Source organism: Palleronia sp. THAF1 (genome assembly GCF_009363795.1).
GTDB lineage: Bacteria > Pseudomonadota > Alphaproteobacteria > Rhodobacterales > Rhodobacteraceae > Palleronia.
On sequence record NZ_CP045420.1, the window covers coordinates 555,802 to 611,087 of the forward strand.

General features: G+C 62.4%; 60 protein-coding genes, 1 tRNA gene and 1 pseudogene (2 of these 62 only partly in view). 43 read left to right on the forward strand and 19 right to left on the reverse strand.

Going from position 1 to position 55,286, the window contains the following annotated elements:
• From FIU81_RS02705 to FIU81_RS02775, 15 genes are all read right to left on the reverse strand, one after another.
• Window positions 1-788: the 5' portion of a diacylglycerol/lipid kinase family protein gene (locus FIU81_RS02705; RefSeq protein ID WP_124111391.1), read on the reverse strand. The gene continues 115 nt to the left of window position 1, outside the view; the window shows 788 of its 903 coding nt (coding positions 1-788); its start codon is at window positions 786-788; the stop codon falls past the left edge of the window.
• A 55-nt stretch (window positions 789-843) separates the two neighbouring features.
• A complete protein-coding gene (locus tag FIU81_RS02710) occupies window positions 844-2,448 on the reverse strand; it encodes an ABC transporter ATP-binding protein (RefSeq protein WP_124111390.1) in 1,605 nt (534 codons plus the stop codon).
• Window positions 2,445-3,656 carry an ABC transporter permease gene (locus FIU81_RS02715; RefSeq protein WP_124111389.1) on the reverse strand — a complete coding sequence of 404 codons (1,212 nt, stop codon included), beginning with the start codon at window positions 3,654-3,656 and terminating at the stop codon, window positions 2,445-2,447. Before FIU81_RS02715 ends, FIU81_RS02710 begins: the two co-directional genes overlap by 4 nt.
• Window position 3,657: 1 nt before the next feature.
• Window positions 3,658-4,755, reverse strand: coding sequence for a microcin C ABC transporter permease YejB (locus FIU81_RS02720; RefSeq protein WP_124111388.1), 1,098 nt, complete (start codon window positions 4,753-4,755; stop codon window positions 3,658-3,660).
• A gap of 6 nt (window positions 4,756-4,761) precedes the next feature.
• The gene (locus FIU81_RS02725; RefSeq protein ID WP_124111387.1) at window positions 4,762-6,678 is read right to left on the reverse strand and encodes an extracellular solute-binding protein; all 1,917 of its coding nucleotides are present in this window, start codon (window positions 6,676-6,678) and stop codon (window positions 4,762-4,764) included.
• Window positions 6,679-6,863: 185 nt separating this feature from the next.
• Window positions 6,864-7,388, reverse strand: a complete 525-nt coding sequence (locus FIU81_RS02730; protein WP_124111386.1) for a c-type cytochrome — start codon at window positions 7,386-7,388, stop codon at window positions 6,864-6,866.
• A 125-nt stretch (window positions 7,389-7,513) separates the two neighbouring features.
• A complete protein-coding gene (locus FIU81_RS02735) occupies window positions 7,514-8,428 on the reverse strand; it encodes a tyrosine recombinase XerC (protein WP_124111385.1) in 915 nt (304 codons plus the stop codon).
• A complete protein-coding gene (locus FIU81_RS02740; protein ID WP_124111384.1) occupies window positions 8,425-9,135 on the reverse strand; it encodes a DUF484 family protein in 711 nt (236 codons plus the stop codon). Before FIU81_RS02740 ends, FIU81_RS02735 begins: the two co-directional genes overlap by 4 nt.
• Window positions 9,136-9,267: 132 nt before the next feature.
• A complete protein-coding gene (locus FIU81_RS02745) occupies window positions 9,268-9,753 on the reverse strand; it encodes a hypothetical protein (RefSeq protein WP_124111383.1) in 486 nt (161 codons plus the stop codon).
• Window positions 9,754-9,929: 176 nt separating this feature from the next.
• Window positions 9,930-10,006: transfer RNA gene (locus FIU81_RS02750), tRNA-Met, on the reverse strand.
• A 126-nt stretch (window positions 10,007-10,132) separates the two neighbouring features.
• Window positions 10,133-10,612, reverse strand: coding sequence for a DUF6505 family protein (locus FIU81_RS02755; protein ID WP_124111382.1), 480 nt, complete (start codon window positions 10,610-10,612; stop codon window positions 10,133-10,135).
• Window positions 10,612-11,673, reverse strand: a complete 1,062-nt coding sequence (locus FIU81_RS02760) for an Mrp/NBP35 family ATP-binding protein (protein WP_124111381.1) — start codon at window positions 11,671-11,673, stop codon at window positions 10,612-10,614. Before FIU81_RS02760 ends, FIU81_RS02755 begins: the two co-directional genes overlap by 1 nt.
• Complete coding sequence (locus FIU81_RS02765) at window positions 11,670-11,873, reverse strand: DUF6494 family protein (RefSeq protein ID WP_124111380.1); 204 nt, start codon at window positions 11,871-11,873, stop codon at window positions 11,670-11,672. The genes FIU81_RS02760 and FIU81_RS02765 overlap by 4 nt, the downstream gene beginning before the upstream one ends.
• Before the next feature lie 17 nt (window positions 11,874-11,890).
• Window positions 11,891-12,973, reverse strand: coding sequence for a transglutaminase-like domain-containing protein (locus tag FIU81_RS02770; protein ID WP_124111379.1), 1,083 nt, complete (start codon window positions 12,971-12,973; stop codon window positions 11,891-11,893).
• 67 nt (window positions 12,974-13,040) lie between these two features.
• Complete coding sequence (locus FIU81_RS02775; RefSeq protein ID WP_124111378.1) at window positions 13,041-15,020, reverse strand: 4Fe-4S binding protein; 1,980 nt, start codon at window positions 15,018-15,020, stop codon at window positions 13,041-13,043.
• Between the two features lie 122 nt (window positions 15,021-15,142).
• Here FIU81_RS02775 and FIU81_RS02780 point away from each other — a divergent pair, with 122 nt between their 5' ends.
• Entirely contained in the window at window positions 15,143-15,673 is a 531-nt protein-coding gene (locus tag FIU81_RS02780; RefSeq protein WP_124111377.1) for a DUF3306 domain-containing protein, read from the forward strand.
• A complete protein-coding gene (locus tag FIU81_RS02785) occupies window positions 15,670-16,257 on the forward strand; it encodes a molecular chaperone (protein ID WP_124111376.1) in 588 nt (195 codons plus the stop codon). Before FIU81_RS02780 ends, FIU81_RS02785 begins: the two co-directional genes overlap by 4 nt.
• Here FIU81_RS02785 and FIU81_RS02790 read toward each other — a convergent pair.
• Both FIU81_RS02790 and cls read right to left on the reverse strand, forming a co-directional pair.
• Window positions 16,254-16,940, reverse strand: a complete 687-nt coding sequence (locus FIU81_RS02790) for an endonuclease/exonuclease/phosphatase family protein (RefSeq protein ID WP_124111375.1) — start codon at window positions 16,938-16,940, stop codon at window positions 16,254-16,256. The two genes, FIU81_RS02785 and FIU81_RS02790, sit on opposite strands and share 4 nt — an antisense overlap.
• Window positions 16,937-18,367, reverse strand: a complete 1,431-nt coding sequence (gene cls, locus FIU81_RS02795) for a cardiolipin synthase (RefSeq protein ID WP_124111374.1) — start codon at window positions 18,365-18,367, stop codon at window positions 16,937-16,939. The genes FIU81_RS02790 and cls overlap by 4 nt, the downstream gene beginning before the upstream one ends.
• Window positions 18,368-18,445: 78 nt before the next feature.
• Here cls and secE point away from each other — a divergent pair, with 78 nt between their 5' ends.
• The 6 genes from secE to FIU81_RS02825 all read left to right on the forward strand — a co-directional run bounded on the left by secE (window position 18,446) and on the right by FIU81_RS02825 (window position 22,447).
• Window positions 18,446-18,646, forward strand: a complete 201-nt coding sequence (secE, locus tag FIU81_RS02800) for a preprotein translocase subunit SecE (RefSeq protein WP_124111373.1) — start codon at window positions 18,446-18,448, stop codon at window positions 18,644-18,646.
• A 141-nt stretch (window positions 18,647-18,787) separates the two neighbouring features.
• Window positions 18,788-19,321, forward strand: a complete 534-nt coding sequence (nusG, locus tag FIU81_RS02805; RefSeq protein ID WP_124111372.1) for a transcription termination/antitermination protein NusG — start codon at window positions 18,788-18,790, stop codon at window positions 19,319-19,321.
• Window positions 19,322-19,425: 104 nt separating this feature from the next.
• Window positions 19,426-19,851, forward strand: coding sequence for a 50S ribosomal protein L11 (rplK, locus tag FIU81_RS02810; RefSeq protein ID WP_124111371.1), 426 nt, complete (start codon window positions 19,426-19,428; stop codon window positions 19,849-19,851).
• Window positions 19,851-20,552, forward strand: coding sequence for a 50S ribosomal protein L1 (gene rplA, locus FIU81_RS02815; RefSeq protein ID WP_124111370.1), 702 nt, complete (start codon window positions 19,851-19,853; stop codon window positions 20,550-20,552). Before rplK ends, rplA begins: the two co-directional genes overlap by 1 nt.
• A 295-nt stretch (window positions 20,553-20,847) precedes the next feature.
• Entirely contained in the window at window positions 20,848-21,372 is a 525-nt protein-coding gene (locus tag FIU81_RS02820; RefSeq protein WP_124111369.1) for a methanogen output domain 1-containing protein, read from the forward strand.
• A 193-nt stretch (window positions 21,373-21,565) separates the two neighbouring features.
• Window positions 21,566-22,447, forward strand: coding sequence for a sensor histidine kinase (locus FIU81_RS02825; RefSeq protein ID WP_172971382.1), 882 nt, complete (start codon window positions 21,566-21,568; stop codon window positions 22,445-22,447).
• Between the two features lie 3 nt (window positions 22,448-22,450).
• Here the strand turns inward: FIU81_RS02825 and FIU81_RS02830 are convergent, their stop codons facing one another.
• Window positions 22,451-23,173 (reverse strand): YkgJ family cysteine cluster protein, encoded by a 723-nt coding sequence (locus FIU81_RS02830; RefSeq protein ID WP_172971383.1) that lies wholly within the window; start codon window positions 23,171-23,173, stop codon window positions 22,451-22,453.
• A 172-nt stretch (window positions 23,174-23,345) separates the two neighbouring features.
• On the opposite strand from FIU81_RS02830, the gene FIU81_RS02835 reads away from it, so the two are divergent.
• The 31 genes from FIU81_RS02835 (at window position 23,346) to rpmD (ending at window position 50,287) form a co-directional block, all read left to right on the forward strand.
• The gene (locus FIU81_RS02835) at window positions 23,346-23,543 is read left to right on the forward strand and encodes a hypothetical protein (protein WP_124111366.1); all 198 of its coding nucleotides are present in this window, start codon (window positions 23,346-23,348) and stop codon (window positions 23,541-23,543) included.
• A gap of 268 nt (window positions 23,544-23,811) precedes the next feature.
• Entirely contained in the window at window positions 23,812-24,330 is a 519-nt protein-coding gene (rplJ, locus tag FIU81_RS02840; protein ID WP_124111365.1) for a 50S ribosomal protein L10, read from the forward strand.
• Window positions 24,331-24,400: 70 nt separating this feature from the next.
• Entirely contained in the window at window positions 24,401-24,778 is a 378-nt protein-coding gene (gene rplL, locus FIU81_RS02845; RefSeq protein WP_124111364.1) for a 50S ribosomal protein L7/L12, read from the forward strand.
• A gap of 591 nt (window positions 24,779-25,369) precedes the next feature.
• Window positions 25,370-29,527 carry a DNA-directed RNA polymerase subunit beta gene (rpoB, locus tag FIU81_RS02850; RefSeq protein ID WP_124111363.1) on the forward strand — a complete coding sequence of 1,386 codons (4,158 nt, stop codon included), beginning with the start codon at window positions 25,370-25,372 and terminating at the stop codon, window positions 29,525-29,527.
• A gap of 70 nt (window positions 29,528-29,597) precedes the next feature.
• On the forward strand, window positions 29,598-33,848 hold the full coding sequence (gene rpoC / locus FIU81_RS02855) for a DNA-directed RNA polymerase subunit beta' (RefSeq protein WP_124111362.1): 4,251 nt from the start codon (window positions 29,598-29,600) through the stop codon (window positions 33,846-33,848).
• 111 nt (window positions 33,849-33,959) lie between these two features.
• Window positions 33,960-34,856, forward strand: a complete 897-nt coding sequence (locus tag FIU81_RS02860) for a DMT family transporter (RefSeq protein WP_124111361.1) — start codon at window positions 33,960-33,962, stop codon at window positions 34,854-34,856.
• Window positions 34,857-35,363: 507 nt separating this feature from the next.
• On the forward strand, window positions 35,364-35,735 hold the full coding sequence (gene rpsL / locus FIU81_RS02865; RefSeq protein ID WP_076980154.1) for a 30S ribosomal protein S12: 372 nt from the start codon (window positions 35,364-35,366) through the stop codon (window positions 35,733-35,735).
• Between the two features lie 12 nt (window positions 35,736-35,747).
• On the forward strand, window positions 35,748-36,218 hold the full coding sequence (gene rpsG, locus FIU81_RS02870) for a 30S ribosomal protein S7 (protein ID WP_124111360.1): 471 nt from the start codon (window positions 35,748-35,750) through the stop codon (window positions 36,216-36,218).
• 27 nt (window positions 36,219-36,245) lie between these two features.
• Window positions 36,246-38,387 (forward strand): elongation factor G, encoded by a 2,142-nt coding sequence (fusA, locus tag FIU81_RS02875; RefSeq protein ID WP_124111359.1) that lies wholly within the window; start codon window positions 36,246-36,248, stop codon window positions 38,385-38,387.
• Between the two features lie 91 nt (window positions 38,388-38,478).
• On the forward strand, window positions 38,479-39,654 hold the full coding sequence (tuf, locus tag FIU81_RS02880; protein WP_152460901.1) for an elongation factor Tu: 1,176 nt from the start codon (window positions 38,479-38,481) through the stop codon (window positions 39,652-39,654).
• A 170-nt stretch (window positions 39,655-39,824) separates the two neighbouring features.
• The gene (gene rpsJ, locus FIU81_RS02885) at window positions 39,825-40,145 is read left to right on the forward strand and encodes a 30S ribosomal protein S10 (RefSeq protein WP_124111441.1); all 321 of its coding nucleotides are present in this window, start codon (window positions 39,825-39,827) and stop codon (window positions 40,143-40,145) included.
• Window positions 40,146-40,147: 2 nt separating this feature from the next.
• Window positions 40,148-41,029: a 50S ribosomal protein L3 gene (gene rplC, locus FIU81_RS02890; protein ID WP_124111442.1), complete on the forward strand. Its 882-nt coding sequence runs from the start codon at window positions 40,148-40,150 to the stop codon at window positions 41,027-41,029.
• Complete coding sequence (gene rplD, locus FIU81_RS02895) at window positions 41,026-41,646, forward strand: 50S ribosomal protein L4 (protein WP_124111443.1); 621 nt, start codon at window positions 41,026-41,028, stop codon at window positions 41,644-41,646. The genes rplC and rplD overlap by 4 nt, the downstream gene beginning before the upstream one ends.
• The gene (locus FIU81_RS02900) at window positions 41,643-41,939 is read left to right on the forward strand and encodes a 50S ribosomal protein L23 (protein WP_124111444.1); all 297 of its coding nucleotides are present in this window, start codon (window positions 41,643-41,645) and stop codon (window positions 41,937-41,939) included. The genes rplD and FIU81_RS02900 overlap by 4 nt, the downstream gene beginning before the upstream one ends.
• 362 nt (window positions 41,940-42,301) lie before the next feature.
• Complete coding sequence (gene rplB, locus FIU81_RS02905; RefSeq protein ID WP_124111445.1) at window positions 42,302-43,144, forward strand: 50S ribosomal protein L2; 843 nt, start codon at window positions 42,302-42,304, stop codon at window positions 43,142-43,144.
• Between the two features lie 3 nt (window positions 43,145-43,147).
• Entirely contained in the window at window positions 43,148-43,426 is a 279-nt protein-coding gene (gene rpsS / locus FIU81_RS02910; protein WP_124111446.1) for a 30S ribosomal protein S19, read from the forward strand.
• Window positions 43,423-43,809: a 50S ribosomal protein L22 gene (gene rplV, locus FIU81_RS02915; protein WP_124111447.1), complete on the forward strand. Its 387-nt coding sequence runs from the start codon at window positions 43,423-43,425 to the stop codon at window positions 43,807-43,809. Before rpsS ends, rplV begins: the two co-directional genes overlap by 4 nt.
• A complete protein-coding gene (rpsC, locus tag FIU81_RS02920; RefSeq protein ID WP_124111448.1) occupies window positions 43,802-44,509 on the forward strand; it encodes a 30S ribosomal protein S3 in 708 nt (235 codons plus the stop codon). The genes rplV and rpsC overlap by 8 nt, the downstream gene beginning before the upstream one ends.
• A 12-nt stretch (window positions 44,510-44,521) precedes the next feature.
• The gene (gene rplP / locus FIU81_RS02925) at window positions 44,522-44,935 is read left to right on the forward strand and encodes a 50S ribosomal protein L16 (protein ID WP_124111449.1); all 414 of its coding nucleotides are present in this window, start codon (window positions 44,522-44,524) and stop codon (window positions 44,933-44,935) included.
• Between the two features lie 139 nt (window positions 44,936-45,074).
• Window positions 45,075-45,689, forward strand: a complete 615-nt coding sequence (locus tag FIU81_RS02930; protein WP_124111450.1) for a TIGR02466 family protein — start codon at window positions 45,075-45,077, stop codon at window positions 45,687-45,689.
• A gap of 209 nt (window positions 45,690-45,898) precedes the next feature.
• A complete protein-coding gene (rpmC, locus tag FIU81_RS02935; RefSeq protein WP_124111451.1) occupies window positions 45,899-46,114 on the forward strand; it encodes a 50S ribosomal protein L29 in 216 nt (71 codons plus the stop codon).
• Between the two features lie 4 nt (window positions 46,115-46,118).
• Complete coding sequence (rpsQ, locus tag FIU81_RS02940) at window positions 46,119-46,445, forward strand: 30S ribosomal protein S17 (protein ID WP_124111452.1); 327 nt, start codon at window positions 46,119-46,121, stop codon at window positions 46,443-46,445.
• An 83-nt stretch (window positions 46,446-46,528) separates the two neighbouring features.
• A complete protein-coding gene (rplN, locus tag FIU81_RS02945; RefSeq protein ID WP_124111453.1) occupies window positions 46,529-46,897 on the forward strand; it encodes a 50S ribosomal protein L14 in 369 nt (122 codons plus the stop codon).
• Entirely contained in the window at window positions 46,897-47,202 is a 306-nt protein-coding gene (gene rplX, locus FIU81_RS02950; RefSeq protein WP_124111454.1) for a 50S ribosomal protein L24, read from the forward strand. Before rplN ends, rplX begins: the two co-directional genes overlap by 1 nt.
• Entirely contained in the window at window positions 47,202-47,762 is a 561-nt protein-coding gene (gene rplE / locus FIU81_RS02955) for a 50S ribosomal protein L5 (RefSeq protein ID WP_124111455.1), read from the forward strand. The genes rplX and rplE overlap by 1 nt, the downstream gene beginning before the upstream one ends.
• A gap of 14 nt (window positions 47,763-47,776) precedes the next feature.
• The gene (gene rpsN, locus FIU81_RS02960; protein WP_124111456.1) at window positions 47,777-48,082 is read left to right on the forward strand and encodes a 30S ribosomal protein S14; all 306 of its coding nucleotides are present in this window, start codon (window positions 47,777-47,779) and stop codon (window positions 48,080-48,082) included.
• A gap of 12 nt (window positions 48,083-48,094) precedes the next feature.
• Window positions 48,095-48,487 (forward strand): 30S ribosomal protein S8, encoded by a 393-nt coding sequence (rpsH, locus tag FIU81_RS02965; RefSeq protein WP_124111457.1) that lies wholly within the window; start codon window positions 48,095-48,097, stop codon window positions 48,485-48,487.
• 13 nt (window positions 48,488-48,500) lie between these two features.
• Complete coding sequence (gene rplF / locus FIU81_RS02970; RefSeq protein WP_124111458.1) at window positions 48,501-49,034, forward strand: 50S ribosomal protein L6; 534 nt, start codon at window positions 48,501-48,503, stop codon at window positions 49,032-49,034.
• 12 nt (window positions 49,035-49,046) lie between these two features.
• Window positions 49,047-49,406 (forward strand): 50S ribosomal protein L18, encoded by a 360-nt coding sequence (gene rplR / locus FIU81_RS02975; protein ID WP_124111459.1) that lies wholly within the window; start codon window positions 49,047-49,049, stop codon window positions 49,404-49,406.
• 110 nt (window positions 49,407-49,516) lie between these two features.
• Window positions 49,517-50,095 (forward strand): 30S ribosomal protein S5, encoded by a 579-nt coding sequence (rpsE, locus tag FIU81_RS02980; RefSeq protein ID WP_124111460.1) that lies wholly within the window; start codon window positions 49,517-49,519, stop codon window positions 50,093-50,095.
• A 3-nt stretch (window positions 50,096-50,098) separates the two neighbouring features.
• Window positions 50,099-50,287 carry a 50S ribosomal protein L30 gene (gene rpmD, locus FIU81_RS02985; RefSeq protein ID WP_124111461.1) on the forward strand — a complete coding sequence of 63 codons (189 nt, stop codon included), beginning with the start codon at window positions 50,099-50,101 and terminating at the stop codon, window positions 50,285-50,287.
• 59 nt (window positions 50,288-50,346) lie between these two features.
• On the opposite strand, the pseudogene FIU81_RS17125 reads toward rpmD, so the two are convergent.
• A pseudogene (locus FIU81_RS17125) lies at window positions 50,347-52,040 on the reverse strand (SLC13 family permease).
• A gap of 42 nt (window positions 52,041-52,082) precedes the next feature.
• On the opposite strand from FIU81_RS17125, the gene rplO reads away from it, so the two are divergent.
• From rplO to FIU81_RS03010, 4 genes are all read left to right on the forward strand, one after another.
• The gene (rplO, locus tag FIU81_RS02995; protein WP_124111462.1) at window positions 52,083-52,559 is read left to right on the forward strand and encodes a 50S ribosomal protein L15; all 477 of its coding nucleotides are present in this window, start codon (window positions 52,083-52,085) and stop codon (window positions 52,557-52,559) included.
• 111 nt (window positions 52,560-52,670) lie between these two features.
• The gene (locus tag FIU81_RS03000; protein WP_124111463.1) at window positions 52,671-53,276 is read left to right on the forward strand and encodes a DUF421 domain-containing protein; all 606 of its coding nucleotides are present in this window, start codon (window positions 52,671-52,673) and stop codon (window positions 53,274-53,276) included.
• A 111-nt stretch (window positions 53,277-53,387) separates the two neighbouring features.
• Complete coding sequence (gene secY / locus FIU81_RS03005) at window positions 53,388-54,767, forward strand: preprotein translocase subunit SecY (RefSeq protein WP_124111464.1); 1,380 nt, start codon at window positions 53,388-53,390, stop codon at window positions 54,765-54,767.
• Window positions 54,764-55,286 carry the 5' portion of an adenylate kinase gene (locus FIU81_RS03010; protein WP_124111465.1) on the forward strand. 128 nt of this gene lie beyond the right edge of the window, so 523 of the gene's 651 nt are visible here — the first part of the coding sequence; its start codon is at window positions 54,764-54,766; the stop codon falls past the right edge of the window. The genes secY and FIU81_RS03010 overlap by 4 nt, the downstream gene beginning before the upstream one ends.

Sequence of the window (55,286 nt, forward strand, 5' to 3'; positions counted from 1 at the left end):
CGTTTGCGTGTTTCGATCACGGCCTTCGGGGTTGAGATCAGGGCGTAATCCTTGCCGCGCAGGGGTTTTCCACGCACCAAACGTGCCGTCATCTTGAATAGGGCCAACCGGGTTTCGGCTAGCGTGACCAGTACGGCGAAGTTGTCCTTGTCGATCGCCTCTGCCCCGTCGATTCCGAAGGAGTCCAGCTGGTAGGCAGAGCGCGCCACGAAGACGAGCGCGGTGCGGTATTCCTTTGTCTCGCCATTCGCGGTGATCGTGACTTTCATCGCCTTGCGGAACCGCAGGAACGTCTTGACCACCGACCAATGCGCGGCGAGTCGGAAGCGGCCCCAGCGGGAATAGACGGTCTCTCGCTCGCGCAGGATGGCGGGATAGATGCCAAGCGAGGCGTTGTTCAGGAACGCCTTGCCGTTGACGGTGCCGATCCGGATATCGTGGGGCGTGCCCTGGTCGATCTGGCGGGCGGCTTCCTCTGGGTTTTCGGACAGGCCCAGCCCGCGCGCGAAGAAGTTGAACGTGCCCAGCGGCAGCACACCCATGGCGACACCCTTGCCCAGCATCGCCTCTGCAACTGCCATGACGGTGCCATCGCCACCCGCCGCCACAACGATATCGGGCGACTTCGCCAAGGCACGGTCCACCGCGTCAGAGATCGGGTTGTCGGGGTTCCAGTCAACTTTCTCGGCAATCTCGCCGAAAGCCGCCATAGCGCGGTCGACCGCTTCGGCGTCACGGCTGTTCTGGCCGGATTTTCTGTTGGCGATAAGGACGATACTGGGCGACATGGCGCGGCTCCTGCGATGCGCTGACACAACGCCGCAGGGTTCTGGTTTGTTGCGCCTAGTGTTCGCCGCCGCCGCGTTCGCCGAAGGCCGCGCGCATGAGCTGGCGGGTGTAGTCCGTGGCTGGCGCATCGAAGATCTGGTCTGTGTCGCCTGCTTCGACCACATCGCCCTTTTGCATGACCATGACCTTGTGGCTTAGCGCGCGGACCACCTTCAGGTCGTGGCTGATGAACAGGTAGGCCAACCGGTAGCGTTTCTGCAGGTCGCGCAGCAGTTCGACGATCTGGACCTGCACGGTCATGTCAAGCGCACTGGTCGGCTCGTCCAAGACCACCAGCTTGGGCCGCAGGATCATGGCGCGCGCGATGGCGATGCGCTGACGCTGGCCGCCGGAAAACTCGTGCGGGTAGCGGTGCATAGTGGCCGGGTCGAGGCCGACCTCTGCCATGATCTCGGACACCATCTGCGTCTTGGTCTTGCCATCGCGGGTGCCGTGGATGGTCAGGCCTTCCGCAATAATTTCTTCTACAGTCATGCGTGGCGACAGCGAGCCGAAGGGGTCTTGGAATACGATCTGCATATCGGCGCGCAGGGGACGCATCTGGCGGCCCTTCAGGCCCTGCACGTCGCGCCCTTGGAAGACGATCGGCCCTTCGGACGAGATCAGGCGCATGATCGCCAGCGCAAGCGTCGTCTTGCCAGAGCCGGATTCGCCCACGATGCCGACGGTCTCGCCTTCGCGCACCGACAGGGATGCGGCGTTGACGGCCTTCACGTGGCCCACGGTGCGGCGCAGAAAACCGCGTTCGATCGGGAACCAGATGCGCAGGTCATCGGTGCTGGCGATGGGTTTGGCGTCCTGCGGGACGGGGGCAGGGGTGCCGGTGGATTCTGCTTCCAGCAGCATCCGCGTGTAGGGGTGTTCGGGCGCGTCGAAGATCTCCTTCGTCGGACCGTGCTCGACGATCTCGCCGTCCTTCATCACGCAGACGCGGTCGGCGATCTGGCGCACGATAGTCAAATCGTGGGTGATGAAGAGCAACGACAGCCCTTCGCGCGCCTTCAACTCTGCCAACAGATCGAGGATCTGCGCCTGGATCGTCACATCGAGCGCCGTCGTCGGCTCGTCCGCGATAAGCAGTTCCGGCTTGTTGGCCAGCGCCATGGCGATCATCACGCGCTGGCGCTGGCCGCCGGATAGCTGATGCGGGTAGGCCCCAAGACGCGATTCCGGGTCATTGATTCCGACTTCGGTCAGCAACTCGATGATCCGGGTACGAGCCGCGTCGCCGGTGATGCCCTGGTGCAGCGCGAGCGACTCTTCCAACTGCCGCTCCAGCGTATGCAGCGGGTTGAGCGACGTCATCGGCTCTTGGAAGATGAAGCTGATGTCGTTGCCCCGGATTTTGCGCAGGGTCTTTTCCGACGCGCCCACCATTTCCTGATCGCCGTAGCGGATCGAGCCGTCGGTATGGGCGGAACCCGGCAGCAGGTCGACCGAGGACAAAGCAGTGACGGACTTGCCAGAGCCGGATTCGCCCACAAGGGCGACGGTCTCGCCTTTTTTCACTTCGAAGGACACGCCGCGCACGGCGTGCGTTTCGGCGCCGTCCTGACGAAAGCGGACGTTCAGGTCACGGACGGTAAGGACGGCGGTCACTGGAACGTCTTTCTCGGGTCGAACGCGTCGCGGATGCCCTCGAAGATGAAGACCAGCAGCGACAGCATGATCGCGAAGGTGAAGAAGGCGGTGAAGCCGAGCCACGGGGCCTGCAGGTTCTGCTTGGCTTGGAGTGTCAGTTCCCCCAGCGACGGGGCGGACGACGGCAGGCCGAAGCCCAGGAAGTCGAGCGAGGCCAACGTGCTGATCGTGCCGGTGATGATGAAGGGCAGCATCGTGACGGTCGCGACCATGGCGTTGGGCAGCATGTGGCGGAACATGATCGTCCAGTTTGACACGCCAAGCGCACGGGCGGCGCGGACATATTCGAAATTGCGGGCGCGCAGGAATTCGGCGCGGACAACGCCCACGAGCGCGGGCCAGCCAAACAGGACTGTCACGAAGACCAGCAACCAGAATCCGCGCCCTAAAATCGCGAAGAGGATGATGATGACGTAGAGTGACGGGGTAGAGACCCAGATCTCGATGAACCGCTGAAAGATCAGATCGGTCCAGCCGCCGAAGAAACCCTGCACGGCCCCTGCAAGGATGCCGATGATCGAGGTCAGGACCGTCACGATCAGCGTGAACAGGATCGACAGGCGGAAGCCGTAGATCACCCGTGCGGCCACATCCCGCGCCGTGTCGTCGGTGCCAAGGATATGCGCGCTGTCGGGGGCCGAAGGGGCCGCGCCACCGATGTCGTTGATGGTGTCGTAGCTGTAGGGGATCGGCGGCCACAGAAGCCAACCGGCCTGCGCGCCTTCGGCCACGGTGCCTTCGTCGATGATGCCTTCGGGGTCGTCGAAGCAATCCTCCAGCCCGCCGGACTTGATCAGGCACTGCACCTCGATATCGGCGTAGACGGCCTCTGACCGGAAATCCCCGCCGAACGCCGTTTCGGGGTAGAAGCTGAAGATCGGCGCGCGCAGCTCCCCGTCGTAGCTGACGAGGATGGGTTTGTCGTTGGCGATGAACTCGGCAAATAGCGACAGGCCGAAGATGATCGCGAACAGGATCAACGACCAGAACGCCCGCCCGTTGCGCCGGAAATTACGCCAGCGGCGTTCGTTGAGCGGCGACAGGTAGCGACGACGGCGCTTTGGGCTGACCGGCGGCGGGGCGTCGTGGCCGGGCGATGGCGTCGGCGGCGGGCCTTCCAGATCGGGCGCGGTCGCACCGTGAGAGAGTTGGTCGTAGTTCGTCATCTCACCCTTCCCGCGATTCGAAGTCGATGCGGGGGTCGACGAAGACATACATCAGGTCGGACAGGATGCCGACGATCAGGCCGATCAGGCCGAAGAAGAACAGCGTGCCGAAGATCACCGGGTAGTCGCGTGCGACAGCCGCTTCGAACCCCAATCGGCCCAGACCGTCGAGCGAGAAGATCGTTTCGATGATCAGGCTGCCGCCGAAGAATACGCCGATGAACACCGCCGGGAAGCCCGCGATGATGATGAGCATCGCGTTGCGGAAGACGTGGCCATAGAGGACCGTCGACTCCTTCAGACCCTTGGCGCGCGCGGTCACGACGTATTGCTTCTTGATCTCGTCCAGAAAGCTGTTCTTGGTCAGCAGCGTCAGCGTTGCGAAGGCGCTGATGGTGGAAGCGGCGACCGGCAAGGCGATGTGCCATAGATAGTCACCTACCTTGCCGAGAAGGGACAGCTGGTCGAAGTTGTCTGACGTTAGGCCCCTAAGCGGGAAGATCTGGAAGTAGGACCCGCCCGCGAACAGAACCAACAGCAGAATCGCGAACAGGAAGCCGGGGATCGCGTAGGCGACGATGATCAGCGCGCTGGTCCATGTGTCGAAGCTGGACCCGTCGCGCACCGCCTTGCTGATGCCCAGGGGGATCGACACGAGGTAGGCGATCACTGTCGACCAAAGACCCAGCGTGATAGACACTGGCAGCTTTTCGACCACGAGTTCCAACACGCCGATGGACCTGAAGTAACTCTCACCGAAATCGAAGCGGATGTAGTTCCACATCATACCGACGAAGCGCTCCAACGGTGGTTTGTCGAAGCCGAACTCGCGTTCCAACTCTGCGATGAACTCTGGCGGCAGGCCGCGTGCGCCTGCGTATTCGCTGTCCGACGATCCGGCGGCAGAGAAGTCCTCTCCGGGACTCGTCGCACCACCGCCAGAGAAATTCGAGAAGACGTCGCCGCCGCCTTCCATGCGGGCGATGACCTGCTCGATCGGGCCGCCGGGCACGAATTGGGTCAGCACGAAGTTGACCACCATGATGCCGAACAGCGTCGGGATGATCAGCAGCAGACGGCGTAGGATATAAGCGCCCATGGGGGGTTACAGTACGCCCGCGTCGCGCAACTCTGCCGCCGCGTCTTCGTCGTACCACCAGAAGTCCAAGACGCCGGTGCCCAAGGGCGGCAGCGTTTCGGGGTGCTTGTAGACGTTGAAATAGGCCAGCCAGTTGTCGGGATTATAGTAGACCGGGATGTCGAAGTTGATGCTGCGCAGGACGCGGTCCAGCGCGTTGGTGGCGTCAGTCAGGGGCTGCAGTTCGTTCGTGGTCTCGATGACCTCGAGAAGTCGGTCCACAGCAGGATCCTTGAGCCGCATGATGTTGCGAGAGCTTTCGTCCGCCCCTTCCGATCCGAACCACTGGCCCAGCCCGGTCGACGGCTCAAAGCCCATCTGGAAGGCTTGGTTGGTCAGGTCGAACTCACCTGCTCGGCGGCGTTGGACATATTGAGCGGTGTCGATCCGCTCCAAGTTGCCCTGCACGCCGATCAGTTCAAGATTGCTTAGGAAGGGCGCGATGATCTTGTCGTAGCGCTGGTTGAACTGGATGATTGTCAGGTCCAATACCTGCCCGTCCTTGCGGCGGATGCCGTCGTTGCCCGCGATCCAGCCAGCCTCTTCCAGCAAGCCGGCCGCTTCGCGCAGGATACGGCGAGAGGGGCGGTTCGTCGACGCGTCATGCTCGACGGGGCTGGAGACCTCATCGGTCAGGATCGACGCGTCCAGCAAGCCTTCGTCCACCAGCGGCTGAAGCACGGCGATTTCGCCTTCCGAGGGTGTGCCCGTTGCGGCCAGATCGGTGCCGGTCCAGAAACTTTCGGGCTGGCCGTAGTCGCCGTAATACAGCGTGTCATTGGACCAAGCGAAGTTCAGCATCATACCGATGGCGCGCCGCACACGCTCGTCCTGCCACTTCGGCTCGTTCAGGTTGAAGTTCCACGAAAACCGCTGCGCCACTGTGCCATCGGGGATTTCCTCCATCGTGGCGAAGCCGTTGCGCGTGGCGGGGAAGTCGTAGCCCGTGTTCCAGTCGGCGGGATCGGTTTCCGCACGGTAGAGGTATTCGCCAGCGGTGAACGCCTGCAACGCTGCAGAGGTGTCGGCGAAGTATTCGATGCGGATGCGGTCGAAGTTGTTACGGCCTTGGTTCAGCGGCAGATCGTTGCCCCAGTATTCAGGGTTCTTCGCGTAGACGACCTGTCGGTTGTAGTCGACGCTATCAAGGACATAGGGCCCGGTGACCATGAACGGCTCTGTCTGGCTTTCGTCCAGCCGGATCTCGTTTGCTTCAAACCACGCCTTCGAAAACACGGGCGATCCGCCAGCCTGCTGCACGCGCACCTTGGGGGGCATGAAGTCCGAGAAATTGAAGCGAACCGTATGATCGTCGATCACCTCGATGCTGTCGTAAAACTGCGCGGCGGATACACGGTATTCGGGGATGCCCTGCTCGACGAACAGCTCGTGCGTGAACTTCACGTCTTCGGCGGTCATCGGGGTGCCGTCCTGAAATGTCACATCATCGCGCAGGTAGAACGTGGCATAGGTGCGGTCTTCGTCGTATTCGACTTCGGTGCAAAGGAAGCAGTAGGCGCCGTAGGGATCGTCGAGCACTTCGGTCATCAACCGTTCGGTGCCGATGGAGGCCAGCGAGGCGGGGACGCCGGCACGCGCGTAAGGATTGAAGCTGTCGAAATTACCAAGCGACCAAGTGGACAACTCTCCGCCCTTTGGCGCGTCCACGTTCACGTAGTCCAGCACGTCGCCCGGTTCGTATTTCAGCTCGCCGAAGTTGGTGTAGCCGAAGGCGCGAATGACGCCGTTCTCGTCCGCTTCTTGTGCCGTGGCAGCCAGCGCGGTCAGGGCCAGCGCCGTCCCGGAGGCCAAGGCCAGCAAAAGGCGGGCGCGGGGATCGGCTTTGGTCTGGGACTTGGCGGCGGCGCGGGGTGCGGGCGTCATGGGCGTCTCCTGCAACGAACGGGCGATGGGCGCTTTGGCGGCTTGGTGAACCGTAGATCGGGGGCCGGGGAGTTCCAAGTTGATTTCGCGTGAGGGGGTGTTTCTGCCTGCGGCGCATTCACGACCGCCGAAACGAAAAACGCCGACCCGTTGGGGTCGGCGCAACGGTTGGTGAGCCAAAAGGCTTAGCCTTCCAATGAGTCCAGATAGGCGATCAAGTTGGCGCGGTCTTCGATATTGGGAAGACCGTTGAAGCTCATGGTGGTGCCCGGTGCCCAACCCTGCGGGTCGATCAGGAATGCGTTCAGAACTTCAGGGTCCCATGCTTCGGCTTGCTCGCCCAGTGCGCCGGAGTAGTTGAACCCACCGACAGAGGCGACTTCACGACCCACAACGCCGTTCAGGTGCGGACCGACGGCATCGGTTCCGTTGATCTGGTGACAGGCGCGGCATTTGCCGAACACACGTTCGCCCGCGCCGGCATCGGCAGACGCGAATACTTCCTCGAACGGCACTTCCGGCTCGGCTTCCGCTTCGGCACCATCATCCTCGACCGGGATCGAGTAAGCTTGCGTGATCTCACCGTCGTGGCCATCGCCGTGACCGCCGACGTGGTAGATCTCTTCCGCCGCCCAGCTTCCCAGAAGGAAGATCAGAAGCGCGCCGCAGAAACTGCCGACGATCTTGGTCAGGGTCATGGTGTCGAACATGAAGCGGCTCGCCTTGGATTAGGGCCTGTAATTGGCCTGAGTTTGTTTTGTCGGCCACTCTCTATCCGCAACCCATGCGCTTGTTCAAGCGTGTTGGGATGCGACATTGGGCCGAGGTGCGCGGGTTAGCCGCGCGGGTGCGCCTTTTCGTGGATGGCCAGCAAGCGGGCGGTATCGACGCCAGTGTAGGCTTGTGTCGTGGACAGCGAGGCGTGGCCCAGCAACTCTTGAATAGCGCGCAGATCACCGCCCGCGTCCAGAAGGTGAGTCGCGAAAGAGTGACGGAAGGCGTGGGGCGTGGCGCTGGCGGGCAGGCCCAGTTGCAGGCGCGCGCTCTCGACCCGGCGCGCGACGAGGCGCGGGTTCAGCGGGCCACCGAGCACGCCCCGAAAGAGCTTGGTGCCGGGCGGCAGGGGATGCGGGGCAAGTTCGCGGTAACGCTCGACCGCTGCACGGGCGGCGGGCAGGACAGGCACGATCCGTTCCTTGCCGCCCTTACCGATGATGCGCAGCGTATCGGGTAGGGGAGCGCTGGCGGCATCTAGGCCCAACGCTTCGGAGATTCGCAAACCGCAACCCCATAGAAGCGTCAGAACCGCAGTGTCGCGGGCGGCGACCCACGGCTCTGTCGCGTCGGTCTCTGCGATGCCGATCATTTCCGACGCGGCATCGACTGACAGGGGGCGCGGCAGCTTGCGGGTATACTTCGGGGATCGGGCGGCAAGAATGGCGGTGGGGTCCACGCCTTCGCGTTCGGCCAGCCATCCCGCGAAGCCTTTGACCGATGACAGCTTGCGCGCCAGCGACCGGGGCGACAGGCCGCCGCTACGCTCGGACGCCATCCAAGACCGCATGTCCGACAGGGTGATGCGGGCCAGCAACGCCGCGCCGGTCTCTTCCCCTAGATGTGCGGTCTGAAACGCCAGAAAGCTGGTCACATCGGTGCGGTAGGCGTCCAGCGTCGCGGTCGCGGCGCCGTCGACGCCGCGCAGATGGTCCAGCCACCGCGCGACAAGATCGGCAAGACCCGCAGAGATCACGCGAGGAAGCGGCGCAGCGTGCGTTCCAGCACTGCGGCGAAGAACGCCAGCAGGTCGGTGCCCTGACCGGGGCCGAACTGGTGGGGGTCTTCTGCGCCAAGGATCAACATGCCGGGCAGGCGGCCTTCGCCAAGATCCAGCGTCAGGCACGCTTCGGACCGGATCGCGCAGGCGGTGACATCGCCGTAGATGTCTGGGTTGCCGCAGGCGATCTGCCGCAGGGTCACTTTGCGCGGCTGCCCACCCTTGGCCAGACCGGCGAACAGGCTGACATAGCCGGCTTCCGCTAGTCCCAGCACCTCTTTCAGTGTGCCCAAGTGAGCGGTCGAGCGGTCTCCGGCGGTTTCCAGCACCAGCTTGATGCCATCGACGCGCAGCGTGTCGGCGACGGGGCCGCGCAGGGAATTGACGAAGCCTTCGAAGGTGTCGTGCTCCAACAGGCCCAGCACCGCGCGGTGGATCATGTTGGTGCCCGCAAGGTTCTCATATGCCGCCGCGATCACGTTGCGATGCGTGTCCTCCAGCCGGTCCAGCCGCGCTTCCAGTCGTTCCATGGCGATGCCGCGCATGTCCACGACGTTTTCGCCCCGCCCGCCATCGGCGGCCAAGGCGATGGCGTGCATCAGTTCGGTGTCGTCGAGGATACGATCGGGATCGGACAGCAGGCTGTCCCGGACGCGGGCGTCCGCCAGGGGATGTGTGCTCATGAAACTGCTCTTTTATTGGTTTTGAAACACTGTAGCAGAGGCGAATCGTGTTCGCCTAGCGTTTTTCCACGGCATTGCCGGGCGATGCAGGTGGGTGACAGGTTCATCTGTCACGCAAGGGGCAGCCTACGGTCAGAGCGTTTCTTGCAGAGATCGAAGATCGGCTTCGCAACTTCTAATGACGTTGCGGCTGTTGTGCATGTCATCCAGCCGAAATTCGCTGTTCATCCGCTCGGATATTTCGATCATCGCTGTGTAGCGGGCGTCCAGATACTTACAGATCGTGGTGGCGGATATGATGATGGACAGGTCCCGCACACGAAGCGTGGCGATCTTGGGGTCGATCAGGCTGACCCAATCACGCGCGCTGTGATCTTGCAGACTGTCGCGATGGAAGGGCGCGTTATTCAAGCGCTGCACGACGCATGCCATCTTGTCGATCTCGGCGCGGCTTCGGTCGACGGACGACAGCATCATCGACCGCAACGGGTCGCCGGAGGCATTCTGTGCCGCATGCAGGTAGAAGCGCATCGCGTATGAAGCCGTCAGCATCGTGTCGCGCAGCGCGTGATCGTAAAGGATGCTCAGGTCGTCAGAGTCGAGGTTTACAACAGTCATTGCGGTCTCCGGCATTCCGGAAAAGGGGGGCGACGTTGCCAACCATGACTTCGGTCGCAACGAAGATATGAGACCTTCGTGTTGGGTTACGTAGCGTAAAATGTGTGAGGGCAAAGGCAGATGTGGTCGGGCGTTGCAGCGTGCATGCCAGATAGGTGTTCGGGTAGTGGGGGTGGTGGTAGCGTGAGGCGGACTTGAACCGCCGACCCCAGCATTATGAGTGCTGTGCTCTAACCAACTGAGCTATCACGCCATGAAGCCGCGAGGTATCGCCGGTCTTGGCCCCTGTCAAGACGACCCGCGTCCGGATTGTTCTGGCTTTGCGATATGGCGTGGGATGTGGCGTGCGAAGGGGGCCAAGAAGCGTGTCGACGTGTGGTTAGCCGTCGGTGTCGCCATGGACGGCGAACTGGCTCAGGTCTGCTTCCGGCGCTGGGATCGAGCGGAAGGCTTCGCGCACGCCTGCTGGCGTCATCTCACGGCTGACGGCGAGAAGGGTGTTCTCTTCGTGGTCGGCACACAGGTCCACCATGTCTTCGATCTGCTCCAGCGCGACGGGCCGCGCGGCCTCGGCGTCTGGCGCGCCGTAGTCGGTGACGAAATGATGCGCGAGGCCATCGACCAGCCGCGCAAGCTCGCTTTCCGATATGCGTGAGATCACCACCAGCGACACGCGCCCGAAGGTTTCCACGCCCAGCCATCCATTGGAAAACGCCTGCTTGCGCTTGCCTTCCAGCTGCGCCTCGGTCCAGTCGGCGAACTCGAACCCGCCGGGGATGCACCATTCGCCGGTGCGCGCGGGGCGCTCGAAGACCAAGGTGTCGCTCTCGTCCAGATGCACCGCGCGCGCCAGTCGCATCAGGCTTCCCCGCGTTCGATCATGCCCCGCGCGATGGTGCGGAAGGATTGCGCCTGCGGGCTGTCGGGCTTGGACACCACGATGGGCGCGCCCCCGTCGGCAGCGGTGCGGATGTCCAGGTGCAGCGGGATCTCCCCAAGCAAGGGCACGCCCAGTTTCTCGGCCTCCGCCGCGACGCCGCCATGGCCGAAGATGTGCTCTTCGTGGCCGCAGTTCGAGCATATGTGCGTGCTCATGTTCTCGATCATGCCATAGATCGGCGTCTTGAGTTGGGCGAACATGTCCAGACCCTTGCGGGCGTCCAGCAAGGCGATGTCTTGCGGGGTCGACACAACGATGGCGCCGTCAAGCTGCGCCTTCTGCGCCAGCGTCAGTGTGACATCGCCGGTGCCGGGGGGCAGGTCCACGATCAGCACGTCCAGCGCGCCCCACTGCACCTGCAACAGCATCTGCTGCAGAGCGCCCATCAGCATCGGTCCGCGCCAGACAACCGCCTGCCCTTCGCCGACCATAAGTCCGATCGACATCATCGTGACGCCGTGGTTGCGCATGGGGATAATGGTCTTGCCGTCGGGGCTGGCGGGGCGGCCGGTGACGCCCAGCATTCGGGGTTGCGAGGGGCCGTAGACGTCCGCATCCAGCAGGCCGACGCGGCGACCCTCGGCGGCCAGCGCACAGGCGAGGTTCGCAGACACGGTGGATTTGCCGACACCGCCCTTACCGGACGCAACTGCCACGATACGGTCGACGCCTGCGATCTTTTGCGCGGGCGCCGGGGCTGCCGCCTTCTTCTTACCGCCCAGATCGGGCGGGGCCTTTTCCGAATGCGCCGTCATCACGACCGAGACGGTCGCCGCGCCCAGCATCTTCACGCGGGATTCGGCCTCTGCCCGGATACGCTCGAAGGCCTTGGCCATCTCACCCGGCACTTCCAGCACGAAGCGCACGGCGTCACCCTCGATCGTCAGCGCTTTAACGCGTCCCGCCGAGACGATGTTGCCGCCCGCCGGATCGGAAATGCCCGCAAGCGTGGCTTCGATGTCCTGTTGCGTCAGGCTCATTCCGTCCCCTGACCCTTGATGGTGCCGGTGATCTCATGCTCCAGGCCCAGTTCGGGGATCGTTAGCACGACCTTGGCCTCGTAGCTCTTGCCGGCGGTCTCGGGTCCGGCCTTGCGCATGGCCTCTTCGATCTGCTGCTGAGAGGTCACGCCGACCTGCTTCAGAAACTTGCGCATCGACATGTTGAAGTCGTCGCTCATGGGCTTGTCCTTCGGGTTTATGACGCAGTCAGTTCCTGCGCGGTGATGGTGTAGGCGAAGTAATCGGGCTCCAGCGGATCGCGCCGTATCCCATCCACTTCGGCCTGCGGGTACATCAGGAACGGCAGAACCGGCCCATCCGATCCCGGCAGCGCCACGTCATGGGCAAAGTTGTAGGCAATCCAGTTGCCCTCCCAGCTTCCAAACAGCCCCTCGCGGGCGTCCTGCACCTTTGGGTGCGACAGCGGCAGGCCGTCAGGCGCGCCCTGCAGCATGACCTTGCGCACGTCTGCGGGGTCGACAGCCATCCAGCCCGCGCCGTCGATGAAGACCTCGGCCCGGCAGTGCTGCGCGCCGGTGACGATCTCGGACCCGGCGCCAAGGCTTTTGTAGCCGAACCGCGAAGGCGCGACGCGCAAGCCGTAGACATCGCGGGCGGGCAGGTCGGCGGCGCGCGCAAGACCGACATACAGGGCGTTCAGATCAGCGCATTTACCGGTCAGGTCGCCCATATGCAGCATCGAGGCGATATCGCCCAACCCGCAGCCCCGCGTTTCGGGATTGCGAGCAGAGTTCTCGACGACCCAATCGTAGACCAGCCGCGCCTTTGCCATCGGGTCTGTCTCATCGCCGACGATAAAGGCGGCGGTCTCGGCCACGATACCGTCCGTCGGGATCAGATCGGTGGATGCAGTCCAGAACGCGCGATCCTCGGCGCTCAGGTCCGCAGGCGTCGGGCCATCGCGATCCTGTGCAGAGGCTTGGGCGGTCACGGTCAGGCGGGCCGGTTCGCTGCCGGCGGCCCATGTCGCTTGAAGGAAACGCGCGCCGTAGACAGGATCGGTGCGAATCTGTGTCGTGTCGGCGTTGCCGCCGATCTCGACCTCTCCGGCGCGCGACCAGTTGCCTGCATCCACGGATGGCAGCGGCACCCAGACCTGCGCCGTCTGATCTGCGTTGCGCGGCACGGTGATCTCTGTCGTCACGGCAAACTCGCGCCACCCCTGAGGGGAGGGCGAAAAGGCAGCCAGAGCCACGCGGGGCAGGGCGGTGGTGGCGGTCAGGGCAAGGGCGGCTTGCAGGACGTGTCTTCTGAGCATCGGTAATCCAGTTATCTACAATTCACGCATCGAATATGGGCCTGCCTGTGAAGTCGCAAGCCGACGCTCAGTCGCGGCGCTTCTTCTTCTTGCGCCGTTCGGGCAGCACCACGGCATCGGCGGGCTGGCCGTAGTCGGCAGATGTCTTGGCCACCGGCTTCGGCGCACCGGCGAACATGCCTTCGTGCATCTGGCTTTTGACGCGGCAATCGTCACACATCTGGATCAGGCGCAGGGCGCGGGGGTTCTCGAACATCCGATTCTTGCCCGCGAGCTTTTCGGTGATCCGATCGATGGTGGACTTGGTGCCGAACAACTGCCCGCATTCGACGCAGGCGAACGGCTCTTCTTCGTGCAGAACGCGGGGCGATAGGGCGGCGTCGGAGGTATCCATCCGAGGCTCCAGCGTGATCGCCGTTTCGGGGCATATCGTCGCGCAGATGCCGCATTGCAGGCACGCATCCTCGGTGAACAGAAGCTGCGGACTATCGGGGTTGTCCGACAGCGCGCCGGACGGGCACAGCGGCACGCAGGCGAGACACAGCGTGCAGGCGCTGGGATCAAGGTGCAGCGTGCCATAGGGTGATCCTTCGGGCAGGGCGCGGGGGCCGTCGTCTGTCAGCGCCTTGGCCGCCAGCCGCGCGACCTGCCGCCGCGATCCCAACGTCAGCACAGGCTTGGGCGCGCTGTCGGGTGCTGCGCCAAGGGCTTCGGGCAGATCATCGGGATCCGCGATGTCGATCAGGCGCATCGCCTCTGGCCCGTCGATGGCGCAGGCCAGCGTGGCCTCGGATTCCAAAGTTGCGCGGTCGGACATGGGTGCCAGCAGCAACGATACGTCAGCGAAGCCTGCGGTTCGGGCGGCCAGTGCTTCGGCATGGCCGAAGGCGGCGAGCGAGGGGATCGCGAAGGGGATCACATCGGCGGGCAGGCCTGCGCCGTGGCGGGCGAGCAGCGAAATCAGTTCGGTTCCGTGCGCTTCGTCGTGGACCAGCAGGCGGGGCAGCGTGCCGCCGGCCTTGCGGTAGGTCGACGCCAAGGCGGCCACCCGCGCCATCGTATCGGCCACCGGCGGCGCGTCGAAGCTGATCGCGCCAGAGGGGCACAACGACGAACAGGCCCCGCAGCCCGCACAGATGTGCGGATCGACCGTCACGTGGTCGCCGTCGGGCACGATCGCGCCGGTCGGGCAGGCGTCTAGGCAGCGCGTGCAGCCGACCTGCATGGCGCGAGAGTGGGCGCAGAGGTGCTCGGTCACATCCACGAACACCGGCTGCTCGAAGGTGCCGGTCATGTGCGACGCGATGCGCACCACGTCGGCCACCGCTTGCGGACGGCCCGGATCGGCGCGGAAGTAGCCTTCGCGCTTGTTCGGCGCGGGCACCAGCGGTGTTTCGCCCGACAGGTCCACGATCACGTCGCATTCGCTAACGGCACCATCCACGGGTGCGCCCATCTCCAACGGTCCACGTCCGCCACGGATGACCTGACGCAGCCCGTCGATGCCGACGCGGAACTGGCCCAGCGCCCCGGTGACGGTGCGAATGTCGCCGTGGATCACGTCGAACGCACGGGTGTCGGGGGGCGGGGCGCCATCGGTCAGCAGACAAGTGACGGCCAATGTCTCGGACAGGGCGGCGGCGGCATCCAGCGCGACATCGCCCGCGCCGATCACCAGCGCGGTGCCGTGGCTGTCGACCTCCAGCACGCGGGGCAGGGGTCTGGGGCGCGCCGCATCGGCCAGAAGTGCTGCCTGCTTCGGCGTCGGATCGCGGGGATCGTCGCTCCACCCCGCGCGGTCGCGCAGATCGACGCAAGCCACGGGATCAAGGCCCAGATCCTCGGCCAGCGTCTGAAACGTCTCGGCCTCTTGCCCGCAGGCGATGGTGACTGGCCCCGCACGCATGGCGTCGGCCGCAATGCCCAACTCGCGCCCGCACAGGTTGGTGTGGACCTTGGAACAAGCGCGCCCCGATCCGTCGGCGATCCCGTCGCGGTTCAACCGCTGGGAGCCAAGGCAATCGCACAGAAGGACGGTATCGGACATGGAAGCACTCTTACTGGGACGGCACAGGATAGGGCTGCAGCGCCCTATCTTCCAGTCGCGATTCCGTGCGCGCCCTTTCCTTTGCGGTTTCGCCCGCCAAGATAAGCTGGGAAGGAGGCCCCATGCCCGAGCGTTCCGATTTCTGGTCCCGTCGCCGTGCCCGTGTGGCGCAAGAAGATGAAGCCGCCGAAAAGGCGCGTGAGAAGGATGCTATTGCTCAGGAGCAAGCCGCGTTCGAAGCGCAGGAGGATGAGACGATCCTGCAAGCGCTGGGCCTGCCCGATCCGGAAACGCTGACCCCGAAGGATGCCGCCGCCTTCATGGCGCGCGCGGTGCCCGCAAGGCTGCGCCGCCGTGCGATGCGGGCGCTGTTCAAGGCCCACCCGTCGCTGTCGATGCCCGACGGGTTGCAGGACTATGACGACGACTACACCGTCGCCCCGCCGGACCTGCGGCCCATGATCGCGAAGTGGGAGCCGGTGATCCGCAACGTGTCGCGGCGGGCAGAGGCAATGTTGCAGGACGAAGCGCTGGAACCAGAGGTGCCCGTGGTCGAGAAACCTGTGTCTGAATCTGAGCCAGAGGTGGAAGAGCCGGAAGATATGCCCCGCCCCCGCCGCATGGTGTTCCATACCGAAAGCGATGACGCATGACCGATCTGGCAGACGAAGACCGCGCACGGGCAGAGCTTTATGGACTGCTCTCGACCCTGCTGGCCGCGCCGCCAAGCACGCAGACGTTGGACGCCTGCGCCGGGATCACTGGAGATCCGGCCACGCCCATTGGGGCGGGGCTGACGGCACTGGCTGCCGCGGCGGTGCGGACGGACGCCAAGGCGGCTGAGCGTGAGTTCAACGCTCTGTTCATCGGATTGGGACGAGGCGAGTTGCTGCCCTACGCCAGCCACTACCTGACCGGCAACCTGAACGACCGGCCCCTTGCGGCTCTGCGTAAGGATATGAACCGTTTGCGTATCAGCCGCGCCAAGGATGTGTTCGAGCCAGAGGATAACATCGCATCGGTGCTGGAAATGATGCGCGGGCAGATCGTCGGTGCCTATGGCGTGCCTGCGACGCTAGAGGGTCAGGCGGCGTTCTTCGATGCGCATCTGGCCCCGTGGGGGCAGCGTTTCTTCGCCGACTTGGAAAAGGCTGATGCGGCGGCGTTCTACGTGCCCGTCGGCACGCTGGGTCTGGCGTTTCTGGAAATCGAGACTCGCGCCTTCGCGATGGGCTAGGCGGGCCGCAGGTCGGCCCAGATCGGCAGATGATCCGACGCCCGGTTGGCGGGCGCGTCCGCGTGGACGCCGGATGCAGCCGCCGACCAAGCCGCACCGTGGGCGATCCGGTCCAGACAGGCAATCGGGCGCGATGCGTGAAAGCTGTTGCCGGGGCGCAGAAGGGTCATCTGGTGTTCAAGGACCTCGAAGCCGGTGCGTGCGGACCATTCGTTCATGTCCCCGGCGACCACGGCACGGTCCATGCGCTCCGCCCCTATTCGATCGATGATCACCCGCAACTGCTGCCCACGACTGACGCGCATCAGGCCCAGATGCGTGGCGCACAGCGTCATCGGCCCGTCGGGCGTGATCAACTCGGCGATCAGCGCACCGCGCGGCTCGAACCCTGGCAGGTGGACGCGCTCAATGTCACGCACCCTTATCCCGTCGCGCACGAGGATGGCGTTGCCATGCCAGCCGATGCCGGGTCCGTCGTCGCCGGTCTCGGCGATGTGAAGTCCCGTCGCCTCCAACGCGTCCGTGGGCAGGGCCGTGGGCCGGGCGCCAAGCCGCTTGTCGGCCTCTTGCAAGGCGACCACATCCGCACCCAGCGCCGCGATCACGCGCGCCACGCGCATCGGATCGCGCCGCCAGTCCAAACCCACCGCCTTGCGGATGTTGTAGGACACGACGCGGATCATAGCTGCGGGGCCAAAAGCCGGGAAAATCGGGCGAGCACGCGCCAATAGAGCGGCTGATCGTCCAACGCAGTCGTCATTATCTGGCTGTTCTGCAGATCGGTCTTCAGCATTTCTTCCACCTGCGCGGCGGTCGCGCGGTCTTCCCCCATCACGGTCAACTCAAAGTTCAACAACCCCGACCGGATATCCAGGTTCACCGATCCGACCGAGAAAAGGTCGTCGTCCACCAATGCGATCTTTTGGTGCGTGAACGCGGGAGCGTAGCGCCAGACCTCTCCGCCCGCTTCGCGGATCGCGTCGAAATAGGAATATGCGGCCCAGTAGGGCAGATAGTGGTCGATCACGTTGGGCACGATGATCTTCAGATCGACACCTCGAAGGGCCGCCAGTTGCAGCGCTGCCAGAACATCGCTGTCAGGCACGAAATAGGGCGTCGCGATCCACAGTCGCTTCCGGGCGCGCTGGGCGAGGGCCACGAAATACAGGTTGCCGGTGTTCAGCCGGTCCGTCGGCCCCATCGGCAAAGCGACCGCGCGCATCCCGCCCGCGTCGGTGGGGGCCGGGCGCAGGAGATCGCGCATGTCGTTGCCCGTCGCCCACAGCCAATCGGCGGCAAAGCTGTTCTCCAGCTGATCCACCACGGGGCCCTGAAACGCGGCGAAGGTATCGCGCCAGGCGCCGATCTTCGACTTGCCGATATAGGTTTTCGAGCAATTCAGCCCGCCCGTGTAGGCATGTGTGCCGTCCACGATGATCAGCTTGCGGTGGTTGCGGTAGTTCCACTGGAACGGTCCCAGCGCGCGCTTCGGCCCTTTGGGGCGGGCGTTGTGGACACCGGCGTCATCCAGTGCGCGCCAGTAGCGGCGGGGCAGGCCGATAAACGGCAGTTCGTCGTGCAGAACGTAGCACGGCACGCCTTGCTGCGCTTTCGCCACCAGAACATCGCGTAGGCGACCGCCGATCTCGTCGTCCTGGATCGTGTAGAACTGCACCAAGACGTAATGCTCTGCCCGTTCGATCGCGGCGAACAGCGCGTCGAAGGTTTGTGTGCCGTCGATCAGCAGGTGCATGGCGTTGCCGTCCGTCACCGGGTTGTTCGATAAGCGCGAGAAAACAGCCAGCCTGTCGTCGGGCGTTGCGGGGGCGGGCTGATCCGCGTCCTGCTCTCCGACGCGGCGGTCGGACGCGCGGCGGCGTTCGGCGAATTTCGCGTAGTTGGCGAAGCCGAACAGCAGATAGGCCGGGACGCCAAGGAACGGGTAGGCAATCATGAAGACGATCCAGCCCACGGCACCCTGCGGCGTCCGAGAGGTCTTGATCGCGAAGAACGCCAGTGCGATCGCCGGGATCGTGAGGATGGCGCGCAGGATAAGCTCTTCGATCTCGAAAAAGCCCTGTAGCAAGTCCATACCGATCCACTCGGGCATCGCGATCTCCTGTCGTTGTGGCGGTTGAATACCGCACGCGGTTTCCGTATGTGCGATCCGACAGTCGAAGGACAGACCATGGCCGCCAAGACCAACCCATTCCAGTTCATCCAGCAGACCCGCGCGGAAATCGCGAAGGTGGTCTGGCCGTCGCGCCGTGAAGTGGTGCTGACGACGGTTATGGTCTTCATCATGGCGTCGCTGTTCGCCGTGTTCTTCTTCTTCGTGGACTTCCTCATCCGCATGGGTCTTGAGTTCGTCCTCGGCCTCGTTGGCTAGACCGCCTGTAGGCGGCGCTTGCAAAGCAGGGCGTCCGTCTGTATCAGGCGCGCAATTCCCCACATTGGCGTGCTACGGATCGGTTGCACGCCGCTTTTGTGTCCGGGACTCTGAAACGTTAGATTAAAGAAGGCGGGCCCTATGGCGAAGCGGTGGTATTCGGTCAGCGTGCTGTCCAACTTCGAGAAGAAGATCGCCGAGCAGATTCGCTCCGAGGTCGCCGAGAAGGGCCTCGAAGAGCAGATCGACGAGGTTCTGGTCCCCACCGAAGAGGTGATCGAGGTTCGGCGCGGCAAGAAGGTCACGACCGAGCGGCGCTTCATGCCCGGCTACGTGCTGGTTCACATGGAGATGTCGGACGAAGGTTATCACCTTGTCAGCCAGATCAATCGCGTGACCGGTTTCCTTGGTCCGCAGGGGCGTCCGATGCCGATGCGCGACGCCGAAGTCGAAGCGATCCTGGGCCGCGTCCAGGAAGGCGAGGACAGCCCGCGCATCGAGATCAGCTTCGAGACGGGCGAGAAGGTGAAGGTCACCGACGGTCCGTTCGAAGGTTTCGAAGGATCGGTCGAGGACGTGGACGAGGGCAGCCAGACCCTGAAGGTCTCTGTCTCTATCTTCGGTCGCGCGACACCGGTCGAGTTAAATTACACTCAGGTCTCGAAAGAGTTCTGAGCGTTCGACGTGGGAGGCCCCGCTTGCGGGGTCGAACCACGGCATGCCCTTCGGGGCGATTGTAGGGTGGGGACGATCCCCGCCGCGAACCAAAGGAGGCCACCATGGCCAAGAAGAAGGTCGGCAGCATGAAGCTGCAAGTGCCGGCAGGGCAGGCGAACCCGTCTCCCCCCGTCGGTCCTGCGCTGGGTCAGCGCGGCATCAACATCATGGAATTCTGCAAGGCGTTCAATGCCAAGACGCAGGAGATGGAGCAGGGCGCCCCGTGCCCGACCGTCATCACCTACTATCAGGACAAGTCCTTCACGATGGAAATCAAGACGCCGCCCGCGTCTTATTACCTGAAGAAGGCCGCCAAGGTGAAATCCGGTGCGAAGACGCCCTCGAAAGAGACCGTCGGCACCGTCACCGTCAAGCAGGTGCGCGAGATCGCCGAAGCCAAGATGAAGGACCTCAACGCGACGTCCATCGAAGGCGCGATGAAGATCATCGTCGGATCTGCCACGTCCATGGGAATCGAGGTGAAGTAATGGCCAAGCTGACCAAGAAGCAAAAGGCGCAGGCCGAAGCCGTCGAAGGCAAGGACAACCTGACCGTCGAAGAAGCCATTTCGATCATTAAGTCGAACGCGACCGCCAAGTTCGACGAGACCATCGAGATCGCGATGAATCTGGGCGTCGATCCGCGCCACGCCGACCAGATGGTCCGTGGCACGGTTTCCCTGCCCGCAGGCACCGGCAAGACGGTGCGCGTGGGTGTTTTCGCACGCGGTGCGAAGGCCGAAGAGGCGCAAGCCGCTGGTGCCGACGTCGTCGGTGCGGAAGATCTGATGGAACAGGTTCAGGCCGGCAACATCAACTTCGACCGCTGCATCGCCACGCCGGACATGATGCCCATCGTGGGTCGCTTGGGTAAGATCCTGGGCCCCCGCAACCTGATGCCGAACCCCAAGGTCGGCACGGTGACGATGGACGTCAAGGAAGCTGTCGAGGCCGCCAAGGGTGGTCAGGTTCAGTTCCGCGCCGAAAAGGCCGGTGTGGTTCACGCCGGTGTCGGCAAGGCGTCCTTCTCCGAGGCCGATCTGGCCAAAAACATCCGCGCCTTCGTGGATGCGGTGTCCAAGGCGAAGCCTGCCGGTGCCAAGGGCACCTACATGAAGCAGGTCGCGGTCTCCTCGACCATGGGTCGCGGTGTGACTGTCGATATCGTGTCGGCCACCGGCAACGGCTGATCATACATCTACTGAATGCAAAGGGCGCGCCGTTTCGGTGCGCCCTTTTGCGTTTTGCGGCCTAAGAAGAGTCGCGGCCGAAAAGCCGGGGTGAGAATAGTCTTGGGCTCTTTGCCCGCGTCCGATTGCCGTCTTTCCCGGCAGGCTACCAAATCGCATCTTTGCGCAAATCTCCATCATCGCGCCTATCGCAACGCGCCTGCGTGTCCTTTGACGTGGACAAGCAGAGCCAACCGTTGCCGGTGCGTATGATCGGCATCTTCAAATGGAAAACGCTTCAGGCTATAGTATAAAAATGAAAAATCTTTCTGAAGCGAACATTGACCTGAATTCGGACATTTTCATGCGCCGGATGCTGCGGGATTTGACCGGCCTTTTGCAGGATGTGGTCGGCCTTGAACAGGCCGAGGGGTATATCCACAGCGTGGGTGCCAGCGTCGGTGAATGGATCGAGGCAAAGTATCGCTCGGAACTGGGTGGGGTCGATCTTGATCCGCGTCAGGTCGCCGAGGTCTTCGTTGATCTCAAGCGACGAATTGGCGGCGATTTCCACATAATCTCAGTCGACAGCGACAAGATCGTCGTGGGCAACCGAAAGTGTCCGTTCGGTAAGATGGCCATGGGACGCGATGCCTTGTGCATGATGACCTCTAACGTCTTCGGGCGGATCGCATCGGATCATCTTGGTTACGCTCGGGTCGAACTGGAAGAGACGATCGCACGGGGCGACGAGGGCTGCCTAATCACGGTACACCTGACGTCATCGGGTACGGGCGATGCGAATGCACGTGAATACTGGCGCGTGAACGCTGCGGAATAATAGCTGCCGCGGCAATGCCGTTGCATTGGATTGGTCGATGTACGAAGAGATTTTTCAGATCGTCCCCGAGCCGTGTCTGGTCGTTAAGCCGGGAGGCGATATCGTTGCCAGCAATGCAGCCGCGGCGACAATTCTGAATAAAGCTGGCGTCGACACCTCCGGCTCGGTCTTCGCCCTCTTCGATAGAGCGGACATGGCAGATGCCCTTCGCCGCGCTGCAGGATCGTCCATCTGGGTGCCCGCTGCCGCAACCATGACTGCTGGATCGCTTACCGGTCTTCGACAGCACGTCAGGATGCGTGGGCTGCGCGTTGCGAACGGTCAGCCGCAGGTGCTGATGGTGATTCGCAAGGATGCACCAAACGCGTTCAAGGAACACACCGATCTGATCTCGAAATTGAACGCGCAACTGGCCGAGCAGACGCGCCTGCGGTCCGATCTGCAAAAATCAGTGGATAAGGAACGCTACTTGCACGGTGAACTGATCCACCGGGTGAAGAATAACCTAGCGCTGTTGTCATCGCTGATCCGCCACCAATCCCGCACCGAAGATAGCGACGCGGCGCGCAGGGCGCTCGACTCTATCGGGCTGCGCGTGCGGTCCATCGCTTTGGTCCATCAGTTGCTCGACAAGAACCAATCGCTGGAGGTTCTGAACGCGGGCGAGCTGATCAAAGAGCTGTGCGAACTGATGAATGACTCTGTCTTGCCGGAGAAGGTAACGCTCGACGCGGATGTCGCGGCGCTGGACCTGCACAACGAAGACGCGACATCGCTGTGCCTGTTGATCAACGAGTTGATGACCAACGCGATCAAGCACGCCTTCAAGGGACGCGACAGTGGGCGGATCGAGTTGCGGTTCGCCAAGAACGGTGTCGAGAAGATGGAGTTGCGCATTCGCGACGACGGCGGCGGGATCGTCGAGTCGGAGACCAGCGAAACCGCCCGTGGCATGACGATCATCAACGCGCTGGCATCGAACCTGAACGGCGAGTTGAAGCAGCACTCCGGTAATGGCACTGAATGGACGCTGATCTTCCATCCGCGTGAGTTCGGCCAGTTGGCCGCTGAGTAGACGTTAGCCGCGCGCCGCCGCGACGCTGGACAATCCGCGCCGCGCGTCGTCCAGCGTGCGGGGCTTGTGACGCGCGCTCTGCAAAGCGGTCTCCACGTCTTGGCCGCGTACTGCTGAAGCTGCAATTTTCGCCAGGGCGTAGGTCTGCACCGGTGCGATGCCCGTCATCGCCGCGCGCGACAGGGTCAGGACCGACAGGTAATCCAGATGAAACCCCATCAATCCCGCACCCGGCGCGGACCCGCCTGCAGCATTGGTTTCGCAGGCCCCGGCGTCGGTCGAGACATAGGCGCGGCAAAGAGTTGGGCGCGCGTCGTAAGCGCGGCAGGTGCGCGTCGCCGGGTCCAAGGCGGGGCAGGCTTTCGGATGCCAGTTCCGGCCATCGGGCGTTCCGGCAAGGGGGGACAGGGCGGCATGCAATCGAGACGCCTCATCCGCCGTGATCGTGCCGCCATCGGGGCCATCCAGGATGCAGCAGAACGCGCAGCCCTTGGCGCAGGCGGCATTGGACGGCTGCGCCGCATCCGACCGCAGCGCCTCGGCGATCTGGACCGCGGCGGTGCCGTCGCGCAGGGCACGGGCCAGGGGTTTCGCCCCCACGCCCCTGGCGGCCGTGTCGAACCACGCCAGCAGAAGCCGACGGGCCCTTTCGTCCACCGAACCCTTTGCTTCCCCGATCCGGCGCCGCAGATCGGCAACCGTCAGCGATGTGTCCGCGCGTGCCATTGCGTTGCCTCCTTGCCTGCCCAAGCGGGATGCCACGCGGGCGCATCGAACACAAACGTAGGCTGGATCACGCGAAACTGATCCAGCGGGACTTTTCCTAGACACCGCGCACCCCAAATACGGATCACAGCCGCCTTGACCGGCACCCCTTCCCACAAATTTTGGAGTTTCCATGCTTCGTATTGCAGCGATTGCGTTTGTTTCCGCCTTTACTTTGACAGCCTGCGACAACGTCGCGAATGGCACCGCGGACGCGACGGGCTTCGTCGCCAAGACGGCTGTGAAAGGCGTCTATGGCGCGGGCAAGCTGGTCTACCGTGGTGGGCGCTATATCGTTGTCGGCCCGGACGGAGAGCCCGTCGAGGAATGATCCCGCGATCGGGGGTTGGCATCCGCCCCCCGACCCTCTAATCACCCGCATCGTGAGCCCCGTGCGATTCGTGCGGGGTTTCGCGTTCGTCCGAGACGGTGGGTGGGGCCAAGTGTCCGCTAAATCCTGCCCGAGACGGGAAGAGACATTCTCTCGAAGCCGTTTGCGCGGTCACAGGGATGCGATCACCCGTTCGGACTGCGGTACGTCATTCTGGCGTGTCGTGACTGAGCCGGAGGGGATCGCCCTCCAAACTTGGAGTGAAACTGTGGATAGAGCCCAAAAAGAGAAAGTGGTCGAGGAACTCGGCCAGATCTTCGAAAGCTCTGGCGTCGTCGTGGTAGCCCACTACGCCGGTCTCACGGTTGCCGAGATGCAGGATCTGCGCGCGCGCATGCGTGACGCGGGTGGATCCGTTCGGGTTGCCAAGAACAAGCTCGCCAAGATCGCCCTGCAGGACGTCGAGATGGCTGACATCTCTGACCTGCTGCTGGGCCAGACCGTCCTGACCTATTCGGAAGACCCCGTGGCTGCGGCCAAGGTGGCGAACGAATACGCCAAGGAGAATCAGAAGTTCGTGATTCTCGGTGGCGCTATGGGTCAGACGAAGCTGGACACCAACGGTGTTTCCGACGTCGCCAAGCTGCCGTCGCGCGAAGAGCTCATCGCTCAGATCGCGTCGTGCATCGGGGCACCCGGATCGAACATCGCCGGTGCGATCGGTGCGCCTGCGTCTAACATCGCGAGCATCCTTTCGACCATCGAGGAGAAGGCGGAAGCCGCCTGATCTTTGGCTAGACCGGTCGCGGGCGTCGCCCGTGACGTTGGAACACATCTGAACAAACGGAAACGAGACAATGGCTGATCTTAAAGCACTTGCAGAACAAATCGTGGGCCTGACGCTTCTTGAAGCGCAGGAACTCAAGACGATCCTGAAGGACGAGTACGGCATCGAGCCCGCCGCTGGCGGCGCAGTGATGATGGCTGGTCCGGCCGACGCCGGTGGCGCCGCCGCCGAGGAGCAGACCGAATTCGACGTGATCCTGAAGAGCGCCGGCGCTCAGAAGATCAACGTCATCAAGGAAGTCCGCGCCATCACCGGCCTGGGCCTGAAAGAAGCCAAGGAATTGGTCGAAGCCGGCGGCAAGGCCGTCAAGGAAGGCGTCGACAAAGCCGAAGCCGAAGACATCAAGGGCAAGCTCGAAGCAGCTGGCGCCGAGATCGAACTGAAGTAATTTCGCCCACCGCGAGATTGCAGAAGGCGCCCTGTGTTCAGGGCGCCTTTTTGGTGCACAGGCTTGCGGTCAGCTTTGAACCGTTGTGCCTACGGCAGTGCCCTTGCTGCGCCACAAGTCAGAGTTTGATGGGCGTGCGATGCCGCTGGCGCGCAACACCCGTATTTGCGTTGTCATTGCGATGCGGTTCCTGATTGCCAAACGGTGGAGAGAGGCGGTAACGTTATCGTACTTTCAGCGCGGCGATGGTCTCTGAACTTTTTCAAGGTTCGGCCGTCTCGACTGGTTGCGATCTCTTTCATGTTGACCTACTTGATGACTTCCGCTGGGTACGAGTGATTCGCGCCCGGCTCATGGCGTTTTGCAAAAGAGGCAAACGAACAGGCGAAACTTTTACCATCCTTTCAAAGCAAGCCGCCGCCAAGCCACTGATTGCAGCAGGCACGGGCGTTTTTCTTGGAAAGGAAGTAGGTCGGGCGCGCATCTTGGGCCGGTGTGCAGGAATAGACCTATCCTTTTCGATCTTTGATGGTTCGCGGCGGCTCGCCCTGCCCGTACGCAAACGAGACAAAGATGGAGTGCGTTATTCGCATGGCACAATCGTTCCTTGGTCAGAAACGTCTACGTAAATACTACGGTAAAATCCGCGAAGTTCTGGAGATGCCGAACCTTATCGCGGTGCAGAAGGCGTCCTACGACCTCTTCCTGCAATCGGGTGAGGGCGAAGCCCCGCTGGATGGTGAGGGCATCAAGGGCGTGTTCCAGTCTGTCTTCCCGATCAAGGACTTCAACGAGACCGCGATCCTGGAATTCGTGTCCTACGAGCTGGAAAAGCCGAAGTACGACGTTGAGGAATGCCAACAGCGTGACATGACTTACAGCGCGCCGCTGAAGGTGACGCTGCGCCTGATCGTGTTCGATGTGGACGAAGATACCGGCGCCAAGTCGGTCAAGGACATCAAGGAACAGGACGTCTTCATGGGCGATATGCCCCTGATGACCCCGAACGGGACGTTCATCGTGAACGGCACCGAGCGTGTGATCGTGTCCCAGATGCACCGTTCGCCGGGCGTGTTCTTCGACCACGACAAGGGCAAGACCCACTCTTCCGGCAAGCTGCTGTTCGCCTGCCGCATCATCCCCTACCGCGGTTCCTGGCTGGACTTCGAGTTCGACGCCAAGGACCTTGTGTTCGCGCGCATCGACCGTCGCCGCAAGCTGCCCGTCACCACGTTGCTGTACGCCCTGGGTCTCGACCAGGAAGCAATCATGCAGACATACTACAACGAGGTTTCTTTCCGTCAGGTTAAGAACAAGGGCTGGGCCACCAAGTTCTTCCCCGACCGCGTGCGCGGCACCCGTCCGGGCTATGACCTTGTCGACGCCGCCACCGGTGAAGTGATCGCCGAGGCCGGCGAGAAGGTCACGCCCCGCACCGTCAAGAAGCTGAAGGACGAGGGCAAGGTTACCGAACTGCTGCTGCCGTTCGACCAGATCGTCGGTCGGTTCGTGTCGCGTGACATCATCGACGAGGAAACCGGCGCGATCTTCGTGGAAGCCGGTGACGAGCTGACATGGGAAGTCGACAAGAACGGTGAAGTTTCCGGCGGTACGCTGAAGGAACTGCTCGACAACGGCATTACCGAGATCCCGACGCTGGATATCGATAACGTCAACGTCGGCCCCTACATGCGCAACACCATGGCCGCCGACAAGAACATGGGCCGCGACACCGCGCTCATGGATATCTACCGCGTCATGCGTCCAGGCGAGCCGCCCACCGTGGAAGCCGCCAGCAACCTGTTCGACACGCTGTTCTTCGACGGCGAGCGCTACGACCTGTCCGCCGTGGGCCGCGTGAAGATGAACATGCGTCTGGACCTCGACGCCGAGGACACCCAGCGAACCCTGCGCAAGGAAGACATCGTCGCCTGCATCAAGGCGCTGGTCGAGATGCGCGACGGACGTGGCGACATCGACGATATCGACCACTTGGGCAATCGTCGCGTGCGCTCGGTCGGCGAGCTGATGGAGAACCAGTATCGCGTCGGCCTGCTGCGTATGGAGCGCGCCATCAAGGAGCGTATGTCCAGCGTCGAGATCGACACGGTCATGCCGCAGGACCTGATCAACGCGAAGCCCGCCGCGGCTGCCGTTCGTGAATTCTTCGGTTCCAGCCAGCTGTCGCAGTTCATGGACCAGACGAACCCGCTGTCGGAAGTGACGCACAAGCGTCGCCTGTCCGCGCTCGGGCCGGGCGGCCTGACGCGTGAACGTGCGGGCTTCGAGGTGCGCGACGTTCACCCGACCCACTACGGCCGCATGTGTCCGATCGAGACGCCGGAAGGCCCGAACATCGGCCTGATCAACTCACTCGCGACCTTCGCGCGCGTGAACAAGTACGGCTTCATCGAAACGCCCTACCGCGTCGTCAAGGACGGGCAGGTAACGGATGAAGTCCACTACATGTCCGCGACCGAAGAGATGCGCCACACCGTGGCGCAGGCGAACGCTGTGCTGGATGAGAACGGCAAGTTCGTGCAGGAGTTCGTGTCCACCCGTCAGTCGGGTGACTATACCCTCGCGCCGAACGAGCAGGTCGACCTGATTGACGTCTCGCCCAAGCAGCTGGTTTCTGTCGCGGCCTCTCTGATCCCGTTCCTCGAGAACGACGACGCGAACCGCGCCCTGATGGGATCGAACATGCAGCGTCAGGCGGTTCCGCTTCTGCGGGCCGAGGCGCCGCTGGTCGGCACTGGTATGGAAGAGAAGGTGGCCCGCGATTCCGGTGCCTCGATCACCGCGCGCCGTGCGGGTGTCATCGACCAGGTGGACGCCACCCGTGTCGTTGTCCGTGCGACCGAAGATCTGGGTCTGGGCGACGCTGGCGTGGATATCTACCGTCTGCGCAAGTTCCAGCGGTCCAACCAGAACACCTGCATCAACCAGCGTCCGCTGGTGAAGGTGGGCGACACCGTGGGCAAGGGCGAAGTCCTGGCCGACGGTCCGTCGACCGACATGGGTGAGCTGGCGCTTGGCAAGAACGTGGTCGTCGCGTTCATGCCGTGGAACGGCTACAACTACGAGGACTCGATCCTGATCTCCGAGCGGATCACCCGCGACGACGTCTTCACCTCGATCCACATCGAGGAATTCGAAGTCGCCGCCCGTGACACCAAGCTTGGACCGGAAGAGATCACGCGCGACATCCCCAACGTCGGCGAGGAAGCCCTGCGCAACCTCGACGAAGCGGGCATCGTCTACATCGGCTCCGAAGTCGGACCGGCAGACATCCTGGTGGGCAAGATCACCCCCAAGGGTGAATCGCCGATGACGCCCGAAGAGAAGCTTTTGCGCGCCATCTTCGGCGAAAAGGCGTCGGACGTGCGTGACACGTCCCTGCGTCTGCCGCCGGGTGACTACGGTACCGTCGTGGAAGTCCGCGTGTTCAACCGTCACGGCGTTGAGAAAGACGAACGTGCGGTGCAGATCGAGCGGGAAGAGATTGAAAGCCTGTCCCGCGACCGCGACGACGAGCTGGCGATCCTTGACCGCAACATCTACGCGCGTCTGCGTGAGCTGATCATGGGCAAGACCGCCGTGAAGGGCCCGAAGGGCGTCAAGGCGAACACCCAGATCGACGAAGCGCTGCTGGACGACCAACTTAGCCGTGGCCAGTGGTGGCAGCTTGCCCTCGAAGACGAGGACGACGCCAAGATTATGGAAGCCCTGAACGAGCAGTACGAGGCGCAGAAGCGTGCCCTGGATGCCCGTTTCGAAGACAAGGTCGAGAAGGTGCGTCGTGGAGACGACCTGCCGCCGGGCGTGATGAAGATGGTCAAGGTCTTCGTCGCGGTGAAGCGCAAGCTTCAGCCGGGTGACAAGATGGCCGGCCGTCACGGCAACAAGGGCGTGATCTCTCGCGTCGTGCCGATGGAGGACATGCCGTTCCTCGCCGATGGTACGCCGGTCGATTTCGTGCTGAACCCGCTGGGCGTGCCGTCGCGCATGAACGTCGGTCAGATCCTAGAGACCCACATGGGCTGGGCCGCACGCGGTCTGGGCATCCAGGTCGATGACGCTCTGGACGACTACAAGCGCAACGGCGACATGACCCCCGTCAAGGATGCGATGAAGATCGTGTATGGCGACGAGGTGATGGACGAGGCCGCGTTCGACGATGACGCCCTGCTGGAAGCGGCAGGCAATGTTGTCGGCGGTGTTCCGATCGCCACGCCGGTTTTCGACGGTGCGAAGGAAGCAGACGTCAACGACAGCCTGACCCGCGCGGGCTTCTCTACCTCTGGTCAGTCGGACCTGTTCGACGGCCGTACGGGTGAGAAGTTCTCCCGTCAGGTAACGGTGGGCGTGAAGTACCTGCTGAAGCTGCACCACTTGGTCGACGACAAGATCCACGCACGTTCCACCGGTCCGTACAGCCTTGTGACTCAGCAGCCGCTGGGCGGTAAGGCGCAGTTCGGCGGACAGCGTTTCGGCGAGATGGAGGTCTGGGCGCTCGAAGCTTACGGCGCGGCCTACACCCTGCAGGAAATGCTGACGGTGAAATCCGACGATGTGGCCGGCCGCACCAAGGTCTACGAGAGCATCGTCAAGGGCGAGGACAATTTTGAGGCCGGCGTGCCGGAATCGTTCAACGTGCTCGTCAAGGAAGTGCGCGGCCTTGGCCTCAACATGGAGCTTCTGGACTCGGAGGATGAGGGCGAGAGCCTTGGCGAAGACGCCGAGTGATCCAGCCCGGGGCGGGCCTGCAACGGCTCGCCCCCACCCTCTCCAGCATACCTTTTTCTAAGGACGACAGATGAACCAGGAACTGACGACCAACCCGTTCTCGCCCCTCGCGGCGCCGAAGACCTTTGACGAAATCAAGGTCTCTCTGGCCTCGCCCGAGCGGATCCTTTCGTGGTCTTTCGGCGAGATCAAGAAGCCCGAAACGATCAACTACCGCACGTTCAAGCCCGAGCGTGACGGCCTGTTCTGCGCGCGTATTTTTGGTCCCGTGAAGGACTACGAATGCCTGTGCGGCAAGTACAAGCGCATGAAGTATCGCGGCATTGTCTGCGAAAAATGCGGCGTGGAGGTCACGCTGCAAAAGGTCCGCCGCGAGCGGATGGGCCATATCGAACTGGCCGCGCCCTGCGCCCACATCTGGTTCCTCAAGTCGCTGCCGTCGCGCATCGGCCTGATGCTGGACATGACCCTGCGCGACCTTGAGCGGGTTCTCTACTTCGAGAACTACGTCGTGATCGAGCCGGGCCTGACGGATCTGACTTATGGTCAGATGCTGACCGAAGAAGAATTCATGGACGCCCAGGACCAGTACGGCATGGATGCCTTCACCGCCAACATCGGCGCGGAAGCCATCCGTGAGATGCTGTCGATGATAGACCTCGACGCAGAGGCAGAGCGTCTGCGCGAAGAGCTGAAGGAAGCCACCGGCGAACTGAAGCCCAAGAAGATCATCAAGCGTCTGAAGATCGTGGAATCGTTCCTGGAATCCGGCAACCGCCCCGAGTGGATGGTGCTGACCGTGATCCCGGTTATCCCGCCCGAGCTGCGCCCGCTGGTGCCGCTGGACGGTGGCCGGTTCGCGACGTCCGACCTGAACGATCTGTATCGCCGCGTCATCAACCGCAACAACCGCCTGAAGCGCCTGATCGAGCTGCGTGCGCCCGACATCATCGTGCGCAACGAAAAGCGCATGCTGCAGGAATCCGTGGACGCGCTGTTCGACAACGGCCGTCGCGGTCGTGTCATCACGGGTGCCAACAAGCGTCCGCTGAAGTCGCTTTCCGACATGCTGAAGGGCAAGCAGGGCCGCTTCCGCCAGAACCTTCTGGGCAAGCGCGTCGACTTCTCTGGCCGTTCCGTCATCGTGACGGGGCCGGAGCTGAAGCTGCACCAGTGCGGTTTGCCCAAGAAGATGGCGCTGGAGCTGTTCAAGCCGTTCATCTACTCGCGTCTTGAAGCCAAGGGCCTTTCCAGCACGGTCAAGCAAGCGAAGAAGTTGGTGGAAAAGGAGCGTCCCGAAGTTTGGGACATCCTGGATGAAGTCATCCGCGAACACCCCGTGATGCTGAACCGTGCGCCGACGCTGCACCGTCTGGGCATCCAGGCGTTCGAGCCGGTGCTGATCGAAGGCAAGGCGATCCAGCTGCACCCGCTGGTCTGCTCGGCCTTCAACGCCGACTTCGACGGTGACCAGATGGCTGTTCACGTGCCCCTTTCGCTGGAAGCCCAGCTGGAAGCGCGCGTGCTGATGATGTCGACAAACAACGTGCTGTCGCCTGCCAACGGCGCGCCGATCATCGTGCCGTCGCAGGACATGATCCTTGGCCTGTATTACATCACGATGCAGCGTGAGGGCATGAAGGGCGAGGGCATGGTCTTCTCGTCCGTGGACGAAGTGCAGCACGCGCTGGACGCTGGCGAAGTGCATCTGCACGCCAAGGTTCAGGCCCGTGTCACGCAGATCGACGCCGAGACCGGCGAAGAAGTCGTGAAGCGGTTCGAGACGACGCCGGGCCGTATGCGTCTTGGCGCGCTTCTGCCGCTGAACGCCAAGGCACCGTTCGATCTGGTGAACCGTCTTCTGCGCAAGAAGGAAGTCCAGCAGGTCATCGACACCGTCTACCGTTACTGCGGTCAGAAGGAGTCGGTCATCTTCTGCGACCAGATCATGACCATGGGCTTCCGCGAAGCGTTCAAGGCGGGCATTTCGTTCGGCAAGGACGACATGGTGATCCCGGAATCCAAGTGGCCGATCGTGGAAGAGACCCGCGATCAGGTGAAGGATTTCGAACAGCAGTACATGGACGGCCTGATCACCCAGGGCGAAAAGTACAACAAGGTCGTGGACGCCTGGTCGAAGTGTAACGACAAGGTCACCGACGCCATGATGACCACCATCTCGACCCCCGGCATGACCGACGGGACCGAACATGAGCCGAACTCCGTCTACATGATGGCGCACTCAGGTGCGCGTGGCTCCGTCACGCAGATGAAGCAGCTGGGCGGGATGCGCGGCCTGATGGCCAAGCCGAACGGCGAGATCATCGAGACGCCCATCATCTCGAACTTCAAGGAAGGTCTGACCGTTCTTGAGTACTTCAACTCGACCCACGGCGCACGGAAGGGCCTGTCCGATACGGCTCTGAAGACGGCGAACTCGGGCTACCTGACCCGTCGTCTGGTGGACGTGGCGCAGGACTGCATCGTGCGTCAGCACGACTGCGGCACCGACCGCGCCGTCACCGCGAAGCCTGCCGTCAACGACGGTGAAATCGTGGCGTCCCTGTCCGAGCGTGTTCTGGGCCGTGTCGCGGCAGAGAACATCCTGAAGCCGGGTACCGACGAGGTCATCATCGCCGAAGGCGAGCTGATCGACGAGCGCAAGGCCGACATGGTCGATGAGCTGAAGGTGGCACAGGCCCGCATCCGCTCGCCTCTGACCTGTGAGGCAGAGGAAGGCGTTTGCGCCATGTGCTACGGTCGTGACCTGGCGCGCGGCACGATGGTGAACCAGGGCGAAGCCGTGGGTATCATCGCGGCGCAGTCCATCGGTGAGCCGGGCACACAGCTGACGATGCGGACGTTCCACATCGGCGGCGTCGCCCAAGGTAGCCAGCAGTCCTTCCAGGAAGCTGGCCACGAGGGCACGATTGAGTTCCGCAACGCCAATCTTCTGGCGAACTCGGTGGGCGAGAAAGTCGTGATGGGCCGCAACATGACCATCGCGATCATGGACGATCAGGGCGTCGAGCGCGCATCGTTCAAGCTGGGCTACGGCACCACGATGCATGTCGAAGAAGGCGCGAAAGTGGCCCGCGGCGACAAGCTGTTCGAGTGGGATCCCTACACCCTGCCGATCATCGCCGAAGCCGATGGCCGTGCGAAGCTGGTCGACCTGATCCCGGGCATCTCAGTGCGCGACGAGACGGACGATGCAACCGGCATGACGCAGAAGATCGTGACCGACTGGCGTTCCGCGCCGAAGGGCAGCGATCTGAAGCCGGAAATCGTGCTGGCCGGGACGGATGGAGAGCCTCTGCGCAACGATCAGGGCAACCCGATCACCTATCCGATGTCGGTGGACGCCGTTCTGTCCGTCGAAGACGGTGCGGACGTAAAGGCCGGTGACGTCGTCGCGCGTATCCCGCGTGAAGGCGCGAAGACCAAGGACATCACCGGTGGTCTGCCGCGTGTGGCCGAGCTCTTCGAAGCGCGTCGTCCCAAGGACCACGCCATCATCGCCGAGGCCGACGGTCACGTGAAGTTCGGGCGCGACTACAAGAACAAGCGCCGGATCGCGATCGTGCCGACCGAGGAAGGTGCGGAGCCCATCGAGTACATGGTACCCAAGGGCAAGCACATCCCCGTGCAGGAAGGCGACTTCATCCAGAAGGGTGACTACATCATGGACGGCAACCCTGCCCCCCATGACATCCTTGCCATTCTGGGCGTCGAAGCCTTGGCCGACTACATGATCGACGAAGTGCAGGACGTGTATCGACTGCAGGGCGTGAAGATCAACGACAAGCACATCGAGGTGATCGTTCGCCAGATGCTGCAGAAGTGGGAGATCCAGGACTCTGGTGAGACCACGCTGCTGAAAGGTGAGCACGTCGATAAGGTCGAGTTCGACGAGGCCAACGAGAAGGCGATGAAGAAGGGTGGCCGTCCGGCACAGGGCGAACCGATCCTTCTGGGCATCACCAAGGCGTCGCTGCAAACCCGCAGCTTCATCTCGGCGGCGTCCTTCCAAGAGACCACCCGCGTGCTGACCGAGGCGTCGGTTCAGGGCAAGCGCGACAAGCTGGTGGGCCTCAAGGAGAACGTCATCGTCGGTCGCCTGATTCCCGCCGGTACCGGTGGGGCCACGCAGCAGATGCGCCGCATCGCCGCCGAGCGTGACCTCAAGGTTCTGAAGGCCGCCCAGAAGGAGGCCGAAAAGGCCGCTGCTCTGGCCGCGCCTGCGGAAGAGCCGCTGGAGAGCCAAGCGGACGCGGACGTCGATGTGATCGACATCCCGGAAGAGAGCCGCGACGAGTAGGTTTTCGCCACTACGATCTAGGAAAGGCCCCGCGTCATGCGGGGCCTTTTTCGTTTGACGGGGCGTGACGGTGGGCGCACCTGACGGTGAAGCCCAAGCGCGGAACGCCCCATGCCCCTATCAGACAATATGCGCGGCGCGCTGTTCATGATCGCCGTCACGCTGTGCTTCACGGTGGGCGACACCATCGTGAAAGCGGCGGCGGAAGATCTGCCGGTGTTCCAGTTCATCGCTCTGCGCGGTCTGGTCGCAACCCCGATCCTGATCGCACTGGCGTGGCGCAGCGGCGCACGGATCGCCGACGTAAGCGGACGGGATCGACGCTTAATCGTCCTGCGCTCCGTGGCAGAGGTCGGCGCGATGCTGTGCTTTTTCATCGCGCTCGTGCGGATGCCGATCGCCAACGTCACCGCCATCTTGCAGGCCATTCCCCTGACATTGACTCTGGCGGGCGCATTGATCCTGAAAGAGCCCGTGGGTTGGCGACGGATGGGCGCAATCGTGCTGGGTTTCGTCGGCGTGCTGTTGATCGTCCGACCCGGTGCCGCCGACTTCGATCCCAACGCGGGCTTCGCCCTACTGTCTGTCCTGTTCGTCACGATCCGGGACCTGACCGTGCGCCGAATCACGCGCTCCGTTCCTGCGTTCCTTGTCGCTGCTGCCATGTCCGGGATCGTGACCGTGGGCGCGGGAATCGCGTCGCTGTTCACGCCGTGGCAGAGTGTCGGGGCAGGGCAGAGCTTCGCTGTCACTGCCGCCGCCATCGCGATCGTCGGCGGCTACCTTTTTCTGGTCTATGCCATGCGATGGGGCGCGCTCGCCGTAGTCACGCCGTTCCGCTACACCGCGCTGATCTGGGCACTGATCGCGGGATGGCTTGTGTTCGGTGACTGGCCCGCATGGCCCACATGGATCGGAGCGGGGCTGATCGTGGCCACGGGTCTGTTCACCTTCTGGAGAGAGCGCGCCTTGGAGTTGCGTCTCCAACGCAAAGCGTCCCGCTTCTGATCTGCAAACAACATCGGCCAAAGCCAAGAATTGTTGCCCCGAATCGCAGATGCCGCATTTCCGCCTCAATCCTGCCCCGACAAGACCACGACTCGAAGGCAGAACAGGGGCATAGGCGGCACAAGATCGCTGATTGAGCAGGATGCATACAGGCATCGAGTGACCGGGTCGGAAGGGGACACACGCTTCCGACCCGAAGTCACCGTCCCCCCCCGAAAGCCCCAGAAAAACAGCCTTGCACAGCGCCCCGGCTGGCTGTTGACACCCACCGAAGCCCCCTCTATACGACGCCAACCGCGCGACCGGAGACCGTCCGGGCCGGTGTTAAATTGATGGAAGTGGTCACGATCCGGGCCCAGTTGCCCCGATCCTCTGGATACCAACCGCAAGGGCCCGCTGGCCCGCTGCGGTGTTTGCGTTTGGCGGACGCGCCAGATGCACGAAGACGTTAGCGGGGTGCGCGCGCCCCAGAAATTGAAGTGTTGCAACACGGGGATTGATACCGGAATGCCAACGATCCAACAGCTGATCCGCAAGCCGCGGCAGCCGAAAGTAAAACGCTCTAAGTCGCTCCACCTGGAGGGTTGCCCCCAGAAGCGTGGCGTCTGCACGCGTGTCTATACCACCACGCCGAAGAAGCCGAACTCGGCCATGCGTAAGGTTGCCAAGGTGCGCCTGACGAATGGTTTCGAGGTCATCAGCTATATTCCCGGTGAGTCGCACAACCTTCAGGAGCACTCTGTTGTCCTGATCCGCGGCGGCCGCGTGAAGGACCTTCCCGGCGTGCGTTACCACATTTTGCGCGGCGTGCTCGACACCCAGGGTGTCAAAGACCGCAAGCAGCGCCGTTCGAAATATGGCGCCAAGCGTCCGAAGTAAGAGGATCTACAGATGTCCCGTCGTCACGCCGCCGAAAAGCGCGAAATCCTGCCCGACGCCAAGTATGGCGACAAGGTGGTCACGAAGTTCATGAACAACCTGATGATCGACGGTAAGAAGTCGGTCGCTGAGAAGATCGTTTACAACGCGTTCGAGCGCGTCGAAGGCAAGCTCAAGCGCTCGCCGATCGAGGTCTTCCACGAAGGTCTGGACAACATCAAACCGTCCGTCGAAGTGCGCTCGCGCCGCGTCGGTGGTGCAACCTATCAGGTTCCGGTCGAAGTGCGCCCCGAGCGTCGCGAAGCCCTGGCCCTGCGCTGGCTGATCACCGCCTGCCGCAATCGCAACGAAAACACGATGGAAGAGCGCCTGGCTGCCGAGATGATCGACGCTGTCCAGAATCGCGGCACCGCCGTGAAGAAGCGCGAAGACACGCACAAGATGGCCGACGCCAACAAGGCATTCAGCCACTACCGCTGGTAATTCAATTCTAGGCTGAGGACCGTTCCCATGCCCCGCGACTACTCTCTCGGACGCTACCGTAACTTCGGCATCATGGCCCACATCGATGCAGGTAAGACCACCTGCACCGAGCGCGTCCTGTTCTACACCGGCAAGTCCCACAAGATCGGCGAAGTCCACGACGGCGCCGCGACGATGGACTGGATGGAGCAGGAGCAGGAGCGCGGCATCACGATCACGTCCGCCGCGACCACGACGCATTGGTTCCGCACCGAAGACGGCAAGACCACAACCGGCATCTACGGCGACACCCCGGAAGAGGCCAAGTTCCGCTTCAACATCATCGACACTCCGGGCCACGTGGACTTCACCATCGAAGTCGAGCGTTCGCTTGCCGTGCTCGACGGTGCGATCGCCGTTCTCGACGCCAACGCCGGTGTCGAGCCCCAGACGGAAACCGTGTGGCGGCAGGCAGACCGCTACAAGGTTCCGCGTATCGTCTTCGTCAACAAGATGGACAAGATCGGCGCGGACTTCTTCAACTGCGTAAAGATGATCAAGGATCGCACCGGGGCTACCCCTGCGCCGATTCAACTGCCCATCGGTGCAGAGGATCAGCTGGAAGGCATCATCGACCTGGTCACCATGAAAGAGTGGGTTTGGCAGGGTGAAGACCTTGGCGCATCGTGGGTTGTTCAGGACGTCCGCGAAAGCATGAGGGCCGAAGCTGAAGAGTGGCGCGCGAACCTCATCGAAATCGCGGTCGACATGGATGATGAAGCCATGGAAGCCTACCTCGAAGGCACCGAGCCTGATGAGCCGAAGTTGCGTGAGATGATCCGCAAGGGTACTCTGGCGATGGCTTTCGTACCGGTGCTGGCAGGCTCTGCGTTCAAGAACAAGGGCGTTCAGCCCCTGCTCAACGCGGTCATCGATTATCTTCCCGGTCCGCTCGACGTTCCCGCCTATATGGGCTTCTCGCCGGACGACGAAACCGAAACGCGCAACATCCCCCGTCACGCCGACGACGATGAGCCGTTCTCGGGCCTGGCGTTCAAGATCATGAACGACCCCTTCGTGGGCACTCTGACCTTCACCCGCATCTACTCGGGCAAGCTGGCCAAGGGTGATTCGGTCCTGAACACCACCAAGGGCAAGAAAGAGCGCATCGGTCGTATGATGATGATGCACTCGAACAACCGCGAAGAGATCGAGAACGCTTACGCGGGCGACATCATCGCGCTGGCCGGTCTGAAGGACACGACGACGGGTGACACCCTGTCCGACAGTCAGAACCAAGTGGTTCTGGAAACCATGTCCTTCCCCGATCCGGTCATCGAGATCGCGGTCGAGCCCAAGACCAAGGCCGACCAAGAGAAGATGTCTGCCGGTCTGCAACGTCTCGCCGCCGAGGATCCGTCGTTCCGCGTCGAAACCGATCTGGAATCGGGTCAGACGATCATGAAGGGTATGGGTGAACTTCACCTCGACATCCTCGTCGATCGCCTGAAGCGCGAGTTCAAGGTCGAGGCCAACATCGGTGCGCCGCAGGTGGCTTACCGCGAAACGATCGGCCATGAGATCGAGCATACCTACACCCACAAGAAGCAATCGGGTGGTACGGGTCAGTTCGCCGAGGTGAAGCTGATCATCTCGCCGACCGAGCCGGGTGAAGGTTACTCGTTCGAGTCGAAGATCGTGGGTGGTGCGGTGCCGAAGGAATACATCCCCGGCGTCGAAAAGGGCATCAAGTCGGTCATGGACTCTGGTCCCCTGGCAGGCTTCCCGGTCATCGATTTCAAGTGTGTGCTGGTCGACGGCAAGTTCCACGACGTGGACTCCTCGGTTCTCGCCTTCGAGATCGCCAGCCGCATGTGCATGCGTGAGGGCCTCAAGCGGGCGGGCGCCAAGATGCTCGAGCCGATCATGAAGGTCGAAGTCGTGACGCCGGAAGAATATACCGGCAACGTCATCGGCGACCTGACGTCCCGTCGTGGCCAGGTGCAGGGTCAGGAACCCCGCGGCAACGCCATCGTCATCGACGCCTTCGTGCCGCTGGCCAACATGTTCGGCTACATCAACAACCTACGTTCGATGTCTTCGGGCCGCGCGCAGTTCACGATGCTGTTCGATCACTACGAGCCGGTGCCGCAGAACATCTCGGAAGAGATCCAGTCCAAGTACGCATAAGCGATATGCCCCGGCAGAGATGCCGGGGCTCCGAAATTCGGCAAACCCTATCGGGCGATGCCAGACCCAAGACAACTAAGGAGCCAAGACCATGGCGAAGGCAAAATTCGAACGTAACAAGCCGCACGTTAACATCGGCACGATCGGTCACGTTGACCACGGCAAGACGACGCTGACGGCGGCGATCACGAAGTACTTCGGCGACTTCCGCGCCTATGACCAGATCGACGGTGCGCCGGAAGAGAAGGCCCGCGGCATCACGATCTCGACCGCCCACGTGGAGTATGAGACCGAGAACCGTCACTACGCCCACGTCGACTGCCCCGGCCACGCCGACTACGTGAAGAACATGATTACCGGTGCCGCCCAGATGGACGGCGCGATCCTGGTCGTGAACGCCGCCGACGGCCCCATGCCCCAGACGCGCGAGCACATCCTGCTCGGTCGTCAGGTCGGCATCCCGCAGATGGTCGTCTACATGAACAAGGTCGACCAGGTTGACGACGAAGAGCTGCTCGAGCTCGTCGAGATGGAGATCCGCGAACTGCTGTCTTCGTACGAGTACGATGGCGACAACATGCCCGTCATCCCCGGCTCGGCCCTGGCCGCGATGAACGGCGACAACCCCGAGATCGGTGAAGAGTCTATCAAGAAGCTGATGGCCGCCGTCGACGAGTTCATCCCGACGCCCGAGCGCGCCGTGGACCAGCCCTTCCTGATGCCGGTCGAGGACGTGTTCTCGATCTCGGGTCGTGGTACGGTTGTGACCGGTCGTGTCGAGCGTGGCGTGATCAACGTGGGCGACGAGATCGAAATCGTCGGCATTCGCGACACCAAGAAGACGACCTGCACGGGCGTGGAAATGTTCCGCAAGCTGCTGGATCGTGGTGAAGCGGGCGACAACATCGGCGCGCTGCTGCGTGGCGTCGACCGTGAAGGCGTGCAGCGGGGCCAGGTGCTCTGCAAGCCCGGCTCGGTCAAGCCGCACACGAAGTTCGAGGCCGAAGCCTACATCCTGACCAAGGAAGAGGGTGGCCGTCACACGCCGTTCTTCGCCAACTACCGTCCGCAGTTCTACTTCCGCACGACGGACGTGACCGGCACGGTTCAGCTGGCCGAGGGCACCGAGATGGTCATGCCGGGCGACAACGTGTCCTTCGGCGTCGAGCTGATCGCGCCGATCGCGATGGAAGAGAAGCTCCGCTTCGCCATCCGCGAAGGCGGCCGCACCGTCGGCGCAGGCGTGGTTTCCAAGATCATCGAGTAATCTTGGACGCGAGTGGCGAAAGGGTGTCGGCCTAGCCGAGGCCCGTGCCACATCAAACCAATCTGGGTGCCTCTGACGGGGCACCCTGTTTGATTAATACGGCCCGACGTGGCGCATGGAATGAGCCTTGCTCCACCTCTCGACCGATCCCCCTTAAGGGAATAAGACCAATGGCAGCCAGCCAAAATATTCGTATCCGCCTGAAGGCGTTCGATTACCGGGTGCTCGACAGTTCCACCCAGGAAATCGTGTCGACCGCGAAGCGCACTGGAGCGTCGGTCCGCGGACCGATCCCGATGCCGAACAAGATCGAGAAGTTCACCGTCTTGCGTGGTCCCCACGTGGACAAGAAGTCTCGCGAGCAATTCGAAATCCGTACTCACAAGCGGATGCTCGACATCGTCGATCCGACCCCGCAGACCGTGGACGCGCTGATGAAGCTCGACCTCGCTGCCGGTGTGGCCGTCGACATCAAAGTGATGGGGAGCTGATCATGTTGCGTTCTGGTGTTATCGCCAAGAAGGTCGGCATGACGCGGATCTTCCAGGACGACGGCCGGCAAGTGCCCGTCACCGTCCTTCAACTGGACAAGCTTCAGGTCGTGGCAACGCGCACCGCTGACGAGCACGGTTATACCGCCGTTCAGCTCGGCGCGGGCAATGCCAAGGCGAAGAATGTCTCGAAAGCCATGCGCGGCCACTTCGCCGTTGCCAAGGTCGAACCGAAGCGCAAGATCGCCGAGTTCCGGGTTCATCCCGAGAACCTGATCGCTGTCGGTGAAGAGATCACTGCGAACCACTACTTCGCGGGTCAATTCGTTGACGTGGCTGGTACGTCCATCGGTAAGGGCTTCCAGGGTGCCATGAAGCGGCACAACTTCGGCGGCCTGCGTGCGACGCACGGTGTCTCGATCAGCCACCGTTCGCACGGCTCCACCGGCCAGTGTCAGGACCCCGGCAAGGTGTTCAAGGGCAAGAAGATGGCCGGTCACATGGGTGCTGCCCGCGTGACCACGCAGAACCTGCAGGTCGTCAAGACCGACGCCGACCGTGGCCTGATCATGGTCAAGGGCGCCGTTCCCGGCTCCAAAGGTGGCTGGGTCACGATCAAGGACGCGGTGAAGAAGCCGATGCCCGATGGCGTGATCTACCCCGCCGCGCTGAAGTCCGCTGCCGAGGAAGCCGAGCGTATGGCTGCCGAAGCTGCCGAAGCTGCCGAGAAGGAGCGTCTGGAGGCGGAAGCCGCAGAGGCCGAGCGTCAGGCTGCCGAGCAGGCCGAAGCGCTGAAGGAAGCCGAGGCTGAAATCTCCGAGGAATCCGCTGAGGCCGATAATTCGGACAGTGATCCCCGATCGACCGAGGAGGGTGACCAATGAAAACCGACGTCTTGACTCTCGACGGTGGCAAGAACGGTTCCGTGGATCTCAACGAAGAGATCTTCGGGCTGGAGCCGCGCGCCGATATCCTGCACCGTGTGGTCCGCTGGCAGCGTAACAACGCGCAGCAGGGCACCCACAAGGTGAAGACCCGTTCGGAAACGAGCTACTCCACCAAGAAGATCTATCGCCAGAAGGGCACCGGCGGCGCACGCCACGGTGACCGGAACGCGCCGATCTTCCGGGGTGGTGGTGTCTACAAGGGCCCGACCCCGCGTAGCCACGGCCATGAGCTGACCAAGAAGTTCCGCAAGCTGGGCCTGCGCCATGCGCTGTCCGCGAAGGCACGTGAGGGCAACTTGGTCATCATCGACGTGGCAGAGCTGGCCGAAGCCAAGACCAAGACGCTTGCGTCGAAGGTCAAGGAGCTGGGCTGGAAGCGCACGCTGGTGATCGACGGCTCTGAGCTGAACGAGAACTTCGCCACCGCCGCGCGCAACCTCGACAGCTTCGATGTGCTGCCGAGCATGGGCGCCAACGTCTACGACATCCTCAAGCGTGACACCCTGGTGATCACGAAAGCGGGGATCGAAGCACTGGAGGCTCGTCTGAAATGAGCACCAAGACCGAACATTACGATGTGATCCGCAAACCGGTCATCACCGAGAAGGCCACGATGGCGTCCGAAAACGGCGCCGTGGTTTTCGAGGTGGCGAACGACGCGAACAAGCCCATGATCAAAGAGGCTGTCGAAAGCCTGTTTGGCGTGAAGGTGAAGGCCGTGAACACGGTCGTCACCAAGGGCAAGGTCAAGCGCTTCCGTGGCATCATGGGCCAGCGCAAGACGATCAAGAAAGCCTACGTGACGCTCGAAGAGGGCAACACGATCGACGTGACGACGGGGCTGTAAGCTTCGTCTCAGGCTGAGAACGATAAAGAACTCCGCTCGAAAGAGCGGAGTTTTTTCGTTCACAGGGAGCCGTGTCGCCTGCGCTTTGGTCCCGATCCGCGCTGGGTTTTGTAATCTGAAAGGGATTGACCACCGTTAGAACCGGCCACTTCTGGCACGTTCTAGCATACCGTGCTTGACCCTCACTCCGAGCCCTCCTAGAAGCCCCCATCGGCCCAGCCCCGGATTCGTCCGGGGCTTGGCTTTTGGTCGCTAGGGGTATCCCTGACGGCATCGCTACTGGGACCTTCGGGGCCCTTCACCAAACCGCGGTCCAGTGCCCATCCGGGGCAGGGCCGCCCACAAAACGGAAGACAGAAAGCATGGCACTCAAGTCGTACAAGCCGACGACGCCGGGCCAGCGCGGGCTGGTGCTGATCGACCGTTCGGAGCTGTGGAAAGGTCGCCCGGTCAAATCCCTTACTGAGGGTTTGTCCAAGCATGGCGGTCGGAACAACACCGGACGGATCACGATGCGTCGCCGCGGTGGTGGCGCTAAGCGTCTCTATCGTATCGTCGATTTCAAACGCACCAAGCACGACATGGAAGCTGTCGTCGTTCGGATCGAATATGACCCGAACCGCACCGCCTTCATCGCGCTGATCCAGTACACCGATGGCGAGCAACGCTACATCCTCGCCCCCCAGCGCCTAGGCGTTGGCGACAAGATCGTCTCAGGCACCCGTGTCGACGTGAAGCCCGGCAACGCGATGCCGTTCCAGGGCATGCCCATCGGTACGATCATCCACAACATCGAGCTGAAGCCCGGCAAGGGCGGCCAGATCGCACGTGCGGCGGGCACCTATGCCCAGTTCGTCGGTCGCGATGGCGGCTACGCCCAGATCCGCCTGAGCTCGGGCGAGCTGCGCATGGTCCGTCAGGAATGCATGGCCACCGTCGGTGCTGTGTCGAACCCCGACAACTCGAACCAGAACATCGGTAAAGCGGGCCGCAACCGTCACAAGGGCATCCGCCCGTCTGTGCGTGGTGTCGTGATGAACCCGGTCGACCACCCGCACGGTGGTGGTGAAGGCCGGACCTCGGGTGGTCGTCACCCGGTCACGCCCTGGGGCAAGCCCACGAAGGGCGCGCGCACCCGCAACAAGAAGAAGGCGTCGCAAGCTCTTATCATCCGCTCGCGTCACGCCAAGAAGAAGGGCCGCTAACTTATGTCTCGTTCCGTATGGAAAGGCCCCTTTGTGGACGCGTACGTCCTCAAGAAGGCCGAGAAAACCCGCGAGAGCGGCCGCAACGAGGTCATCAAGATCTGGTCGCGCCGTTCCACCATCCTGCCGCAATTCGTTGGTCTGACCTTCGGCGTCTACAACGGGAAGAAGCACATCCCGGTGAATGTCTCCGAAGAGATGATCGGCCAGAAGTTCGGCGAATTCAGCCCGACGCGGACCTACTACGGTCACGCCGCCGACAAGAAGGCGAAGCGCAAATGAGCAAGGAAAAGAATCCCCGCCGCGTGGCCGATAATGAGGCTATGGCGAAGACGCGCATGCTGCGCACGTCTCCGCAGAAGCTGAACCTCGTCGCCGGTCTGATCCGTGGCAAGAAGGTGGAAAAGGCACTTGTCGATCTCACCTTCTCGAAGAAGCGTATCGCCGCTGACGTGAAGAAGTGCCTTCAGTCCGCCATCGCGAACGCCGAAAACAACCACAACCTGGACGTGGACGAGCTGATCGTCGCCGAGGCCTATGTGGGCAAGAACCTGACGCTCAAGCGCGGGCGTCCCCGTGCGCGGGGCCGGTTCGGCCGCATCATCAAGCCGTTCTCGGAGATCACCATCAAGGTCCGCCAGGTCGAGGAGCAAGCGAATGGGTAATAAAGTAAACCCGATCGGCATGCGGCTTCAGGTCAACCGGACCTGGGACAGCCGCTGGTACGCCGACACGAAGGACTACGGCGATCTTCTGATGGAAGACATCCGCATGCGGGAGTTCATCAAGGAAGAGTGCAAGGCCGCCGGCATCAGCCGCGTCATCATCGAGCGTCCGCACAAGAAGTGCCGTGTGACCATCCACACCGCGCGTCCGGGCGTCATCATCGGCAAGAAAGGCGCGGACATCGAGACGCTGCGCAAGAAGCTGGCTTCGATGACGGATAGCGAGCTGCACCTGAACGTGGTCGAAGTCCGCAAGCCGGAACTCGACGCCGCTCTGGTCGGTGAGTCCATCGCGCAGCAGCTGGAGCGCCGGGTGTCTTTCCGTCGCGCCATGAAGCGTGCGGTGCAGAACGCCATGCGTATGGGTGCCTTGGGTATCCGTGTGAACCTCGCAGGCCGCCTTGGCGGTGCCGAGATTGCCCGGACCGAATGGTACCGCGAGGGCCGCGTGCCCCTGCACACCCTGCGTGCCGATATCGACCACGCGACGATCGAGGCCAAGACGGCCTACGGGATCATCGGGATCAAGGTCTGGATCTTCAAAGGTGAGATCATGGAACATGACCCGCAGGCCCGCGATCGCCGTGCCCAGGAAATCCAAGACGGCCCGACGCCCCGTGGCGCCGGCGGCCGTCGTTAAGGAGGAATTGCCATGCTTCAGCCGAAGCGCACGAAATTCCGCAAGATGTTCAAGGGCCGTATCAGCGGCGAAGCGAAGGGCGGGTCTGACCTGAACTTCGGATCGTTCGGTCTGAAAGCCGTCGAGCCCGAGCGCATCACAGCGCGTCAGATCGAAGCTGCCCGCCGGGCCATGACGCGCCAGATGAAGCGTCAGGGTCGCGTGTGGATCCGCATCTTCCCCGACGTGCCCGTCACCGCCAAGCCCATCGAAGTGCGTATGGGTAAAGGCAAGGGCTCGGTCGACCGCTGGACCGCCAAGGTCAAGCCCGGCCGCGTGATGTTCGAACTGGACGGTGTGCCGGAAGACATCGCCCGCGAGGCCCTGCGCCTTGCCGCGATGAAGCTACCGATCAAAACGCGCGTCGTCGCGCGCGAAGACTGGTAGAACCAGTCTCGCGCGTAGTGCGGCATAGCATGTTGCGCAGCAAGATGCGGGCCGACACCCGGTAGAAATTGAATAGGGCAGGGGGAAACCTCTGCCCTATTCTTATTCTCAAAACCCAACCGATTTCCGGACCTCTTCCATGCCCCTCACCAACCTCTTCGCTTCCCCCCTCTACCGCGCCACCCTGTCGGACCATGGCGCCCTCGACATTTCCGAGTTGGAAGCGACCGCCATCGCGATCGCCGAGGATGACGAGGCCGGGCAGGAGTGGTGCGAAGAACAGGGCTATCCCGGCTACACTTCTTACGCCTCGCTGACCGACCTGCCGTGGCGCGCGCCGATCTTCGCCGATCTGGTGAAAGTGCTCGACGCCCACGTCGCCGCTTTCGCCGAAGACCTGCATCTGGATCTGGGAGAGGGGAAGCTGGTGCTGGAGGATATCTGGATCAATATCCTGCCCGAGGGTGGCAGCCACTCTGGCCACCTGCATCCCCATTCGGTGATCTCGGGCACAACCTATGTCGCCATGCCCGAAGGCACCTCCGCCATCCGTTTTGAGGACCCCCGCCACCCCATGATGATGGCCCACCCCCCGCGCAAAAAGGACGCGCCCGAAGCGCTGAAGCCCTTCGTCTACGTGCGACCAGAGGTCGGTGACGTCCTGCTGTGGGAGAGTTTCATCCGCCACGAAGTCCCGCTGAACATGAGCGAGGAAGAGCGGATTTCGGTGAGCTTCAATTATAAGTGGGTGTAAGGCCCGGTTCGCACGTTAGTGCGGCAAACGCTCCTGTGGAGCGTTTGAGGGCCGAACGGGCGGAGCCCTTTGCAGCAGTAAGCCGCTTCTCCGACAATGGGTGTTGCGTCCTGAGTGGATGCAAACTAAAGAGCGCCTTCATCCACCTCCACCGGGAATCAGGGTGACGTGTTCGCACGGCCCTCCGGTGATGTTGAAAGGCTAGAACAATGGCGCTTGAAGCGACCGATCTGCGGGGCAAGACCCCGGACGAGCTGCGCGATCAGCTTGCCCAGCTGAAGAAAGAGCAGTTCAACCTGCGTTTCCAGGCTGCGACGAACCAGATGGAAAACACCTCGCGTATGCGCATCGTCCGTCGTGACGTCGCCCGCGTGAAGACGATCCTGAACGAAAAGGCGCGTGACGCCGCCAAGACGGAGGCCTGAGTCCATGCCCAAGCGTATTCTCCAAGGCGTTGTCACGTCGAACCAGAACGAACAGACCATCACCGTCTCGGTCGAGCGTCGCTTCACGCACCCGCTGATGAAGAAGACCATCCGTAAGTCGAAGAAGTATCGCGCCCACGACGAGAACAATCAGTTCAACGTCGGCGACCTGGTCCGCATTCAGGAATGCGCGCCCAAGTCCAAGACGAAGGTCTGGGAAGTGATGACGCAAGAGATGATCGAAGCCTACGAGGCTGCTCGCGAAGAAGCAGCCAAGCAGCAGCAGATCGAAGATGCTCAGCGTCACGAAGAGAAAGAGGCCGCCCACTAAGGGAGGCCTGACCGCCCCGGCGTCGTCGGGGCGGGATACATACGAAACCCCAGGGGTGGTCCCTGAAGGTCGGGAGATAACTTATGATCCAGATGCAGACCAATCTGGATGTTGCTGACAACTCCGGCGCACGCCGAGTTCAGTGCATCAAGGTTCTGGGCGGGTCGAAGCGGAAGTATGCCTCGGTGGGCGACGTTATCGTCGTCTCCGTGAAAGAGGCCATTCCGCGCGGCCGCGTCAAGAAGGGCGACGTGCGCAAAGCCGTCGTCGTGCGTACCGCCAAAGAAGTGCGCCGCGAAGACGGCACCGCGATCCGTTTCGATCGCAACGCCGCCGTGATCCTCAACAACAACAACGAGCCGATCGGCACCCGTATCTTCGGGCCGGTTGTCCGTGAGCTTCGTGCCAAGAACTACATGAAGATCATCTCGCTCGCTCCGGAGGTGCTGTAATGGCTGCCAAACTCCGCAAAGGTGACAAGGTCATCGTCCTTGCCGGCAAGGACAAGGGGCAAGAGGGCGAGATCGCCCAGGTCATGCCCGCAAAGGGCAAGGCCGTCGTCGAGGGCGTGAACATGGCGATCCGCCACACGCGCCAGTCCCAGACCGACCAGGGCGGCCGCAAGCCGAAGGCCATGCCGATCGACCTGTCGAACCTGGCCCTGCTGGACGCCAACGGCAAAGCGACCCGCGTCGGCTTCCGCGAGGAAGACGGCAAGAAGGTCCGCTTCGCCAAGACCACGGGAGACGCGATCTGATGCTCGACCAAGCCAACTATACCCCGCGCCTCCGCGCGCAGTACCGCGACACGATCAAGGCCGCTCTGAAAGAAGAGTTCGGCTACAAGAACGACATGCAGATCCCTCGGCTCGACAAGATCGTGCTGAACATCGGTGCCGGTTCCGAGGCCGTTCGCGACTCCAAGAAAGCCAAGTCCGCGCAGGACGACTTGACCGCGATCACCGGCCAGCAGGCTGTCGTGACCAAGGCCAAGAAGTCCATCGCCGGCTTCCGCGTTCGTGAAGACATGCCGCTGGGTGCGAAAGTGACCCTGCGCGGCGACCGGATGTATGACTTTCTGGATCGTCTGATCACCGTGGCGATGCCCCGCATCCGGGACTTTCGCGGCGTGAAGCCTTCGTTCGATGGCCGTGGCAACTTCGCCATGGGCATGAAAGAGCACATCGTTTTCCCCGAGATCAACTTCGACAAGGTCGATGAAGTCTGGGGCATGGACGTTATCATCGTCACCACCGCGGCCACCGATGCCGAAGCGAAGGCACTGTTGAAGCAATTCAACATGCCGTTCAGCAGCTGAGCCTGGAGGATATCATGGCCAAGAAAGCAATGATCGAACGCGAGAAGAAGCGTCAGGCTCTGGTGGATCGCTACGCCGCCAAGCGCGCCGAACTCAAGGGCATCGCCCGCGACGAGTCCAAGCCGATGGAAGAGCGGTTCAAGGCCCAGTTGAAGCTGGCCAAACTGCCCCGCAATTCCTCCGCGACCCGTCTTCACAACCGCTGCCAGCTGACCGGCCGCCCGCACGCCTACTACCGTAAGCTGCGCATGAGCCGGATCGCGATGCGGGATCTCGGCAGCACCGGGCAGATCCCCGGTCTCGTCAAGTCCAGCTGGTAAGGAGGGAATAGTATGAACGATCCTCTCGGCGATATGCTCACCCGCATCCGCAACGCGCAGATGCGTGGCAAGTCCACCGTCATCACCCCCGCCTCGAAGCTGCGGGCCTGGGTTCTCGATGTTCTGGCCGACGAAGGCTACATCCGTGGTTACGAAGAAACCAAGGATGTGAACGGCCATCCGGCGATCGAGATCAGCCTGAAGTACTACGAAGGCACCCCGGTCATCAAAGACCTGCGTCGCGTTTCGACCCCTGGTCGTCGCGTGTACTCGGGCGTCAACGACATTCCGTCCGTCCGTCAGGGCCTTGGCGTGTCCATCGTCTCGACCCCCAAGGGCGTGATGTCGGACCAGTCCGCGCGCTCTGCCAATGTCGGCGGCGAAGTGCTCTGCACCGTCTTCTAAGGAGGGATTTCCCATGTCTCGTATCGGAAAACGACCCGTCGAGCTTCCCTCTGGTGTAGAGGCGAACGTCGACGGTCAGACCATCACGATCAAAGGCCCCAAGGGCCAGCGGTCGTTCAAGGCCACGGACGATGTGTCGATCGCTGTCGAAGACGGCGCGATCAGCGTAACGCCCCGTGGTTCCTCGAAGCGCGCGCGCCAGCAGTGGGGCATGTCCCGCACCATGGTCGCGAACCTCGTTCAAGGCGTGACCACCGGCTTCAAGAAAGAGCTGGAGATTCAGGGCGTGGGTTACCGCGCAGCTCTTCAGGGCAACGTACTGAAGCTGAACTTGGGTCTGTCGCACGATGTTGACTTCCCCGTGCCGGAAGGCGTCACGATCACGGTCCCCAAGCAGACCGAGATCGTCGTCGAAGGCAACGATGAGCAGCAGGTGGGTCAGGTCGCGGCCAACATCCGCGAATGGCGCCGTCCCGAGCCCTACAAAGGCAAGGGCATCCGCTATAAGGGCGAGTTTATCTTCCGCAAGGAAGGCAAGAAGAAGTAAGGACCGGATAGAATGGCTAATACAAAACTCCAGCTGTTCCAGAAGCGCCGTCTGCGCGTCCGGAACAAGCTTCGCAAGGTGGCCAACGGCAAGCTTCGGCTGTCGATCCACCGCTCGAACAAGAACATCCACGCCCAGCTCATCGACGATGTGCAGGGTGTGACGCTCGCCTCCGCTTCCACTCTGGAGAAGGATCTGGGCGTCGTGGGCAAGAACAACCGCGAAGCAGCGGCGAAGGTCGGATCGGCCATCGCCGAGCGTGCCAAGGCGAAGGGCCACGAAGAGGCTTATTTCGACCGCGGCGGCTTTCTGTATCATGGCACCGTCAAGGCCTTGGCCGACGCGGCGCGTGAAGGCGGCTTGAAGCTGTAAGAACCAGTAGGGGGGTCGTTCGCGGCCCCCCTCGATGATCCGGGCCTTTGGGCACCAAGGATCGACACGAACAGGGTGCGAGGCGCCCGCTGAATGAAGGAGCCATCCGAATGGCAAGAGACGACAATCGCGGCGGACGCCGCAACCAGCGGGACGAGAACCCGGAATTCGCCGATCGCCTTGTCGCGATCAACCGCGTGTCGAAGACCGTCAAGGGCGGTAAGCGCTTTGGCTTCGCCGCACTCGTCGTTGTCGGCGACCAGCGTGGCCGCGTCGGCTTCGGCAAGGGTAAGGCCAAGGAAGTTCCCGAGGCGATCCGCAAGGGCACCGAGGCCGCCAAGCGCAACATGATGCGCGTCGCCCTGAAAGACGGCCGCACGCTTCACCACGACGTCAACGGTCACCACGGTGCCGGTAAGGTCGTCATGCGCACCGCGCCGCAGGGTACGGGCATCATCGCCGGTGGCCCGATGCGCGCCGTGTTCGAGATGCTGGGCGTTCAGGACGTCGTTGCGAAGTCCAACGGCTCGCAGAACCCCTACGCCATGATCCGCGCCACGCTGGACGGTCTGCGTAACCAGTCGAGCCCCCGTTCGGTCGCGCAGCGTCGCGGCAAGAAGGTCGCCGATATTCTGCCCAAGCGCGACGAGGCACCCGACTCGTCCAGCCAAGTCGCCGAGGAGGCCTAAACCATGGCAAAGACAATCGTCGTCAAGCAGGTGGGTTCGCCCATCCGTCGCCCCGCCATCCAGCGCAAGACGCTGGTCGGTCTGGGACTGAACAAGATGCACCGCACCCGTGAGTTGGAAGATACTCCTTCCGTCCGCGGCATGGTCAACAAGATCCCGCACCTGGTGCAGATCATCGAAGAGCGCGGCTAAAGCCTCTTCGATAGCAAATCAAAACGCCCCGGACCCGAAATGGTCCGGGGCGTTTTCGTTTACAGACCCAACGCTAACGGCCCGATGAACTGGAAGATCAGCGTGATGAGGATCACGCCGACGACGTTCAGGACGACACCGCCCCTGACCATCTGTCCAATTGTCACGTTGCCCGTGCCGAAGACAATGGCGTTCGGCGGCGTGCCCACTGGCAGCATGAAGGCACAGGTTGCCGCGAAGGCGGCTGGGACCAGAAGGCCAAGCGGCTCTGCCCCGATGCCGATAGCAACGCCGCCCAGCACGGGAATGAAGGTCGCGGCCGTCGCGGTGTTCGACGTGATCTCTGTCAGGAACAGCACGATCAGAACGACAGACCCCACCAATAGGATCGATGGCAGCGACCCAAGCCCGCTGACCTGCGCGCCGAACCATTCGTCCAACCCACTAGAGGCCACAGCTCCCGCAAGGCTAAGACCACCGCCGAAGAGCAATAGCACGCCCCACGGCAATCCTTCCTCTGCGTCGCGCCAAGACATCAGCATCTCGCCCGATCTGGCGGGCAAAAGGAACAGCGCCACACCTGCGGAGATGGCGATCACGGTATCGTCGAAGACGTCGATGCCACCCAATTCGGGGATACCCGATAACAGACCGGGCAGCACCCAGAACGCCGCTGCACCGACGAATACCGCCGCCACCAGCTTTTCGGCGCGGCTCATCGCGCCGAGCTTCTTGATCTCGCCCTGGATCATCTCTTGCCCGCCGGGGATTTCGTCCAGCTTGAAACGATACAGGACGTTGGTCATCAGTAGCCATCCGATCACGATGAAGATCGAGGCCAAGGGCACACCGATCATCATCCATTGCAGAAAGCCGATCTCTACCCCAGCTCGTCCGACGCATAGCCCGCGACGATAGCGTTTGGCGGCGACCCCAGCAGCGTCCCAAGTCCACCCATCGACGCTGACCATGCAATCGCCAAGGTCAGGCAAACGCCGAACGTTTTGATATTTGGGTCTGACACCGCGTCGGAAATCGTGCCTTTCTCCAAGGCGGCCTGCATGTCCTCGCCAGTTTGATCGCCCTTGCTGCGCTCGACCACCAGCGCCAGCACCGACAAGCCGATGGGCAGCATCATCAGGGTCGTCGCGGTGTTCGACACCCACATCGACAGAAAGCCTGTGGCGATCATCATGCCCAGCACGATCCGTTTTGGCGCAACGCCGACCTTCTCCAGCACCATCAACGCGATTCGCCGGTGCAGGTCCCACTTCTCCATGGCGATGGCGATCAGAAAGCCACCGACGAACAGAAAGACGATGGAACTGGCATAGGGCGCTGTGGCCTCTCCGACGGACGTCTCCGTCAGCGCGGGCAACAGGATGATCGGCAGCAGGGACGTGATGGGTAGCGGAACGCACTCCGTCATCCACCACACAGCCATCAAGGCGGCGACAGAGGCGACGGCACGCGCGTCCGGTGTCAGGTCCTCTGCGGCCCCAAGCGCCATGTAAACGATCAGAGCAAGGCCGACGCCCAGTAATCGCAGTACCCAAGTCGACGTTTGCGATGAAGATCGACCTTCCTCGGTGTCGCCTAGTCCTTGATCCTCTACTGGTTTCGACATCCTGCACCCTCCACTACACACACAGAATGACATGGACCGATCGCACGGTTGCTCAAGCCTGCATCTTGACCGTTCGCACCGATCGCGATACGCGCCGCCTTTCAAGCAACGCCGTGTCCCCCTCATCCGCTTCCCGGAGGGGTCGTCCGGCAAGACAGGAGAAGCGATATGAAACTGAATGAACTGCGCGACAACGACGGCGCGGCCAAGAAAGCCAAGCGCATTGGCCGTGGTCCCGGCTCTGGCAAGGGCAAGACCGCCGGTCGCGGTATCAAGGGTCAAAAGTCCCGTTCGGGTGTGGCCATCAAGGGTTACGAGGGTGGCCAGATGCCGCTCTACCAGCGTCTGCCCAAGCGTGGCTTCAACAACATCAACCGCAAAGAGCACGCGGTCGTGAACCTGGGCCTGATCCAGAAGTTCATCGACGCGGGCAAACTGGGCGCCGAGATCACCGAGACCGAGCTTCTTGATTCGGGCCTGATCCGTCGCCGCAAGGACGGTATCCGTCTGCTCGCCAAGGGTGAGATCACGACGGCCGTCAAGATCACCGTGGCCGGTGCGTCGGCCGGTGCGATCGAAGCGGTCGAGAAGGCCGGCGGCTCTGTCACCGTGACCCAGCCCAAGAAGGAAAGCTCGGAAGCCTGATCCAAGGCAATCCAGCTTCTGAACAGGCCGCATCCCACCGGGTGCGGCCTTTTTCACTCTGACGCCTCATTCCACCATTGAAATCCAAGGTCACGGACCGATGTCCGCCCCATGAACGACCCGCGAATCGATCTTTGGTTCAACGACTGGTCGCGCATCGGCGCCATCGGCGTCGGCGCGCTGTTTTTCTTCGTCTTCGCGGTTCTTTTGATGCGCGTTCTTGGAAAGCGCACCACGTCGCAGATGAACAACTTCGACTGGATCATCACGGTCGCCATCGGCAGCCTCGCCTCGTCCGGCATCCTGCTGAAAGACGTGTCCATCGCCGATGCCGCCTTCGCGATGGTGGTTCTGGGCCTGTGCCAATGGGCAACCACGTGGTCCGTCATTCAGGCGCCGTGGATCGCGCGGGCCGTGAAACCAACGCCGCAGCTTCTGGTCCACCGGGGTGAGATGCTGAACGATGCTTTGCGGCGCGAGCGTATCTCGACCGACGAACTCTACGGTCGCCTGCGCGAACACGGCTACACGAATGTCGAAGCGGTCAAATGGGTCGTTTTGGAAACCGACGGCCGCATGACCGTCATCCCCTTCGGGGACGAGGATCGCGACGTTCGGATCGATAATGCGGACCTGATGGGCAACGTGCGCGGCGTAGACTCCATGCGCACGAAACAGGAAGACGACCCCCAGACCACGCCGGAAGAAAAAACCTGAACGCAACGGGACGGGGAACGAGGTTGCGCCGCCTCGCGCACGCCTCTACATCACCTTGAGTTTTCCGCCGCCCGTCCGGTGCGGCTTCCGTGATCTATTCAAGAGGCTCCCATGGCATCAGCAGCCGAGCAGATGGCCGCAAACATGAGCTGGTCCGCCTTCGGCAAGGCGACCGAGCTGCGCGCCCGCATCCTGTATGCCCTTGCACTTCTGTGCGTCTACCGACTGGGCACCTATATTCCGGTGCCGGGCATCGACGGCAGCGCGCTGCGCGATTTCATGGATCAGGCCAGTTCCGGTCTGGGCGGCATGCTTAACATCTTCACCGGTGGCGCGATCAGCCGGATGGGGATCTTCGCCCTTGGCATCATGCCCTACATCTCGGCTTCGATCATCGTTCAGTTGATGACTGCGATGGTCCCGCAGCTGGAACAGTTGAAGAAAGAGGGTGAGCAGGGCCGCAAGAAGATCAACCAGTACACGCGTTACGGCACGGTCTTCCTTGCGACGTTCCAGGCCTACGGTCTCGCCGTTTCGCTGGAAGCCGGTGGCCTTGTGACCGATCCCGGCTGGTTCTTCCGCATCGCCTGCCTGATTACGCTGGTCGGCGGCACCATGTTCCTGATGTGGCTGGGCGAACAGATCACCCAGCGTGGCATCGGCAATGGTATTTCGCTGATCATCTTCGTCGGCATCATCGCAGAGCTTCCCGCCGCCTTGGCGCAGTTCCTCGCCTCTGGTCGCGCCGGTGCCATCAGCCCCGCCGTCATCATCGGCATCCTGCTGATGGTTGTGGCTGTTCTTGCCTTCGTGGTGTTCATGGAACGCAGCTTGCGCAAGATCCACATCCAGTATCCGCGCCGTCAGGTCGGGATGAAAGTCTACGATGGCGGCTCTTCGCACCTGCCGATCAAGGTGAACCCCGCGGGCGTCATCCCCGCGATCTTTGCCTCGTCGCTGCTGTTGCTGCCGACCACGCTGGCCACCTTCTCCGGCGGTCAGTCCGGCCCCGTGATCTCGACCCTGCTGGCCTACTTCGGCCCCGGTCAGCCTCTTTACTTCCTGTTCTTCGCGGGCATGATCGTGTTCTTCACGTATTTCTACACCGCCAACGTCGCCTTCAAATCCGAAGAGGTGGCCGAGAACCTGAAGAACCAGAACGGCTTCATTCCCGGCATCCGTCCCGGCAAGCGCACCGAAGAGTATCTGGACTACGTGGTCGCACGCGTGCTGGTGCTGGGTTCCGCCTATCTGGCCGCCGTCTGTGTCCTGCCGGAAATCATCCGCAGTCAGGCGGGCGTGCCGTTCATCTTCGGCGGCACCTCGATCCTGATTGTCGTGTCTGTCACGATGGATACGATCCAGCAGGTGCAAAGCCATCTTCTGGCGCACCAATACGAAGGGCTCATTGAAAAATCACAGCTTCGCGGCAAGAAGCGAGGCCGTAAAGGCCCGACGCGCGCGGGCAGTGGGGGAGGAAATCGCCGTTGACCACCAATATCATTCTGCTCGGACCGCCGGGGGCCGGTAAAGGCACGCAAGCGCGCAAGCTGGAGGAGGACCGCGGCATGACCCAGCTGTCCACCGGCGACATGCTGCGCGCCGCGCGCACCTCGGGCACCGAGATGGGCAACCGCGTTGCAGAAGTCATGGACCGTGGAGAGCTCGTCACCGACGAGATCGTCATCGGCCTGATCGAAGAGCGCCTTGAAAGCGACGATACCAACGGCTTCATCTTCGATGGATTCCCCCGCACGCTGGCGCAGGCCGACGCTCTGGGGCAGTTGCTGGAGAAGAAGGGCCAAAGCCTTGATGCCGTGATCGAGATGCAGGTGAACGACGAGGCGCTGGTCAAGCGCATCACCGCACGTTCGACATGCGCGAGCTGTGGCGAAGTCTACAACGACATCACCAAGCCGATCCCTGATGACGGCAAGTGCGAAAACTGCGGTGGCACCGAGTTCAAGCGTCGCGACGACGACAACGAAGACAGCCTGCGCACGCGTCTTT

Coding starts and splice junctions, on each gene's coding strand:
- rplP (WP_124111449.1), top strand. CDS start 44,522: ATGCTTCAGCCGAAGCGCACGAAATTCCGCAAGATGTTCAAGGGCCGT.
- FIU81_RS02780 (WP_124111377.1), top strand. CDS start 15,143: ATGCCCGAGCGTTCCGATTTCTGGTCCCGTCGCCGTGCCCGTGTGGCG.
- rpsJ (WP_124111441.1), top strand. CDS start 39,825: ATGGCAGCCAGCCAAAATATTCGTATCCGCCTGAAGGCGTTCGATTAC.
- FIU81_RS03000 (WP_124111463.1), top strand. CDS start 52,671: ATGAACGACCCGCGAATCGATCTTTGGTTCAACGACTGGTCGCGCATC.
- FIU81_RS02820 (WP_124111369.1), top strand. CDS start 20,848: ATGAAAAATCTTTCTGAAGCGAACATTGACCTGAATTCGGACATTTTC.
- rplO (WP_124111462.1), top strand. CDS start 52,083: ATGAAACTGAATGAACTGCGCGACAACGACGGCGCGGCCAAGAAAGCC.
- rpsE (WP_124111460.1), top strand. CDS start 49,517: ATGGCAAGAGACGACAATCGCGGCGGACGCCGCAACCAGCGGGACGAG.
- rplX (WP_124111454.1), top strand. CDS start 46,897: ATGGCTGCCAAACTCCGCAAAGGTGACAAGGTCATCGTCCTTGCCGGC.
- rplD (WP_124111443.1), top strand. CDS start 41,026: ATGAAAACCGACGTCTTGACTCTCGACGGTGGCAAGAACGGTTCCGTG.
- rplN (WP_124111453.1), top strand. CDS start 46,529: ATGATCCAGATGCAGACCAATCTGGATGTTGCTGACAACTCCGGCGCA.
- FIU81_RS02775 (WP_124111378.1), bottom strand. CDS start 15,020: ATGTCCGATACCGTCCTTCTGTGCGATTGCCTTGGCTCCCAGCGGTTG.
- rplC (WP_124111442.1), top strand. CDS start 40,148: ATGTTGCGTTCTGGTGTTATCGCCAAGAAGGTCGGCATGACGCGGATC.
- FIU81_RS02745 (WP_124111383.1), bottom strand. CDS start 9,753: ATGACTGTTGTAAACCTCGACTCTGACGACCTGAGCATCCTTTACGAT.
- rplB (WP_124111445.1), top strand. CDS start 42,302: ATGGCACTCAAGTCGTACAAGCCGACGACGCCGGGCCAGCGCGGGCTG.
- rpmC (WP_124111451.1), top strand. CDS start 45,899: ATGGCGCTTGAAGCGACCGATCTGCGGGGCAAGACCCCGGACGAGCTG.
- rplK (WP_124111371.1), top strand. CDS start 19,426: ATGGCCAAGAAGAAGGTCGGCAGCATGAAGCTGCAAGTGCCGGCAGGG.
- rpoB (WP_124111363.1), top strand. CDS start 25,370: ATGGCACAATCGTTCCTTGGTCAGAAACGTCTACGTAAATACTACGGT.
- rplL (WP_124111364.1), top strand. CDS start 24,401: ATGGCTGATCTTAAAGCACTTGCAGAACAAATCGTGGGCCTGACGCTT.
- FIU81_RS02900 (WP_124111444.1), top strand. CDS start 41,643: ATGAGCACCAAGACCGAACATTACGATGTGATCCGCAAACCGGTCATC.
- rpsS (WP_124111446.1), top strand. CDS start 43,148: ATGTCTCGTTCCGTATGGAAAGGCCCCTTTGTGGACGCGTACGTCCTC.
- rpsC (WP_124111448.1), top strand. CDS start 43,802: ATGGGTAATAAAGTAAACCCGATCGGCATGCGGCTTCAGGTCAACCGG.
- FIU81_RS02770 (WP_124111379.1), bottom strand. CDS start 12,973: ATGCTCAGAAGACACGTCCTGCAAGCCGCCCTTGCCCTGACCGCCACC.
- rpsN (WP_124111456.1), top strand. CDS start 47,777: ATGGCCAAGAAAGCAATGATCGAACGCGAGAAGAAGCGTCAGGCTCTG.
- rpsL (WP_076980154.1), top strand. CDS start 35,364: ATGCCAACGATCCAACAGCTGATCCGCAAGCCGCGGCAGCCGAAAGTA.
- rplV (WP_124111447.1), top strand. CDS start 43,423: ATGAGCAAGGAAAAGAATCCCCGCCGCGTGGCCGATAATGAGGCTATG.
- FIU81_RS02760 (WP_124111381.1), bottom strand. CDS start 11,673: ATGAGCCTGACGCAACAGGACATCGAAGCCACGCTTGCGGGCATTTCC.
- rpoC (WP_124111362.1), top strand. CDS start 29,598: ATGAACCAGGAACTGACGACCAACCCGTTCTCGCCCCTCGCGGCGCCG.
- FIU81_RS02765 (WP_124111380.1), bottom strand. CDS start 11,873: ATGAGCGACGACTTCAACATGTCGATGCGCAAGTTTCTGAAGCAGGTC.
- FIU81_RS02730 (WP_124111386.1), bottom strand. CDS start 7,388: ATGTTCGACACCATGACCCTGACCAAGATCGTCGGCAGTTTCTGCGGC.
- rplA (WP_124111370.1), top strand. CDS start 19,851: ATGGCCAAGCTGACCAAGAAGCAAAAGGCGCAGGCCGAAGCCGTCGAA.
- FIU81_RS02835 (WP_124111366.1), top strand. CDS start 23,346: ATGCTTCGTATTGCAGCGATTGCGTTTGTTTCCGCCTTTACTTTGACA.
- FIU81_RS02755 (WP_124111382.1), bottom strand. CDS start 10,612: ATGCGACTGGCGCGCGCGGTGCATCTGGACGAGAGCGACACCTTGGTC.
- FIU81_RS02785 (WP_124111376.1), top strand. CDS start 15,670: ATGACCGATCTGGCAGACGAAGACCGCGCACGGGCAGAGCTTTATGGA.
- rpmD (WP_124111461.1), top strand. CDS start 50,099: ATGGCAAAGACAATCGTCGTCAAGCAGGTGGGTTCGCCCATCCGTCGC.
- tuf (WP_152460901.1), top strand. CDS start 38,479: ATGGCGAAGGCAAAATTCGAACGTAACAAGCCGCACGTTAACATCGGC.
- FIU81_RS02720 (WP_124111388.1), bottom strand. CDS start 4,755: ATGGGCGCTTATATCCTACGCCGTCTGCTGCTGATCATCCCGACGCTG.
- rplR (WP_124111459.1), top strand. CDS start 49,047: ATGGCTAATACAAAACTCCAGCTGTTCCAGAAGCGCCGTCTGCGCGTC.
- FIU81_RS02930 (WP_124111450.1), top strand. CDS start 45,075: ATGCCCCTCACCAACCTCTTCGCTTCCCCCCTCTACCGCGCCACCCTG.
- FIU81_RS02825 (WP_172971382.1), top strand. CDS start 21,566: ATGGCAGATGCCCTTCGCCGCGCTGCAGGATCGTCCATCTGGGTGCCC.
- FIU81_RS02725 (WP_124111387.1), bottom strand. CDS start 6,678: ATGACGCCCGCACCCCGCGCCGCCGCCAAGTCCCAGACCAAAGCCGAT.
- secY (WP_124111464.1), top strand. CDS start 53,388: ATGGCATCAGCAGCCGAGCAGATGGCCGCAAACATGAGCTGGTCCGCC.
- FIU81_RS02740 (WP_124111384.1), bottom strand. CDS start 9,135: ATGAGCACACATCCCCTGGCGGACGCCCGCGTCCGGGACAGCCTGCTG.
- rplE (WP_124111455.1), top strand. CDS start 47,202: ATGCTCGACCAAGCCAACTATACCCCGCGCCTCCGCGCGCAGTACCGC.
- cls (WP_124111374.1), bottom strand. CDS start 18,367: ATGCCCGAGTGGATCGGTATGGACTTGCTACAGGGCTTTTTCGAGATC.
- FIU81_RS02790 (WP_124111375.1), bottom strand. CDS start 16,940: ATGATCCGCGTCGTGTCCTACAACATCCGCAAGGCGGTGGGTTTGGAC.
- FIU81_RS02830 (WP_172971383.1), bottom strand. CDS start 23,173: ATGGCACGCGCGGACACATCGCTGACGGTTGCCGATCTGCGGCGCCGG.
- fusA (WP_124111359.1), top strand. CDS start 36,246: ATGCCCCGCGACTACTCTCTCGGACGCTACCGTAACTTCGGCATCATG.
- rpsG (WP_124111360.1), top strand. CDS start 35,748: ATGTCCCGTCGTCACGCCGCCGAAAAGCGCGAAATCCTGCCCGACGCC.
- FIU81_RS02715 (WP_124111389.1), bottom strand. CDS start 3,656: ATGACGAACTACGACCAACTCTCTCACGGTGCGACCGCGCCCGATCTG.
- rpsQ (WP_124111452.1), top strand. CDS start 46,119: ATGCCCAAGCGTATTCTCCAAGGCGTTGTCACGTCGAACCAGAACGAA.
- nusG (WP_124111372.1), top strand. CDS start 18,788: ATGGCGAAGCGGTGGTATTCGGTCAGCGTGCTGTCCAACTTCGAGAAG.
- rpsH (WP_124111457.1), top strand. CDS start 48,095: ATGAACGATCCTCTCGGCGATATGCTCACCCGCATCCGCAACGCGCAG.
- rplF (WP_124111458.1), top strand. CDS start 48,501: ATGTCTCGTATCGGAAAACGACCCGTCGAGCTTCCCTCTGGTGTAGAG.
- FIU81_RS02860 (WP_124111361.1), top strand. CDS start 33,960: ATGCCCCTATCAGACAATATGCGCGGCGCGCTGTTCATGATCGCCGTC.
- secE (WP_124111373.1), top strand. CDS start 18,446: ATGGCCGCCAAGACCAACCCATTCCAGTTCATCCAGCAGACCCGCGCG.